The organism is Amycolatopsis sp. lyj-23 (assembly GCF_046549135.1).
In the GTDB taxonomy this organism is placed as follows: Bacteria; Actinomycetota; Actinomycetes; order Mycobacteriales; family Pseudonocardiaceae; genus Amycolatopsis.
Genome location: NZ_JAJPWN010000010.1, coordinates 277,201 through 334,871, shown reverse-complemented (window position 1 = coordinate 334,871; position 57,671 = coordinate 277,201). Strand labels below are relative to the sequence as shown.

The 57,671-nt window shown below is 74.1% G+C and carries 19 protein-coding genes (2 of these 19 only partly in view); 5 read left to right on the top strand and 14 right to left on the bottom strand.

What is annotated here, in order from left to right; translation table 11 throughout:
- From ACLJPY_RS26210 to ACLJPY_RS26190, 5 genes are all read right to left on the bottom strand, one after another.
- A protein-coding gene (locus tag ACLJPY_RS26210; protein ID WP_410592317.1) for an MFS transporter crosses the window boundary here: on the bottom strand, positions 1-459 show its beginning. Its footprint begins 837 nt before the window's first position; only the first 459 of its 1,296 coding nucleotides appear in the window; its start codon is at positions 457-459; its stop codon lies beyond the left edge, outside the window.
- The gene (locus tag ACLJPY_RS26205; RefSeq protein WP_410592315.1) at positions 456-20,162 is read right to left on the bottom strand and encodes a non-ribosomal peptide synthase/polyketide synthase; all 19,707 of its coding nucleotides are present in this window, start codon (positions 20,160-20,162) and stop codon (positions 456-458) included. The genes ACLJPY_RS26210 and ACLJPY_RS26205 overlap by 4 nt, the downstream gene beginning before the upstream one ends.
- 44 nt (positions 20,163-20,206) lie before the next feature.
- A complete protein-coding gene (locus tag ACLJPY_RS26200) occupies positions 20,207-21,529 on the bottom strand; it encodes a serine hydrolase domain-containing protein (RefSeq protein WP_410592313.1) in 1,323 nt (440 codons plus the stop codon).
- 86 nt (positions 21,530-21,615) lie between these two features.
- Positions 21,616-21,816 (bottom strand): MbtH family protein, encoded by a 201-nt coding sequence (locus ACLJPY_RS26195; protein ID WP_013224966.1) that lies wholly within the window; start codon positions 21,814-21,816, stop codon positions 21,616-21,618.
- A 32-nt stretch (positions 21,817-21,848) separates the two neighbouring features.
- A complete protein-coding gene (locus ACLJPY_RS26190; protein WP_410592312.1) occupies positions 21,849-39,632 on the bottom strand; it encodes a non-ribosomal peptide synthase/polyketide synthase in 17,784 nt (5,927 codons plus the stop codon).
- Positions 39,633-41,769: 2,137 nt separating this feature from the next.
- On the opposite strand from ACLJPY_RS26190, the gene ACLJPY_RS26185 reads away from it, so the two are divergent.
- Positions 41,770-42,159: a histone-like nucleoid-structuring protein Lsr2 gene (locus ACLJPY_RS26185; protein WP_410592310.1), complete on the top strand. Its 390-nt coding sequence runs from the start codon at positions 41,770-41,772 to the stop codon at positions 42,157-42,159.
- Between the two features lie 243 nt (positions 42,160-42,402).
- Entirely contained in the window at positions 42,403-43,794 is a 1,392-nt protein-coding gene (locus tag ACLJPY_RS26180; protein ID WP_410592308.1) for an alpha/beta hydrolase, read from the top strand.
- Between the two features lie 72 nt (positions 43,795-43,866).
- Here the strand turns inward: ACLJPY_RS26180 and ACLJPY_RS26175 are convergent, their stop codons facing one another.
- The 3 genes from ACLJPY_RS26175 to ACLJPY_RS26165 form a co-directional block, all read right to left on the bottom strand.
- Entirely contained in the window at positions 43,867-45,879 is a 2,013-nt protein-coding gene (locus ACLJPY_RS26175; protein WP_410592306.1) for an AMP-binding protein, read from the bottom strand.
- A 204-nt stretch (positions 45,880-46,083) separates the two neighbouring features.
- The gene (locus tag ACLJPY_RS26170) at positions 46,084-47,106 is read right to left on the bottom strand and encodes a LacI family DNA-binding transcriptional regulator (protein WP_410592305.1); all 1,023 of its coding nucleotides are present in this window, start codon (positions 47,104-47,106) and stop codon (positions 46,084-46,086) included.
- Between the two features lie 796 nt (positions 47,107-47,902).
- Positions 47,903-48,877 carry a hypothetical protein gene (locus tag ACLJPY_RS26165; protein ID WP_410592304.1) on the bottom strand — a complete coding sequence of 325 codons (975 nt, stop codon included), beginning with the start codon at positions 48,875-48,877 and terminating at the stop codon, positions 47,903-47,905.
- Positions 48,878-49,914: 1,037 nt separating this feature from the next.
- On the opposite strand from ACLJPY_RS26165, the gene ACLJPY_RS26160 reads away from it, so the two are divergent.
- The 3 genes from ACLJPY_RS26160 to ACLJPY_RS26150 all read left to right on the top strand — a co-directional run bounded on the left by ACLJPY_RS26160 (position 49,915) and on the right by ACLJPY_RS26150 (position 52,354).
- On the top strand, positions 49,915-50,796 hold the full coding sequence (locus tag ACLJPY_RS26160) for a hypothetical protein (protein ID WP_410592303.1): 882 nt from the start codon (positions 49,915-49,917) through the stop codon (positions 50,794-50,796).
- A gap of 232 nt (positions 50,797-51,028) precedes the next feature.
- On the top strand, positions 51,029-51,478 hold the full coding sequence (locus ACLJPY_RS26155) for an ATP-binding protein (RefSeq protein WP_410592301.1): 450 nt from the start codon (positions 51,029-51,031) through the stop codon (positions 51,476-51,478).
- Between the two features lie 162 nt (positions 51,479-51,640).
- The gene (locus ACLJPY_RS26150; protein ID WP_410592300.1) at positions 51,641-52,354 is read left to right on the top strand and encodes a FadR/GntR family transcriptional regulator; all 714 of its coding nucleotides are present in this window, start codon (positions 51,641-51,643) and stop codon (positions 52,352-52,354) included.
- 24 nt (positions 52,355-52,378) lie between these two features.
- Here ACLJPY_RS26150 and ACLJPY_RS26145 read toward each other — a convergent pair whose 3' ends face one another.
- The 6 genes in view from ACLJPY_RS26145 to ACLJPY_RS26120 are tightly spaced (at most 38 nt apart) and all read right to left on the bottom strand, a layout consistent with a single transcriptional unit that may run on beyond the window.
- Positions 52,379-53,239 (bottom strand): aldo/keto reductase, encoded by an 861-nt coding sequence (locus tag ACLJPY_RS26145; protein WP_410592298.1) that lies wholly within the window; start codon positions 53,237-53,239, stop codon positions 52,379-52,381.
- On the bottom strand, positions 53,239-54,258 hold the full coding sequence (locus ACLJPY_RS26140; RefSeq protein WP_410592297.1) for an ABC transporter permease: 1,020 nt from the start codon (positions 54,256-54,258) through the stop codon (positions 53,239-53,241). Before ACLJPY_RS26140 ends, ACLJPY_RS26145 begins: the two co-directional genes overlap by 1 nt.
- Positions 54,251-55,750 (bottom strand): sugar ABC transporter ATP-binding protein, encoded by a 1,500-nt coding sequence (locus tag ACLJPY_RS26135; RefSeq protein WP_410592295.1) that lies wholly within the window; start codon positions 55,748-55,750, stop codon positions 54,251-54,253. Before ACLJPY_RS26135 ends, ACLJPY_RS26140 begins: the two co-directional genes overlap by 8 nt.
- A gap of 38 nt (positions 55,751-55,788) precedes the next feature.
- Positions 55,789-56,856 (bottom strand): sugar ABC transporter substrate-binding protein, encoded by a 1,068-nt coding sequence (locus ACLJPY_RS26130; RefSeq protein WP_410592294.1) that lies wholly within the window; start codon positions 56,854-56,856, stop codon positions 55,789-55,791.
- Positions 56,853-57,623: an SDR family NAD(P)-dependent oxidoreductase gene (locus tag ACLJPY_RS26125; protein WP_410592292.1), complete on the bottom strand. Its 771-nt coding sequence runs from the start codon at positions 57,621-57,623 to the stop codon at positions 56,853-56,855. Before ACLJPY_RS26125 ends, ACLJPY_RS26130 begins: the two co-directional genes overlap by 4 nt.
- Positions 57,620-57,671, bottom strand: partial view of an enolase C-terminal domain-like protein gene (locus tag ACLJPY_RS26120; RefSeq protein WP_410592291.1) — the final stretch only. 1,271 nt of this gene lie beyond the right edge of the window; 52 of the gene's 1,323 nt are visible here — the last part of the coding sequence; its start codon lies off the right edge, out of view; its stop codon occupies positions 57,620-57,622. The genes ACLJPY_RS26125 and ACLJPY_RS26120 overlap by 4 nt, the downstream gene beginning before the upstream one ends.

Genomic DNA, 57,671 nt, shown 5'->3' with positions numbered 1-57,671 from the left:
CGAGAGCTGGCCGAGCGCGCCGCGGGCGGAGTTCATCGCCAGCGCCGTGGGCAGCTGGGCCGCCGGGACCACGCCGGCCAGCATCGCGCCTTCGGCCGGGCCGAACAGCGAACGGCAGCAGCCCATCGCCGCCGCAACCGCGACGACGTGCGGGATGGTCAGCGCGTCCCACCAGATGGCGGCAACCAGGCTGCCCACCGCGAGCGCGTACACCGCCTCGCAGCCGAGCAGGATCTTCTTGCGCTCCCACCGGTCGGCCAGTGCGCCCGCCGGCAGCCCGGCGACCAGCTGGGCCATCGCGTCCACGCCGAGCACGAGCCCGGACAGCGCCGGCGAGCCGCTCACCGCCAGCACCAGCAGCGGCAACGCGATCATCGACGCGCTGAACCCGGCTTCGGACAGCGCTTGGCTGCCCCACAGCAGGCCGTAGTTGCGGTTCCGGGACAGCCGCGTGGTCACCGCCGCTCCTTCCGGCGGGCCGGGGCCTTGGCGTCGGCGGCGATCTGCCGCAGCGCGGCCGCGAAGTCGCCGGCCACCGCTTCGACGGTCCGCCGGTCGTGCCGGGCGGGCTGGTAGATCAGCGAGAACACGAGCTCGCCGTCCTGCACCGCGCCGACCAGGTCGAGCAGGTGCGGGTGGTGCTCGGCCGGGTCGTGGTCGCGGCCCAGCGACCCGCGGACCGCCGCGTAGAGGCTGTCGGCCGCCGTCGTCCCGCCGGCCCCGTCCCACTGCCCGAGGTAGTTGAACGAGATCTCCGGCCGGTGGACGGCGAGCCGGTCCCGGACGTCCGGCTCGCCGAGGTGGCGCAGGGCGCCGAAGCCGAACCCGTTGCCGGGCACGGCCCGCAGCTGCTTGCGGACCGACTTGACGAGCGTCCGCCAATCGGTGTCCTCGACGGTCAGCGCCACCGGGAACAGCGTCGTGAACCAGCCCACCGTCCGGTTGAGGTCGACGCCGTCGAGGACGTCCTCCCGGCCGTGGCCTTCCAGCGCGATCGCCACGTCCGGACGCCCGGTCCACCGGGCCAGCGCCCACGCCAGTGCGGTGAGCAGGACGTCGTTGACGCGCGTGCGGTAGGCCGCCGGTGCCGCGCGCAGCAGGGCGTCGGTGTCGGCGGTGTCGAGCACCACGGTGACCTCCGCCGTGCCCGTGGCGGTGCCGGCGCCGGTGCCGTCGTGGTCGACCGGCAGCGCGCCCGCGGCAGGCAGGCCGGTCCAGTACGCCAGTTCGTCGTCGAAGCCGCCGGCCCGGACGTGCTCGCGCAGCCGGTGCGCCCAGTCGCGGAACGACGTCGTGCGCGGGCCGAGGTCGACCGGGACGCCCCGGGCGGCCTGCCGGTAAGCGGTGTCGAGGTCGTCGAGCAGGATGCGCCAGGAGACGGCGTCGACCACGACGTGGTGCGCGGCCAGGAACAGCCGCGGCCGCCACGCCGGATCGGCGGTGACCAGCACGGCCGCCAGCAGCGGGCCGCGGGTGAGGTCGAACCCGGCGTGGGCGGCGTCGGCGATCCGCTCCAGCGCGGCCGCCCGGTCGGCCGCGGGCACGGCGGTCAGGTCCTCGTGGCGCAGCCCGGGCACCGGTTCGACGTCGGCGTTGTGCTGCTCCCAGCCCTCGTCGGTGCGGGTGAACCGCATGCGGAGGGCGTCGTGGTGGGTCCACACCGCGGCGAGCGCCGTCTCCAGGGCGCCGGCGTCGAAGCCGTCCGCGAGCTCGACGAGCATCGACTGGTTGAAGTGGTGCGGGTTGACGGTGTGGGTGGCGAAGAACCAGTCCTGGATCGGGGTGAGCGGCACCGGCCCGACGACGGGACCGTCCGGCTCCGCCTGCTCGGCCACCGCACCGGCTTGGGGCGCCAGCGCGGCGACGGTCTGGTGCAGGAAGATGTCCTTCGTGGACAGCTGCAGCCCGGCCTGCCGGGCGCGGGACACGACCTGCATGCTGAGGATGGAATCGCCGCCCAGCTCGAAGAAGTTGTCGGCGGTACCCACCCGGTCCAGGCCGAGGACCTGGGCCCAGATCTCGCACAGCACCCGCTCGGCCGGGGTCACCGGCTCGACGTGGCGGGTGGCCGGCTCGGCCGCGGCGGCGACCACGGGCAGGGCACGGCGGTCGACCTTGCCCGACGGCCCCAGCGGCAGCGCGGGCAGCTCCAGCAGCGCCGAAGGCACCAGGTGCCCGGGCAGCGACCGGGCCAGGAACTCGCGGAGTTCGCCGGCGCCGACCGGGTCCGTCCCGGATCCGGCGACGAAGCAGGCGACCAGGCGCTTGTGGCCCGAGGAGTCCTGCTGGACCGCGGCCACGGCGGCGGCCACCCCGGGGTGCCGGGTCAGCGCCGCCTCGACCTCGCCGAGCTCGATGCGGAAGCCGCGGACCTTGACCTGGTCGTCGGCCCGGCCGGTGAACTCCAGCTGCCCGGCGGCGGTCCACCGGACGACGTCGCCGGTGCGGTACATCCGCTCGCCGGGCGCGCCGAAGGGGTTGGCGGTGAACCGGTCGGCGGTGAGGCCCGGCCGGTCGAGGTAGCCGCGGGCCAGGCTCGGCCCGGCGACGTACAGCTCGCCCGCCACGCCGACCGGCACCGGCTGCAGGGCCGCGTCGAGCACGTAGACCCGCGTGTTCGGGATCGGACGGCCGATCGGCGGCGGCGTGCCCGGGACGAGGGGGTCGCTCCAGGTGGCCACGATCGTCGACTCGGTCGGGCCGTAGGCGTTGATCATCCGCCGTCCGGGCGCCCACCGGTCGACGAGCTCCGGGGTGCACGCGTCCCCGCCGACGACGAGCGTGCGCAGGTCGGGCAGGTCCACCGCCGGGACGGTGGCCAGCGCGGCGGGCGGGATCAGCGTGTGGCTGATCCGGTGGGCGGCGAGGAACTCGGCGAGGGGTTCACCCAGCAGCGGCTCGGGCGGGACGACGACGAGCGCGGCCCCGGACGGCAGCGCCAGGCAGAGTTCCAGGATGGACGCGTCGAAGCTGGGCGAGGAATAGGCCAGCACGCGGTCGTTCCCGGTGACCTGGAGGTGCTCGGCTTCGGCCGCGGCGAAGGACGCCAGCCCGGCGTGGGTGACGACGACGCCCTTGGGGCACCCGGTGGAGCCGGAGGTGTAGATGACGTAGGCGGGGTGCTCCGGCCGGACCTCGACCGGCGCGGCGGGCTCGCCTTCGAACAGCCGCGGGTCGTCGAGCGTCAGCACTTCGACGCCCTCGGGCACCGGCGGCGCCAGCTCCGGCAGGGTCAGGACCAGGGCCGGCCGGGCGTCCGCCAGCATGAACGTGATGCGCTCGATCGGGTAGGTCGGGTCGACCGGGACGAACGCGCCGCCCGCCTTCAGCACCGCCAGCTGCGCGACCACGATCTCCACCGACCGCGGCAGCGCCAGCGCCACGATCCGCTCCGGGCCGATCCCGCGCCCGGCCAGCACCCGCGCCAGCCGGGACGCGCGGGCGTCCAGCTCGGCGTAGGTCAGCGTCTCGCCGCCGATCACCGCCGGTGCGTCCGGCGTCCGCCGCGCGCGGTCCGCGATCAGCTCGGGCAGCGTCTGCGGCGGTACCGGGCGGGCCGTGTCGTTCCAGGTCCCCAGGACCAGTTCGCGCTCGGCCGCGCCGATCAGCGGCAGCCGCGCCAGCGGCCGGTCCGGGTCGTCGGCGACGCCCGCGAGCAGGACGCCCAGGTGGGCGGCCAGCCGGTCGATCGTGGCCGCGTCGAACAGGTCCGTGTTGTACGTCAGTGCCGCACGCAGCACTTCCCCGTCCGGCTGGAACTCCAGCGTGAGGTCGAAGTTCGCCGCCGTCGCCGGCTGCGGGAGCTCCTCGGTCTCCAGGCCGGGCAGCTTCGCCGGCTCCCGGGGGCTGTTCTGCAGCACCACCATCACCTGGAACAGCGGGGTGCGGCTCGGGTCGCGGCCCGGCTGGACCGCGTCGACGACCCGGTCGAACGGCAGGTCCTGGTGGTCGAACGCCGCCCGCACGCCGCCGGCGACCTCGTCCAGGAACGCCGTGAAGGCCGTATCCGGACGGACGTGCGACCGCAGCACCAGCGTGTTGACGAAGAACCCGACCAGCCCCTCCAGCTCGGGACGCTCCCGCCCGGAGGTGACCGTGCCGACGGCCACGTCGTCCTGACCGGCCCAGCGGCCGAGCAGCACCTGGCACGCCGCGACGAGGGTGGTGAACAGGGTCGTCTCGCGCTGCCGGCTCACCTGCTCCAGCCGCGCGGTCACCGCCGCCGGGACGACGAGTTCGCGCGTCGCGCCGCGGGTGGTGCGCACCGGCGGGCGGGGCCGGTCGGTCGGCAGCTCCAGCGGGGTGAGGTCGCGCAGGCGCTCGGTCCAGTACTCGGTCTGCCCGGCCAGCACCCGCTCGGCGAGCCGGCCGCGTTGCCAGGCCGCGAAATCCGCGTACTGCACCGGCAGCGGCGGCAGGTCCGCCGGTTCGCCGCGCAGCGCGGCCGCGTAGCACGCGCCGACCTCTTCGGCGATCAGGCCGTTCGACCAGCCGTCGGTGACGATGTGGTGCACGGCCACCGTGAGCACGTGCTCCTGCGGTGCGAGCCGGATCAGCTTCACCCGCAGCAGCGGTCCGCCGGTGAGGTCGAAGGGCTGTTCTCCGTCGGCGCGCAGGATGTCCGCGAGGTCCTCCTCGCGGGCGTCGACGACCGGCAGCGGGACCGGTGACGGCGGGTGCACGATCTGGACGCCGTGGCCGTCGGCCGAGCCGAACGTGGTGCGCAGCGGCTCGTGCCGGGCGACCAGCGCGGTGAACGCCGCGGCGAGCGCGTCGACGTCCAGTGCGCCGCGCAGGCGGACGGCGGAGCTGGTTACGTACTCGGTGCTGCCCGGCTCGAACTCGTCGAGGAACCACAGCCGCTGCTGGGCGAAGGACTGCGGCAGCTCGCCGTCGCGGGGCACCGCCGGGATCGGGTCCTGCGCGGTGGCCCCGACGGTTTCGATGGCGGCGGCGAGCCGGGAGACGGTCGGGTGGGCGAACACCGCCCGCGGCGAGAGCGACACGCCGCATTCGGCCAGCAGCCGGGACACCAGCCGGATGCTGAGGATGGAATCGCCGCCCAGCTCGAAGAAGTTGTCCGTCGCGCCGACCCGGTCGACACCGAGCAGCCGCTGCCAGATCCCGGCGACGGCGCGCTGGGTCGGGGTGGCCGGCTCGACGTAGGGCCGCTGGGCCGCCAGCGGCCCGTCCGGGGCGGGCAGGGCCCGGCGGTCGACCTTCCCGTTGCGGTTCAACGGGAGTTCGGCGAGCACCAGCACCACGGCCGGGACCATGTACTCCGGCAGCGCCGCCGCGGCGTGCGCGCGCAGCTCGGCCGGGTCCGCGGTCCGCCCGGGTGCCGGGACGACGTGGGCGATGAGCCGCCGCGTGCCGGCGCTGTCGGTGTGCACGGTGGCGACCGCCTGGGCGAGGGCCGGGTGCGCGGCCAGCACGGCCTCGACCTCGGCGAGCTCGATCCGGAACCCGCGCAGCTTGACCTGGTCGTCGGAGCGGCCGAGGAACTCCAGTTCGCCGCCGGGCCCGCGGCGGACGACGTCGCCGGTGCGGTACATCCGCTCCCCCGGCGCGCCGAACGGGTCGGGCACGAACCGCTCGGCGGTCAGCCCCGGGCGGCCGAGGTAGCCGCGGGCCAGGCCCGCACCGGCCAGGCACAGTTCACCGGGGGCGCCGGCGGGCAGCGGACGCAGTTCGGCGTCGAGCACGTAGGCGCGCATGCCGTCCAGCGGCCGGCCGATCGGCACCGGCTCGGGCACGTGCTCGCCGGTGATCCGGTAGGAGGTGGCGAAGGTGGTCGTTTCGGTGGGGCCGTAGCCGTCGACCACGACGAGGCCGGGGCAGGCGGCCTGGACCGCCCGGACCACGGCGGGCGGGACGACGTCGCCGCCGGTCCACACCTCGCGCAGGCCGCGCAGGCCGTCCGGGGCGTCCTGGGCGAGCAGCCGGAAGAGCCCGGCGGTCAGCCACGCCGCCGTGACGTCGTGGCTGGACACCGCGCGCCGCAACAATTCCACGGTCAGGTCGGGCCCGTCGGGCAGCACCGTCGCGCCGCCGTTGAGCAGCGGGACCCACAGCTCGTAGGTGGAGGCGTCGAAGGCCAGCGGCGAGTGCGCGAGCACGCGGGTGTGGGCGCCGCCGGCGAACCGGCCGTCCTGGGCCAGCGCGGTGATGTCGCGGTGGCGCACGGCGACGCCCTTCGGGACGCCGGTCGACCCCGAGGTGTAGATGACGTAGGCGAGGTTTTCGGGCCGCACGGACGGTTCCGGCGCGGTGCGCGCCCGCTGTTCGCCCACGGTCCGGACCGGTCCACTGTGGACGGCTTCGGCCGTCGGCACCCAGGTGTCCCCGGCCACCACGACCGACACGCCGGCCTCGGCGAGCACGGCCCGCAGCCGCTCGTGCGGCGCCCGGGTGTCCAGCGGCACGTACGCCGCACCGGCCTTCAGCACCGCCAGTTCGGCGACGACGTGCTCGACCGACGGTTCGAGCAGCAGCCCGATCCGGTCCTCGACGCCGACGCCGAGCTCGGCCAGCCGTCCGGCCAGGTGGTTGGCCCGCTCGTCGAGTTCGGTGTAGGTCAGCGTCCGGTCGCCGGCGAGCACGGCCGGGTCGTCCGGACGGCGCTGCACCTGCTCGGCGAAGAGCGCGGGCACCGTGGCCGGCGTCCCGGCGGCCCGCGGGCCGTGGGCGTCGGCCAGGACGCGGGCGCGTTCCGCCGCGCCGACCCACGGCACGCGGGCCAGCGGCCGGTCCGCGTCCGCGGTGACGGCGTCGAGCAGCAGGACCAGCCGGTCGGTCAGCGCCGTGACGGTCGCGGCGTCGAACAGCGCCGGGTCGTAGGCGAGGTCGAGGGCGAGGCCGTCGTCGAGGGACGCGCGCAGGCACAGCGGGAAGTTCGTGGCGTCGGCCGAGGCGACTTCGACGACCCGCGGCGCACCCGCGGTGGCGGGCTCGCTGATCGGGTAGTTCTCGAAGACGACCATGCTGTCGAACAGGTTCTGCCCCGCGGGGACGTCGCTGAGCGGGCGCAGCCGGGCCAGCGACACGAAGTCGTGGTCGCGGGCCTCGCTCTGGGCCGTCTGCAGCTGCCCGAGCCACCGCGCGACCGGCTGGCCGCCGTCCACCCGGACGCGGGTGGGGATGGTGTTGATGAACAGCCCGATCATGGTCTCGACGCCGGCCAGGTCGGCCGGGCGTCCGGAAACCGTGGTGCCGAAGACGACGTCACGGTCGCCGGAGAGCATCGCGAGCAGCAGCGCCCAGCCGCCCTGCACGACGGTGTTGACGGTCAGGCCGTGCGCCCGGGCGAAGTCCCGCAGCCGCAGCGTCGCGGCCGGCGGCAGCTCGACCCGGACCGAGTCGGTGGACCGGGACTGGTGGGCTTCGGCGGGCGGGCGGTCGTAGGGCAACGCCGTGGGCGCGTCGAAGCCGGCCAGGGTGTCCCGCCAGAACTCGTCGGCGGCGGCCTGGTCGCGAGCCGCCAGCCAGCCGAGGTAGTCCCGGTACGGGCGCCGGGTGACCAGGGCGGGCCGGACACCCGCGGTCGCGGCCGCGTACAGCTCGCAGGCCTCGGCGAACACCTGCGCGGAGCTCCAGCCGTCGAACAGCACGTGGTGGGACGTCCACACGAGGTCGACTTCGTCGCCGGGCAGGGCGGCGATCGTCAGCCGGGTCAGCGGGGCCCGCGTCAGGTCGAACGGGACCGCCCGGTCGGCCGCCAGCGCCTCCGCCAGCGCGGCTTCCCGCTCGGCCGGGCCGAGGTCGCGCCAGTCGTGGTGGGTGACCGGCAGGGTCGCCGTGCGGTCCACCACCTGGACGGGTTCTTCGACGCCGGTCCAGACCAGCCGGGTGCGCAGCACCGGCGTCCGGTCGAGCACCCGCTGCCAGGCCGCGGCGAGCGCGGCCGGGTCGGCGACGCCGCCGAGGCGGATGCGGACCTGCTCGAAGTAGGCCGGGGAGCCGTCGTCGACCAGGGTGTGGAACACCATCCCGGCCTGCAGCGGCGTGAGCGGGTAGACGTCCTCGACCGCGCGGCCGTCGCCGGCCACGGTGTCCAGTTCGGCCGCGCTCAGCCGGGCCAGCGGGAAGTCCGACGGCGTGCGGCCGCCGGCCTCCGGGGTGGCGCAGTGCGCGACGATCTCGCGCAGCGCCGTGAGGACCTGCTCGGCCAGCCCGCGCACGGTGTCCTCGCGGTGCACGCCGGGCGCGTAGGTCCAGGACAGTTCGAGAGCACCGCCGTCGACGATGCCGACGACGTCCAGCAGCGCCGTGCGCGGCCGCCCGGGGTCGATGTCGTCGCCGAGGTCGCCGCCCCAGCCCCGGTACAGCCCGCCGTCGTCGCCGCCGGCGGTCCACTGCCCGTGGTAGTTCAGGGAAATCTGCGGCACCGGGCCGTCGCGCAGCGGCGAGTCCGGGGTCAGCCACCGCAGGGCGCCGTAGCCGAGGCCCTTTCCGGGGATGGCCCGCAGCTGTTCCTTGACCGCCTTCAGCGTCGGGCCCCAGTCCCCGGCGTCCGGGAGGGTGAGCGCGACCGGGTATTCGGCGGTGAACCAGCCGACCGTGCGGGAGAGGTCGAGGTCGTCGAAGATCTCCTCGCGGCCGTGGCCTTCCAGCGACACCAGGACGCGGTCGCGGCCGGTCCAGCGGGCCAGCACCCGGCCGAGCGCGCTGAGCAGGACGTCGTTGATCTGTGTGCGGTAGACGTCGGGGACCTGGTGCAGCAGGGCGTCGGTGGTGGCGGGGTCCAGGCGGACGGTGACCGTGCGGGCACTCCCGGCGGTGTTCTCCCCCGCCGCGTCCACCGGCAGGTCCGGCTCGATTCCGTCGAGCACTTCGGTCCAGTACGGCAGTTCGGTCTCGAAGCTGTGCCCGGCGAGGCGATCCGCCCAGCGGAGGAAGCTGACCGGCGCCGGGCCGAGGTCGATCGGCCGGCCCGCGACCGCTTGGCGGTAGGCGGTTTCCAGTTCGTCGAAGAGGATGCGCCAGGACACGCCGTCGACCACCAGGTGGTGGACGACCAGCAGCAGCCTCGGTGGCTGCCCGGGCGAGGTGATCAACGCGGGCGCGACCAGCGGCCCGTTCTCGACCGACAGGGAGGCACGAGCTTCGGCCGCGACCGCGCTGGTGCCCACTTCGGACACGTGCCGCAGGGTGGGGATTTCCGCGTCGGGCCGGAATTCCTGCTGCCGGCCGTCACCGACGCGGGTGAACCGGGTGCGGAGGGCGTCGTGGTGCGCCAGCACCGCCGCCAACGCCGTTTCGAGGGCCGCAACGTCCACGTCCGGGTCGAGTTCGGCGAGCGTGGACATCGTGAAGTGGTCGTGGTGGCCGGTCTCGAAGAACCACCGCTGGATCGGCGTGAGGGGCGCCGCGCCGGTGAACCCGGTCTCGGGCTCGGCGGCGGCTTCGGCGCCGGCGACGAGCGCGAGCTCGGCGATGCTCTGGTGGCGGAAGACGTCCCGCGAGGTCAGGCGCAGGCCGTGCCGCCGGGCCCGGGAGACCACCTGGATGGACAGGATCGAATCTCCGCCCAGTGCGAAGAAGTTGTCGTCCACGCCCGGTTCGGCGGTGCCGAGGACCTCGGCCCAGATCGACGCGAGCAGCCGTTCGGTGTCCGTGCGCGGAGCGGTCCGGCCCGCGGCCGGGGCCACCGGCACGGCGGGGGCGGGCAGCGCGCGGCGGTCGACCTTGCCGCTGGTGGCCAGCGGCAGCCGCTCGAGGGGGACGAACACCGTCGGCACGAGGTGGTCGGGCAGGGTGGCCTTCAGCGCCGTCCGCAGCCGCGCCGGGTCGGCCGGGACGCCGTCGGCGACGACGTAGGCGACCAGCCGGGCGTGGCCGTCGTCGTCGCGGGCGACGACCACCGCGTCGGCGACCTCGGGCAGGGCACGCAGGGCCGCTTCGACCTCGCCGGGCTCGATCCGGAAGCCGCGGATCTTGACCTGGTCGTCGACGCGGCCGAGGTACTCCAGGTGGCCGTCGGCGGTCCAGCGGGCGCGGTCACCGGTGGCGTACACCCGGCTGCCGGGCGGCCCGAACGGGTTGGCGCGGAAGCGGTCCGCGGTCAGCCCCGGCCGGTCGAGGTAACCGCGGGCCAGCTGCACGCCGGCCAGGTACAGCTCGCCGGGCACGCCGATCGGAGCCGGGCGCAGCTGCTCGTCGAGGACGTAGGCGCGCACGTTCCCGAGCGGGCGGCCGATCACTTCGCGCGCGGTTTCGCCGATCCGGCACAGGGTGGCGTCGACCGTGCACTCGGTCGGGCCGTAGAGGTTGAACGCGGTGACGCCGCCGAGGTCGCTCAGGTCGCGCCAGAGCGCCTCGCCGACGGCTTCCCCGCCGATCAGCAGCACCGAGGGGCGGTGGTCGCCGAACCCGGTGTCCAGGAGGTGGCGGACGAACGACGGCGTCGAGTTGACCAGGTCGATCCGGTGCTCGCGGACGTAGCCGGCGAGCACGGCCGGGTCGAGCCGGGTGTCGGCGTCGATCACGTGCAGTTCGTGCCCGGCCGTGAGCGCCAGCAGCACGGTTTCCCAGGACGCGTCGAAGGTGAACGCGGCGGTCAGCGCCACCCGCAGCCGGTCCTTGCCGGCCGCGGCGGTGAACCGGTCCGCGTGGTCGACGGCGAAGTTGGCCAGCGAGCGGTGGGTGACGACCACGCCCTTGGGCGTCCCGGTCGAGCCGGAGGTGTAGATCGCGTAGGCGGCGTGGTCCGGGCTGATCGGTCTGCGGAGGTCGGTGTCCTCCGCCTCGCCGGCCACCGGTTCGGTGACCACCAGGACCGGCCGGGCGTCGGCCAGCAGCGCCTCCCGGCGCCGGGCGGGCAGCTCCGGGTCCAGGGGCAGGTAAGCCGCACCGGCCTTGAGGACGGCCAGGAGGGTGACGACCGAGTCGGCCGAGCGCGGCAGGGCGACGGCGACGAGCCGCTCGGGCCCGGCACCGCGCTCGACGAGGACGCGCGCGATCCGGTTGGCCCGGGTGTTGAGCTCGGCGAAGGTCAGCGTCGTGCCGCCGGACACGACCGCGGTCGCGTCCGGGGTCCGGGCGGCCTGGGTCTCGAACAGCTCGACGACCGTGGCGTCCGGCACCGGGCGGTCGGTGGCGTTCCACGTCCCGACGACGAGGTCGTGTTCGGCCGCGGGCAGCGTCGGCAGCGCGTCGACGGGCGTGCCGGGCTCGGCCGTGACGGCGGTGAGCAGGAACGTGAGGTGCTCGGCGAAGCGCGCCATCGTCGCCGCGTCGAAGAGGTCGGTGTTGTAGTTCAGCAGGCCGCGCAGGCCGTCCGGGCGCTCCTCGAATTCGACGCTCAGGTCGAAGCCGGCGGTGGTCATCGGCAGCGTCAGCTCGCTTGCCGTGAGCCCGGCGAGGGCGGGCAGGCGGTTGCCCGCGTTCTGCAGGGTGACGAGGACCTCGAACAGCGGGGTGCGGCTGGGGTCGCGGTCGGGGCTCAGCTCGTCGACGATCCGCTCGAACGGCACTTCCTGGTGGGCGAAGGCGTCGAGGACGGTCCGGCGGACGGCCCCGAGCAGTTCCCCGAAGCTGCGGCGTCCGTCCACTTGCGACCGCAGCACGACGGTGTTGACGAAGAGGCCGACGATGTCCTGGACCTCCGGGTGGTCGCGGCCGGAGGTGATCGTGCCGACGGCGACGTCGTCCTGGCCGGACCAGCGGCGCAGCACCAGCTGGCAGGCCGCGACCAGCGCCGTGAAGAGCGTCGTGTCGCGGTCGTGGCTCAGCCGGCGCAGCCCGGCGAGGGCCTCGGCGCCCAGGGTGAACTCGTGTTCGGCGCCGTTCGACGTCCGGGTGGCCGGGCGCGGGCGGTCGGCGGGGAGGTCGAGCGGGCGGAGGCCGTCGAGCTCGCGCCGCCAGAAACCCAGCTGCTCGTCGAGGAATTCGCCGGTGAGGCGCTCGCGCTGCCACGCAGCGAAGTCGGCGTACTGGACCGGGAGCGCGGGCAGCTCGGCCCGCTCGTCGCCGTAGCGGGTGGCCAGCTCGCCGACCAGGACGCCCATCGACCAGCCGTCGGTGATGATGTGGTGCAGCGCCAGGACCAGCGCGTGGTCGTCCGGGGCCAGCCGGACGAGCCGGGCGCGCAGCAGCGGGCCGCGGGCCAGGTCGAACGGCCGGGCCAGGTCTTCGGCCAGCAGCCGCTGCAGGTCCTCGGGTCCGGTGGCGTCGGTGACCGGCAGCGCGAGCTGCCACGGCTCGCCCACTTCCTGGCGGGGCCGTCCGTCGGTGGCCGGGAAGGTGGTGCGCAGCGACTCGTGCCGGGCGATCAGCGTGGTGAGCGCCCGGGCCAGCGCGTCCGGCCGCAGGGTGCCGCGCAGCCGCACGCCGAAGACCGTGACGTGGTCGGTGCTGCCGGGTGCGAAGTCGTCGAGGAACCACAGGCGCTGCTGGGCGAAGGACAGCGGCAGCTCGCCGTCGCGGCCCACCGGCGTGATCGACGCCGACAGCGGCGTGGCCGACGCGGCCGGCAGGGCTGCGGCCAGTGCTTCCACCGTCGGGTGGTCGAACACCGTCCGCGGGGACACCTCGACGCCGAAGGCCTCGCGCAGCGCGGAGGTGAACCGGATGCTGAGGATGGAATCCCCGCCCAGCTCGAAGAAGTGACCGTCGGCGCCGACGCGTTCCAGGCCGAGGGTGGCGGCCAGGACCGCCGCGACCGTGCGTTCGGTCTCGGTGCGGGGTTCGGTGAACCCGGCGCTCTCCGCGGCCGTCGCGGCCGGGGCGGGCAACGCCCGCTGGTCGAGCTTTCCGTTGCGCGTCAGAGGAAGTTCGCCGAGGGTGACGAACGCCGACGGCACCATGTAGTCCGGCAGTGTGCGGCCCAGGTGCTCGCGCAGCCGCGCCGCGCTCGGCGGGGCATCGGGTGTCGCCGGCACGACGTAGGCGACCAGCCGCTTGCGGCCGGGTTCGTCCTCGCGGGCCAGCACCGCCGCCGAGCCGACTTCCGGCAGGGCGAGCAGGGTCGCCTCGATCTCGCCCGGTTCGATGCGGAAGCCGCGGATCTTCACCTGCTGGTCGGCGCGGCCGTGGTAGCGCAGGGCGCCGTCGCGGGTGCGGGAAACGCGGTCGCCCGAGCGGTACATGCGGGAGCCGGGGGCGCCGAAGGGGTCGGCGACGAACCGGGCGGCGGTCAGCCCGGGGCGGCCGAGGTAGCCGCGGGCCAGGCCGTCGCCGGCCACGTAGAGCTCGCCCGGCACGCCCGCCGGGACCGGGTTCAGGTCGGCGTCGAGGACGTACCCGCGCAGGTCGGGCAGGACGTCGCCGATGACACCGGGCGTGTCCACATCGGACACCAGGTCGTGGTGGGTGACGTGCACGGTGGTTTCGGTGATGCCGTACATGTTCACCAGCCGCGGCGCGCGGTCGCCGTGGCGGGCGAACCAGCCGGTCAGCCGGCGCGTGTCCAGTGCCTCGCCGCCGAAGACCACGTACCGCAGCGCGAGCCGGGCGCCGGGGTCGTCCTCGTCGGCGCGGACGAGCTGGTAGAACGCCGACGGCGTCTGGTTGAGCACGGTGACCCGCTCGTCGGCCAGCAGGCGCAGGAACTCCCGCGGCGAACGCGACACCGCGTGCGGGACGACGACGAGCCGGCCGCCGTGCAGCAGCGGTCCCCAGATCTCCCACACGGAGAAGTCGAAGGCGTAGGAGTGGAACAGCGTCCAGACGTCGTCGCGGCCGAACTCGAACCGGGCGGCGGTCGCGGCGAGCAGGCGGGTGACGTTGCGGTGCGGGATCACCACGCCCTTGGGCAGCCCGGTCGAGCCGGAGGTGTAGATGACGTAGGCGGGGTGGTCCGGGGTGCAGCGCAGCGGCGGGTCGGTGTCCGGGCCGGTCTCGACGTCGACGTCCTCGGGCTCCAGCACGGCGACCGGGTCGGTGTCGGCGAGCATCCGCTCGACGCGTTCGGCCGGGATGGCCGGGTCGATCGGCAGGTACGCGGCCCCGGCCTTGAGTACGGCCAAGATGGCAACGACCTGCGCGGCCGAGCGCGGCAGGCGCAGCGCGACGAACCGTTCCGGTCCGGCGCCGAGCGCGATGAGCCGGTGCGCCAGGCGGTTCGCCCGCGCGTTGAGCTCGGCGTAGGTGAAGCCGGTGCCGTCCGCGGTGAGCGCGACCGCGTCCGGGTTCGCGGCGACCTGGGCGGCGAAGGCCTCGGTGATGGTCGGCGCGGGCAGCGACACGGGCTCGGCAACGGCCAGCCGGGCGTGGTCGTCGGCCGACAGCCACGGCAGCCGGGCGATCGGGCGGTCCGGGTTCTCGGCGATCCCGAGCAGCAGGGTCTCCAGCCGGGCGGCCAGCGCGGCGGCGGTTTCCTCGTCGAACAAAGCCGGATCGGTGGCGAGCTCGAAACCCAGTTGCCGGTCGACGTAGGCGCGCAGGGTGACCGGGAACGTCGTGGCGTCGAGCGCGGTCACCTCCCGCAGGGTGACGCCCGCCTGCGCGGCGGCGTTCTCGTCGAAGGGGTAGTTCTCGAACGCGACCATGCTGTCGAACAGGTTCTCGCCCGACGGGACGTCGCTGAGCGCCCGCAGTTTCCCGAGGGCGACGAAGTCGTACCGGCGCGCCTGGTTCTGCTCGTCCTGCAGCCGCTGCAGCCACGTCAGCACCGGCTGGCGGCTGTCGATCTGCGTGCGCGTCGGGACGGTGTTGATGAACATCCCGATCATGGTTTCGACACCCGGCAGGTCGTCGGGACGGCCGGAGACGGTGGTGCCGAAGACGACGTCGGACTCGCCGCTGGAGTGGGCCAGCAGCAGCGCCCACGCGCCCTGCACGAGCGTGTTGACGGTCAGGCTGTGGCGGCGGGCCACGTCCCGCAGCCGAGCGGTGTCCGCTGCGGACAGAGACGTCCGGGTGGTCCGCGACGAGCGCGTCCGGTGGGCCCGGTCCGGCGACCGGTCCGCGGGCAGCGGGGTCGGGGCGGCGAACCCGGCCAGCACCGCGCGCCAGTGGTCCTCGGCCGCCGTGACGTCCTGGGCGGCGAGCCAGCCGAGGTAGTCGCGGAACGGCCGGTGGGCCGGCACCCGCGGCGCCCGGTGTTCGGTCAGGGCCGCGTACTGCTCGCACACCTCGGTGAAGATCTGCGCGAGGCTCCAGCCGTCGAGGACGATGTGGTGCGAGGTCCACATCAGCAGCACGCGGTCGTGGGTCAGCGCGATGATGGCCAGCCGCATCAGCGGCGCGGTTCTCAGGTCCAGGCGGGTGGCGGCGTCCGCGGCCGAAAGCCGGTCCAGCTGGTCGTCCTGCTCGGCTTCGGACAGCCCGCGCCAGTCGTGGCGGGTGATCGGCACGACCGCCCGGTGCCGCACGACCTGCAGGGGTTCCTCGACGCCGTCCCAGACCAGTTCGGTCCGCAGGACCGGGGTCCGGTCGGCGACCTGCTGCCAGGCCTGGGCGAACGCGTCGGGGTCGCGGACGCCGTCGAGCAGCATCCGGGCCTGGTCGACGTAGGCGTCGGCGGTGGGATCGAGCAGGCTGTGGAACAGCATGCCGGCCTGCAGCGGGGTCAGCGGGTAGATGTCGTCGACCTCGCGGCCGTCGCCGGCCAGGCGGTCGACCGCCGCCTGGTCGAGGCGGGCCAGCGGGAAGTCCGACGGCGTGCGGCCGCCGCTGCCGGGCCGCGCGCAGTGCGCGACGATCTCGCGCAGTGCCGTCAGCATCGCTTCGGCCAGGTCGCGGACGGTGTCCTCGTCGTTGACCCGGTCGGAGTAGGACCACGACAGCGACAGCTCGCCGGACTCGACCACGCCGGTCACGTCGAGCTGGTAGGTGCCGGCCTCGTCCGGGGCGATGTCCGCGCCCGGGCTGTCGTGCCGGCCGCGGAACAGGCCGTCGGCCACGCCCTGGGCGTCCCAGCGGCCGTGGTAGTTGAAGCAGATCTGCGGCAGCGGGAACGCCTGCAGCGCGTGGCCCGGCGCGCCGGGCTCGCCGAGGTACCGCAGCGCTTCGTAGCTGAGGCCCCGGCGCGGCACGGCCCGCAGCTGTTCCTTGACCGCCTTGAGGGTGGCGCCCCAGTCCCCCGACGGCGGCAGGTCGAGCGCCACCGGGAACTGCGTGGTGAACCAGCCGACCGTGCGGGAGAGGTCGACGCCGTCGAGGACGTCCTCCCGGCCGTGGCCTTCCAGCGCGACCAGGACGCCGTCCTCGCCGGTGCGGTCGGCCAGCGCGCGGCCGAGCGCGCTCAGCAGCACGTCGTTGACCTGGGTCCGGTAGGCGGCGGGCACGCGGTGCAGCAGCGCGTCGGTGTCCTCGGCGCCGAGGGTGACGGTCAGCGTGCGGACCGAGCCGGTGGTGCCCGCGCCCGCGTGGTCGGCCACCAGCGCCGCCGGCACCCGGCTCGCCACGCGCGTCCAGTGCTCGAGGTCGTCGTCGAACCCGCCCGCGCGGACGTGCTGCTCGAGCAGGTGCGCCCACTGGGTGAACGGCGTCGCCGTGGCCGCCAGCCGGACCGGCGCACCGGCGACGACCTGGTTGTAGGCGGTTTCGAGGTCGCCGAGCAGCAGCCGCAGCGACACGCCGTCGGTCACCACGTGGTGCGCGGCCACGAACAGCAGCGGCGGCCGGGTGCCGCGGGCGAGGAACGCCGCGCCGATCAGGGCGCCGGTGGCCAGGTCCAGGCCGGCGCGCACCTGCGCGGCCGCGGCCTCGATGCCGGCGCGTTGCCCGGCGTCGCCGAACGAGGCCAGGTCGCGGATCCGCAGGATCCCGGTCGGCGGCTCCGGCAGGACCTCCTGCCGCCACTGGCCGTCGACGGTGAAGAACCGGGTGCGCAGGGCGTCGTGGTGGGCGACGACGGCGTCGAGCGCCGTCCGCAGGGCCTGCTGGTCGACGGCGGCGGGCAGTTCCAGCAGCTGTGACATGGTGAAGTGGTTCAGGGGCCCGTGGGTGGCGAAGAACCAGTGCTGGATCGGGGTGAGCGGCGCCGGTCCGGCGACCGGCCCCGCCGCCGGGGCGTGCACCGCCGCCGGCTGCACGGCGGTCGCGAGCCCGGCGATGGTCTGGTGCAGGAAGATGTCCCGCGAGGTGAGCCGCAGGCCGGCCTGGCGGGCCTGGGCGACCACCTGGATGCTGAGGATCGAGTCGCCGCCGAGGCCGAAGAAGTTGTCTTCGACGCCGATGCGGTCCTGGCCGAGCACCTCGGACCAGATGGCCACCAGCTGGTGTTCGACGGCGGTCCGCGCCGGCACGTAGGTCCGGCCGCCGTCCGACGGCGCGTCGGGGGCCGGGAGGGCCCGGCGGTCCACTTTGCCCTGCGGGGTCAGCGGGATCGCGTCGATCGGCACGAACGCCGAGGGCACCAGGTAGTCCGGCAGCGTGGCCCGCAGGGCGGCCCGCAGCCCGTCGGCGGTCGGCGGGACCTCGCCGGCGCCGACGACGTAGGCGACCAGCCGGGCGTGCCCGCCGTCGGGCCGGTTGGCGACGACGACGGCCGCGGCGACGTCCGGCAGGCGCACCAGCGCGGCCTCGACCTCGCCCGGTTCGACGCGGAAGCCGCGGATCTTCACCTGGTCGTCGAGGCGGCCCAGGTACTCCAGCTGCCCGTCGGCCGTCCAGCGGACGCGGTCGCCGGTGCGGTACATCCGCTCCCCCGGCGCGCCGAAGGGGTTGGCGACGAAGCTGCCGGCGGTGCGGCCCGGCCGGCCGAGGTAACCGCGGGCGAGCTGGGCCCCGGCGAGGCACAGCTCGCCGGGCACGCCGGTGGGCACCGGCCGCAGGTCCTCGTCGAGGACGTAGGCGCGGGTGTTGGCCAGCGGGCGGCCCAGCACCGGGCGGGCCGTCTCGCCGACCCGGCAGGAGACGGCGTCCACTGTGTACTCGGTCGGGCCGTAGAAGTTGTGCGCCACCGTCACTTCCGCGGCGGCGAGCTCGCGCCAGAGCGTGTCGTCGAGGGCTTCGCCGCCGAGCATCAGGATCTTCGGCCGGTGCCGCGGGTCGGTCAGCAGCCCGGCGGGGATCAGCCGGCGCAGGTAGGTCGGGGTGAGGTCGAGGAAGTCGATCCGGCGCTCGGCGATGTAGCCGACCAGCGCGTCCGGGTCGAGCCGGACGTCGCCGCCGATCAGGTGCAGCTCGTGGCCGTCGGCCATGAGCAGCGGGCCTTCGAGGGACGTGTCGAAGGAGAGGGTGGCGGTCAGCGCCACCCGCAGCCGCCGTCCGGGCGGGGCGAAGTCGTTGCGGTGGTTGAAGAGCAGGTTCGTCAGGTTGCGGTGCGGGACGGCCACGCCCTTCGGGCGGCCGGTCGACCCGGAGGTGTAGATGACGTAGGCGGTGTTGTCCGGTCTCAGTGGCGCGATGCGGTCGGCGTCGGTGAGGTCCGTGGCGGCGTGGTCCGCTCTTGCCGCGGCGATGTCCGCCGGGCCGAGGACCAGTTCGGCGCCGGAGTCCTGCAGCAGCAGCTCTTTCCGGTCGGCCGGCAGCTCCGGGTCGATCGGCAGGTACACCGCGCCCGCCTTCAGCACGGCGAGGAAGCCCACGATCGCGTCGGCGGTGCGCGGGAGGGCGAGGGCCACGACCCGTTCGGGCCCGGCGCCCAGGGAAACGAGGTGGCGGGCGAGGCGGTTCGCCATCGCGTTGAGCTCGGCGAAGCTCAGCGCGATGTCCCCGGCGACGAGCGCGGTCTCGTCCGGGCTGCGCTGGGCCTGGGACTCGAACAGCTCGGTGAGGGTGGCCGCGGGGACGTCCAGCGCGGTGTCGTTCCACCCGGTGAGCAGGCGGCTTTCCTCGCCGGCGGTGAGCAGCGGCAGCTCGCCGACGGGCCGCTGCGCGTCGGCGGCGATCGCGGTCAGCAGCACGGTGAGGTGCTCGCCCAGCGCGACGGCGGTCCGCTCGTCGAACAGGTCGGTGTTGTACTCCAGGGAGCCTTCGAGCGCGTCCGCGGCCGGCTGGAACTCGACGGTCAGGTCGAAGTTGGCCGCGCGGCGGGCCACCTCGACCGGCTCGGCGGTCAGCCCGGCGAAGTCGACGGGCCCGCCCTGGCTGCCGTGCAGCAGCACCATCGCGTCGAACAGCGGGGTGCGGCTGGGGTCGCGCTCGAGCCGCAGCGCCTCGACGAGCTTTTCGAACGGGGCTTCGGCGTGCTCGAACGACTCCAGCACGGTACCGCGGACCGCGTCGAGGAACGTCCCGAACGGCGCGGTCCGGTCCACAGTGGACCGGATGACCACGGTGTCGACGAAGAACCCGACCGTGCGCTGCAGCTCCGGCCGGTTGCGGCCGGAGACCACGGTGCCCACGGCGATGTCGCTGCGGCCGGTGTAGCGGGCGAAGAGCACCTGGCAGGCCGCCACGAGCACGGTGTACAGCGTCGTGTCGTGGACGCGGGCCAGCTCGGCCAGCCCGGCCGCGACGGACGCCGGGACGCTGAAGCGGTGTACGGCCCCGGCCGTCGTGCGGACCGCGGGCCGCGGCCGGTCGGCGGGCAGGTCGAGGGGTTCGACGCCGGCCAGCTGCGTCGTCCAGTAGGCGAGGTGCCGGTCGAGCGCGGGTCCGGCGAGCCGGTTCCGCTGCCAGACGGCGAAATCGGCGTACTGGACCGCCGGCTCGGGCAGGTCCGCGGGTTCGCCGCGGACGGCGGCCGCGTACAGCGCCCCGAGCTCGCCGACCAGGATGCCCATCGATTCGCCGTCGGTGACGACGTGGTGGGCGGTGATCAGCAGGACGTGGTGCTCCGGCGCGACCCGCACCAGCAGCAGCCGCACGAGCGGGCCGCGGCGGAGGTCGAACGACCGGCTGTACTCGGTCTCGAGCACGTCGTCGAGGTCGGCGGGCCGCAGCGCGGGATCGGCGGTGAGGTCGACCGTGCGCACCGGGACCTCCGGCACCGGGTGGACGACCTGCACCGGGCTGCCGCCGGTGTCGTCGATCGTCGTGCGCAGAGCCTCGTGGCGGGCCACCAGCTGCGCCAGCGCCCCGGTGAGCGCACCGGTGTCCAGCGGCCCGGTCAGCCGCAGCGCCACGGCGCTGTTGTACTCGGCGTCCCCCGGGCGGAACTCGTCGAGGAACCACAGGCGCTGCTGCGCGAACGACAGCGGCAGGGCGTGCTCCCGCGGCGCCCGGCCGATGACGTCGGACCGCTCCGCCCGCCCGGCCAGGCGGCGCTTGAGCGTCTCCCGCAGTTCCGCGGGCAGCGCGTCGATGCGGCTCTTCCTCGAGGTGGTCATTGCTTCCGTTTCCTCACAACACGAGTCGGGGTGGGACGAGCAGCTCAGGAGGCGCGGCGGCGGCGCCGGGCGACGCGGCCGCCGGCCTGCATGGCGCTGACGGTGCCGGTGGCCGGGTCGGTCAGGAAGCGGCCACCGATGATCCGGCGGCCGGTACCCGGCTCGCGCACCGAGAACGACCCGTCGCGCAGCAGCGCCAGCTCCGGGTAGACCTCGCCGTCGACGACGAGCACGGTGCCGCCGTCCGCGCGGACGTCGACCTCGTACTCAAGGTCGCCGTTGGTGTAGTGGCCGGTCAGGTCGGCGGCCGGGCGGGCGGCCCGGTCGAGGTCGCCGGGCAGCTCGTAGTCGCCGACGGGGAGGCCTTCGGCGCGCAGGGCGGCGACCAGGTCCGTCCACAGCGCCGAACCGGTGCTGCCGTTGGTGGTGAGCGCGACGACCCGCCCGTGCTCGGCGTCGATCCGCAGGTGGCAGGAGGTGCCGTCGGCGGTGCCGTCGTGGCCGGTCCAGTCCGCGTCGGCGCCGCGGTAGCCGGCCAGGCCCAGGCCCCAGCTGTCGGCCAGCCCGAACGGTTCCGCGCCCGGCACCGGACGGCGCATCAGCTCGAGCAGGTCCGCCGGCAGCGGGCCGTCGCCGTCGCAGAACATCCGGCCGAAGGCCGCGAGGTCCTCGGCGCTCAGCGCGAGCGCCCCGGCCGCCGCCTCGGCGGCGGTCAGGGTCTGCGCGACCGGCCGGGCGCGGCCGGTCGCCGCGTGCACGGCGTGCCCGCTGAGGTGGGCGCCGGTCCGGCGCCGCGCACCCGGCTCCACGACGAACGCGGCGTCGATGCCGAGTTCGCCGAGCAGCAGCGTGTCCATCGCCTCCCACCAGCTCATCCCGGTGATGGCCTCGACCACGTAGCCGACGAGCACGTACCCCACGTTGGAGTAGGAGAAGCCCAGCCCGGGCGGCTGCACGAGCCCGGCGTCGCGGCAGGCCCGCAGGTACCGGCGGGCCGACCCGGTCCCGTCGGCGGCGGCGCCGAGCGCGGCCGGCAGCCCGCCGGTGTGGCTGAGCACCTGCCGGATCGTGGGTCTGCCGACCTGCGGGCCGAGCCCGTCCAGGTGCTCCCCCAGCGGGTCGTCCGGGTCCAGGTCGCCGTCGGCGACGAGCAGCATCGCCAGTGCCGCGGTGAACGCCTTGGTGATGGAGCCGGCCGGGACCTTCGCCTCGGCGGTGCTCCCGCCGGCCGTGGCGGAGTCCGTCCGGGCGCCGTCGGCGACGACCAGCTGCGCGGCCGGGACGCCGTGCTTGTGGGCGAGCCCGGTGAGCAGCCGCTGCAGCCGCCCGTCGGCGGTGGAGCGCTGGCCCGGGACGTCCCGGACCACGGGTACGGATTGGGTGAACGTCGATGGCGAGGGCATGGGGGTGGGGCCTTCCGCGTGGGTTCGGTGGGGACGGCGGGGACGGCGGCTCAGCCGTCGGCGGCCATCTGGCGCTGCAGGCTCAGCGGCCGCATGTCGGTCCACACCTCGTCGACGTGGTCCATGCACTCCTGGCGGCCACCGCGGAAGCCGTCGGCGCGCCAGCCCGCGGGTACCTCGTTCGCCACCGGCCACAGGGAGTACTGGCCCTCGTCGTTGACCAGCACCTGGAATTCGGCGTCGTCCTGCATGGGTCTGTTCCTTTCCGTTACGGGGTCGGTTCTCAGTGGTCTTGGCCGGCGGCGAGCCGCTCGAGGTCGGCCAGGACCCGTTCTTCGACGAGCTCCGCCAGCGCCAGCACGGTGCCGGCGGTGAGCACGTCCTTCGGGGTGAGCTCGACGTCGAAGGCGGACTTCGTCATCGAGGTGATCCGCAGGCTGCGCAGGGAATCGCCGCCGAGGGCGAAGAAGTTGTCCAGGACGCCGACCCGGTCGAGGTCCAGTGCCTCGGCCCAGATGGCCGCGAGGACTTCTTCGGTCTCGGTCTCCGGCGCCGCGTACTCCGCGCTGTCCACCGGGACTTCCGGGGCGGGCAGCGCGCGCCGGTCGAGCTTTCCGTTGGCGGTCAACGGAAGCGCGTCGAGCGGGACGAAGGCGGCGGGCACGTAGTGGGCCGGCAGCGTGGCGGCGACGTGTTCGCGCAGGCCGCCGGCCGCCTCGCCGACGACGTAGGCGATCAGCCGCTGGCCGTCCGCGACCACGGCCGCGTCACGGACGCCCTCGTGCTTGCGCAGCACGGCCACGATCTCGCCGGGCTCGATCCGGAAGCCGCGGATCTTGACCTGGTCGTCGGCCCGGCCGAGGAACTCCAGCGTCCCGTCGGCGCGCCACCGCACCAGGTCGCCGGTGCGGTACATCCGCGTGCCCGGCGCCCCGAACGGGTCGGCGAGGAACCGCGAGGCGGTGAGCCCCGGCCGGTCGAGGTACCCGCGGGCGAGGCCGGCGCCGGAGACGTACAGCTCCCCCGCGACCCCGATCGGCACCGGCCGCAGGGCCGGGTCGAGGACGCGGACGCGCGTGTTGCGGATCGGACGGCCGATCGGCGGGGTGGCCCCGGGTTCGAGGGGCTCGCTCCAGGTCGCCACGACGGTGGTTTCGGTGGGCCCGTAGGCGTTGATCATCCGGCGGCCCGGCGCCCAGCGGGCCACCAGGTCGGCCGGGCAGGCCTCGCCGCCGACCACCAGGGTGCGGAACGCGGGCAGCTCGACGTCCGGCACGCTCGCCATGGCCACCGGCGGGACGAGGGCGTGGGTGACGCCTTCGTCGCGCAGCACGGCGGCCAGGTGGTCGCCGAGCAGCGGCCCGGGCGGCGGCACGACCAGCGCGGCCCCGGCGGGCAGCGCCATGCACAGCTCCAGCACCGAAGCGTCGAAACTCGGCGAGGAGAACTGCAGCACGCGATCGCCCGGCCGGACGTCGAAGTGGGCGATTTCGGCGCTCGAGAAGCTCGCCAGGCCGGCGTGGGTGACGACGACGCCCTTGGGCGTGCCCGTCGAGCCCGAGGTGTAGATGACGTACGCCGGTGCGGACAGCGGCACCGACCGGCCCAAGGGGGTGGCCGGGCCGTGGGCCTCTGAACCGTCCACCTCTGGGCCGTCGAGGACGAGCACGTCGTCGACGGGCAGCGGCGTGCCCGGCTTGGACACGACCACGACCGGGTTCGCGTCGGCGAGCATGAACGCGATCCGCTCGGGCGGGTAGTCCGGGTCGACCGGCAGGTAGGCGGCACCCGTCTTCAGCACGGCCAGCTGCGCGACCACGATCTCCACCGACCGCGGCAAGGCTAGCGCGACGATCCGCTCCGGCCCGGCTCCGCGGGCGGCCAGCATCCGGGCCAGCCGGTCGGCGCGTCCGTCGAGTTCGGCGAAGGTGAGCCGCTCCTCGCGCGAGACGACCGCGACGGCGTCGGGCGTACGGGCCGCCTGCGCCTCGATCAGCTCGGTCAGGGTGACCGGCGGAACCTCGTGGGCGGTGTCGTTGAACGCCACGAGGACCTGCTCGCGTTCGGCGGCGTCGAGGACGCCGAACTCCCGCAGCGGCCGGGCCGGGTCTTCGGCGATCGCTTCCAGCAGGTGTTCGAGCTGCCGGGCCAGCCGCTCGACCGTGCGCTCGTCGAACAGCGCCGGGTCGTAGCCGAGGCCGAGCGACAGGCGCGGGCCGGGCGCGGCCACGACGGTGAGCGGGTAGTTGGTCGTCTCCATCGCCTGCAGTTCGCGCAGCCGCACGCCGTGCGCCGCCACGTCGTCCGCGGTGACCGGGTAGTTCTCGAAGACCACGAGGCTGTCGAACAGGTTGCGGCCGCCCTCGACCCCGCTCCAGGCCTGCACCGCGGTCAGCGGGATGTGCTCGAACCGGCGCGATTCGGCCTGGGCGGTCTGCAGGCCGCGCAGCCAGCCGGCGACCGGGGCCGCCGGGTCGGCGGTGACCCGCACCGGCAGCGTGTTGATGAAGATGCCGGTGATGTCGTCGACGCCGGCCAGCCCGGCCGGGCGCCCGGACACGGTGGCCCCGAAGCAGACGTCGTCCTCGCCGCTGTGCCGGGCCAGCAGGAGCGCCCAGGCGCCCTGCACGACGGCGTTGACGGTGAGCCGCTCGCGCCGGGCGAACGCCGCCAGCCGGCCGGTCGCCGCCTCGCCGAGGTCGCGGCCGACCCACGTCGACGAGCTCGTCTCGTGGGCGAAGCCGGGCACGCGGTCGTACGGCAGCGGCGTCGGCTCGGTGACGCCGGCGAGCTCCCGGCGCCAGTACTCTTCGGCGCCTTCGGCGGTCTGGCCGCTCAGCCACGTGACGTAGTCCCCGAACGGCCGCCGGTGCGGCAGCGCGGGCGGCGTGCCGTCGCGCAGGGCCGCGTACGCGGTGCAGACGTCGGAAAGGACCTGGAAGACGCTCCAGCCGTCGAGCAGGACGTGGTGGAAGGTCCAGACGAGCTGGACGGCGTCGCCGGGCAGCCGGGCCAGCGTGACCCGCAGCAGCGGGGCCGCCGTCAGGTCGAACGGCCGCGCGCGGTCTTCGGCGAGCAGCTCGCGCAGGGCGGCCTCGCGGTCGCGGTCCCGCCAGTCGAGTTCGGTGACCGGCACCCGCGCTTCGCGGTGGACCACGAGCAGCGGCTCGGGGACGTCCTCCCAGACGACGCTGCCGCGCAGCACCGGCGTCCGGTCGACGACGTGCTGCCAGGCTTCGCCCAGCACCCGCGGATCGGCCACGCCGTCGAGGACGGCGGTGACCTGTTCGAAGTAGACGCCCTGGGACTCCTGGGACAGGCCGTGGAAGACCATCCCGGCCTGCATCGGGGTGAGCGGGTGGAGGTCGGCCACGCCGCGGCCGTCGCCGGCGATCCGGTCGACCTGCCGCTGGTCCAGCCGGGCCAGCGGGAAGTCGCTCGGCGTGCGCCCGCCCGCGCCGGGCTCGGCGCAGTGCGCGACGGCTTCGCCCAGTGCGGCCGCCAGTTCGGCGGCCAGCCGCTCCACCGTGGCGGCGGTGTGCGTGTCGCGGGCGTAGTACCAGGTCAGTTCCAGGCAGTCCCGGTCCACCCGGCCGACGACGTCGAGCAGGTGCGCCCGGCCGGCGCCCTCCCCGACCGCCGAGTCGAGGCTGCCGGCCGCGCCGTCGAGGCGGCCCAGGTAGTTGAAGCTGATCTGCGGCGTGAGCGCGGGCGCGGTCCCGGTGAGGTACCGCAGGGCGCCGTAGCCGACCCCGCGGCGGGGCACCGCGCGCAGCTGTTCCTTCACCGACTTGAGCAGCGGGCCCCAGCCGTCCCCGATCCGCAGCGCGACCGGGTACAGCGAGGTGAACCAGCCGACCGTGCGGGAGAGGTCGACGTCGGGGAACAGGTCCTCGCGCCCGTGCCCCTCCAGGTCGACCAGCACGCCGTCGCGGCCGGTCCAGCGGGCCAGCACCCGGCCGAGCGCGGCCAGCAGCACGTCGTTGACCTGCGTCCGGTAGACGCCCGGGACGTCCTGGAGCAGTGCTCGCGTCAGCTCGGCGTCCAGGCGGGTGGTCACCGTGCCGGCACCGTCCCCGGTGGCGTCGCTGTCGACCGGCAGGGCCGGGTCGACGGCGAGCGCGGTGCGCCAGTACGGCAGTTCGTCGTCGAACCCGCCCGCCTCGGCGTGCTCCGCGAGCCGGTTGGCCCAGTCGCGGAAGGACGTCGTCTTCGGCGGCAGCGGGCCGCCGCGGTAGGCGGTTTCCAGGTCCTCCAGGAGGATCCGCCACGAGACGCCGTCGACGACGAGGTGGTTGACCGTCAGCCGCAGGACGGCGGGCGCCAGCAGTTCGGCGGTGAGCAGCGGCCCGTGGGTCACGTCGATCCCGGCGCCCAGGAACTCGGCCGGCTCGACCGGCGCGTTCTCCTGGCCGCCGCCGGTGAACCGCATCCGGAGGGCGTCGTGGTGCCCGGCCAGGGTGGCCAGGGCCGCGCGCAGGGTGTCGACGTGGAAGGGCTCGGCCCGCTCGATCCGCACCGACTGCGTGAACCCGTCGGGGTCGCCGAAGTCCCCGGCGAAGAACCAGTGCTGGATCGGGGTCAGCGCGGCGGACCCGGTGACCGGGCCCTGCTCGGCCACGGTGACCGCGGCCGAGCCCGCGGCGACGGCCAGCGCGGCGACGGTCTGGTGGGCGAACAGGTCCCGCGGGGTGAGCGCGAGGCCGTGCCGCCGGGCCCGGGAGACGACCTGGATGGACAGGATCGAGTCGCCGCCGAGCTCGAAGAAGTTGTCCTCGACGCCGACGCCGGGCACACCGAGCACGTCGGCCCAGACCTCGGCGAGCACGCGCTCGGTCTCGGTGCGCGGCGGCACGTACCCGGCCGCCGGCTCCGCGGCGGGCTCCGGGAGCGCCTTGCGGTCGACCTTCCCGTTGGCGCTCAAGGGAAGCGCGTCGAGCGTGACGAACGCCGAGGGCACCATGTAGTCGGGCAGGTCGCGCTGCAGCCACCCGCGCAGGTCCGGCTGCCCGGCCGTCACGACGTAGGCGACCAGGCGCCGGTCGCGGGTGAGCACCACGGCCTCGGCGACCTCCGGGTGGGCGGCCAGTGCCGTTTCGATCTCGCCCGGTTCGATGCGGAAGCCGCGGATCTTCACCTGGTCGTCGGCGCGGCCGACGAACTCCAGCACGCCGCGGTGAGAACCGGGGCTTCGCCCCGGGCCGGGGGCTCCGCCACCCGGACCCCCGGAAAGCGGGTCGCGGGTCCAGCGCACGACGTCGCCGGTGCGGTACATCCGGGCGCCGGGCGCGCCGAACGGGTCGGCCACGAACCGGTCCGCGGTCAGGCCCGGCCGGCCGAGGTAGCCGCGGGAGACCCCGGCCCCGGCGACGAACAACTCGCCCGCCACCCCGGGCGCGACCGGCCGCAACCCGGCGTCCAGGACGTAGGCGGCCATGTTGTCCAGCGGCCGTCCGATGGGCATGGCGTCCGGGACCTCGTCGGCCGGCGCCACGAAGAACCGGCTGGCGAAGGTGGTCGTCTCGGTGGGGCCGTAGCCGTCGACGACGGTCAGCCCGGGGCAGGCTTCGCGCACCTGGCGCACGGCGGCGGCGGGGACGACGTCACCGCCGGTCCACACCTCCCCCACGCCGCGCAGGCAGGCCGGGTCCTCCTGCGCCAGCAGGCGGAACAGCCCGGCGGTCAGCCACAGCGCGGTGACCCCGCGCCCGGCGACGACCTCGCGCACGACGTCGGCGTCCACGTCGCCCGGCGGGGCGACGACCACCCGGCCGCCGCTCAGCAGCGGCACCCAGACCTCGTAGGTGGAGGCGTCGAACGCCTGCGGCGAGTGCAGCAGCACCGTCCGGTGCGCCGCGCCCGCGAACGAGCGGTCCGAGGCCAGGGCCACGATGTCGCGGTGGGTCACCGCCACGCCCTTCGGCTGGCCCGTCGAGCCGGACGTGTACATCACGTACGCCAGGTTTTCCGGGCGCACGGTGACACCCGGCACCGCACCGTGGCCGGTCTCGCCGACCCGGACCACCGGTCCGGTATGGACGTCCGAACAGGACCGATCGGAAATCACCACGGCGACGCCGGCTTCGGCCAGCACCAGGCGCATCCGGGCCGCCGGGGCCCGCAGGTCGACCGGCACGTACGCCGCACCCGCCTTGAGCACCGCCAGTTCGGCCACGACGACGTCGGCCGACCGCTCGAGCAGCAGCCCGACCCGGTCCTCGGCCCCGACGCCGAGCTCGGCCAGCCGGCCGGCGAGCCCGTCGGACCGGGCGGCCAGCTCGGCGTAGGTCAGGTCGTCCACCGCGAGGGCGTCCGGCGTCCGGCGGGCCTGCTCGGCGAACCGGCCGACGACCGTGGCTTCGGCCACCGGGTGGGCGGTGTCGTTGAAGGTCCGCAGCACGCGCTCGCGGTCGTCCTCGGTGAGCAGGTCGAGCTCGCCGACCCGGGCTTGGGGGTTCGCGCCGAGCCGCTCCAAGGCCAGCACGAGCTGCCCGGCCAGTCGCTCGATCGTGGCCCGGTCGAACAGGTCCGGGTCGTGGTCGAACGACACCGTCAGCCGCTCCCCCGGCGCGACGACGACGCTGAGCGGGTAGTTGGTCGGCTGCAGCTCGCCGTCCTCGTGCAGCCCGATCCCGTACGCGGCCACGGCTTCGGTGTCGAACGGGTAGTTCTCGAACACCAGGATGCTGTCGAACAGCGTGCTGCCGCCGGCCCAGGTCTGCAGCTGGGCCAGTGACACGAAGTCGAACCGGCGCGAGCGCGCCTGGGCCGCCTGCAGCTCCCGCAGCCAGTCCGCCACGGTCAGTCCGTCGTGGACGGTCACCGGCGCGGGCAGGGTGTTGATGAACAGCCCGGCCATCGACTCGACGCCGGGCAGCTCGGCGGGCCGTCCGGAGACGGTGGTGCCGAAGACGACGTCGGATTCCCCGCTGTAGCGGGACAGCACGAGACCCCAGGCGCCCTGGACGATCGTGTTGAGCGTCAGGCCGGCGCGCCGCGCCAGCTCCCGCAGCCCGTCGGCGGGTGCCGACACGCGGACCGACGCGGCGGACCGCGCGCGGTGCGCCTCCACCGGACGGCGGTCGTAGGGCAGCGGCGTCGGGGTCCGCAGCCCGGCGAGCTGCTCGCGCCAGTGGATTTCGGCGGCCGTGGTGTCCTGCTCGCCGAGCCAGCGCAGGTACTCGCGGAACGGCGGGCGGTGCCCGGCCCCGGCGGCACCGGCGTACCGCGCGCACACTTCGCCGAACACCTGCGCGGCGCTCCAGCCGTCGAGCAGCACGTGGTGGAACGTCCACAGGAGCAGGACGTCGCCGCCGGGCAGCCGGGCGAACGCCAGCCGCAGCAGCGGGGCCGCCGTCAGGTCGAAGCCCTCGGCGCGGTCGGCTTCGAGGTACCGCTCCTGCTCCCGGGCGCGCTCGGCGTCGTCCAGTGCGGTCCAGTCGAGGTGGACGACCGGGATCGGGACGGACCGCTCGACGACCTGCACGGGCTCGTCCAGGCCGTCCCAGACGACCCGGGTGCGCAGCACCGGCGTGTCCGCGACGACCTGCTGCCAGGCCCGGGCGAACCGCTCGGGGTCGGTGACGCCGGTCAGCCGCAGCCGCACCTGGTTGAGGTACGTCCCGCCCGCGCCGTCGACGAGGCTGTGGAAGACCATGCCGGACTGCATCGGGGTGAGCGGGTAGATGTCCTCGACCGTCCGGCCGTCGCCGGCGAGGCGGTCCACCGCGGCCTGGTCGAGGCGGGCGAGGGGGAAGTCCGACGGCGTGCGGCCGCCGGCGTCCGGCCGGGCGCAGTGCGCGACGATCTCGCCGAGCGCTTCGAGGAGGGCCTCGGCCAGCCGGCGCACGGTCGCTTCGGTGTGCACGCCGTCCGCGTAGTGCCAGGTCAGTTCCAGCTCGTCGCCGACCACCGCACCGACGACGTCGAGCTGGTGCGCGCGGGTCTGCTCGGGGTGCGCGGCGCCGCCCAGGCCGCCGCCGTGGTCGAAGCGGCCCAGGTAGTTGAAGCTGATCCGCGGTTCGAGGCGCGGGGCGGTGCCGGTGAGGTGACGCAGGGCGCCGTAGCCGAGGCCGCGGCGGGGAATCGCGCGCAGCCGTTCCTTCGTCGTCTTCAGGGCTTCGCCCCAGTCCTCGCCGGAGGAGGTCAGCTCGACCGGGAAGATCGAGGTGAACCAGCCGACCGTGCGGGACAGGTCGACGCCGGGGAACAGGTCCTCCCGGCCGTGGCCTTCGAGGTCGACGAGCACGCGGTCCCGGCCGGTCCAGTCCCGCAGGACGCGGCCGAGCGCGGTCAGCAGGACGTCGTTGACCTGCGTCCGGTACGCGCCCGGCACGTCGTGCAGCACCGCGCGGGTGGGTCCGGCGGGCAGCCGCACGACCACCGAGCGGGCCGCGCCGTAGGTGTTCTCGCCGTCGGCGTCGACCGGCAGGGCCGGGTCGGCGTCGATCGCCGTCCAGTGGGCGAGTTCGTCGTCGAAGAAGCCGTCGGCGGCGTGCCGGGCCAGCGTGCGGGCCCAGTCGCGGAACGACGTCGTCTTGGCCGGGAGTTCGCCGCCGGCCAGCAGGGTTTCCAGGTCCTCCAGCAGGATCCGCCACGAAACGCCGTCGACGACGAGGTGGTGCGCGGCCAGCGTCAGCGTCGTGCCGGCCAGCTCGGCGCGCAGCAGCGGCCCCCGTTCGAGGTCGATGGTGGCGTCGAGGACGTCCACGGCGTCGGGCGCGTGGTGCTGCCCGTCGGCGGTGAAGCGCAGCCGCAGGACGTCGTGGTGCAGCTGGAGATCGCGCAGCGCGCGGCGCAGCACCGCCGGGTCCGGCGCGGCGGGCAGCTCCACCGAAACGGACTGGACGAACTGCTCGGGGTGCACCGGCCGCGGGTCGAGGTACCAGTGCTGCACCGGCGTCAGCGGCACCGCACCGGTCACCGGGCCGGCGTCGGCGGCGGCCGCGGCGGGAGCGGCCGGGGTGGCGGCGAGGGCGAGCGCGGCGACGGTCGGGTGGTCGAAGACCTGGCCCGGCATCAGGTCGAGGCCGGCCCGGCGGGCCCGGGAGACGACCTGGATGCTCAGGATCGAGTCGCCGCCGAGCTCGAAGAAGTTGTCGTCGGCGCCGACGCGCTCCACCCGCAGCACCTCGGCCCAGATGCCGGCGAGCAGCCGTTCGGCGTCGGAGGCGGGCGCGCGGTAGCCCAGCCCGGAGACGAAGTCCGGGGCGGGCAGCGCCCGGCGGTCGACCTTCCCGTTCCGGTTGAGCGGCAACGCTTCCAGCGGCACGAACACGGCCGGGACGAGGTAGTCCGGCAGCGACCGCAGCAGGAACTCGCGCAGGTCCGGCGTCCCGGTCGCGACGACGTAGGCGGCGAGCCGCTTGGACCCGCCGGACTCCGCCGCGACGACGACGGCCTCGGTCACCTCGGGGTGCGCGGTCAGCGCGGTCTCGATCTCCCCGAGTTCGACGCGGAAGCCGCGGATCTTCACCTGGTCGTCGGCGCGGCCGACGAACTCGAGCACCCCGGCGCGGGTCCACCGCACGAGGTCACCGGTGCGGTACATCCGCGCGCCCGGCGCGCCGAAGGGGTCGGCCAGGAACCGTTCCGCCGTCAGCCCCGGCTGCCCGAGGTAACCGCGGGCCAGCCCGCTGCCGGCCAAGTACAGCTCGCCGACGGCACCCGGCGGCACCGGCCGCAACCCGTGGTCGAGGACGTGGGTCGAGGTGTCGTCCAGCGGCCGCCCGATCGGCAGCACGTCCGGCACCGGCTCGCCCGGGGGCAGCGGGAACCGGGTGGCGAACGTCGTGGTCTCGGTGGGCCCGTAGACGTCCACCACGGTGAGGCCCGGGCAGGCTTCCGCGACCTGGTGCACCGCGGCCGGCCGGACCACCTCGCCGCCGGTCCACACCTCGCGGACCCCGCGCAGGCAGCCGGGGTCCTCCTGCGCCAGCACGCGGAACAGCCCCGCGGTGATGAACAGCGCGGTTACACCGTGCGTGGTGATCGCGCGGCGCAGCACGTCGGCGTCGACGTCCCCCGGCGGGGCGACGACCACCCGGCCGCCACCGAGCAGCGGCACCCACAGCTCGTACGTCGAGGCGTCGAAGGCCAGCGCGGAGTGCATGAGCACGGTCCGGTGGGCCGGGTCGGCGAAGGCCCTCTCCCGGGCCAGCCCGACGACGGCCCGGTGGCTGACGGCCACGCCCTTGGGCGTGCCCGTCGACCCCGAGGTGTACATGACGTACGCCAGGTTTTCCGGCCGCAGCACGACATCCGGCGTCTCGGTCGGCTCGTCGCCGACCTCGTCGACCGACACCACGGGTCCACTGTGGACTTCCGCCGCGAGCGCCCGGCCGTCGTCGTCGGTGACGAGCAGGCGGACGCCGTCGAGCAGCGCCGTCAGCCGGCTGCGGGGCGCGCGGGCGTCCAGCGGCAGGTAGGCGCCGCCGGCCTTGAGGACCGCCAGTTCGGCGACGACGACGTCGGCCGAGCGGCCCAGCAGCAGCCCGACCAGTCCGTCCCGCTGCGCCCCGAGGGCGAGCAGGCGGTGGGCCAGCCGGTTCGCGCGGGCGTCCAGCTCCGCGTAGGTCAGCGTTTCCGCGCCGGTGACGGCGACCGCGTCCGGCGTGCGGCGGACCTGCTCGGCGAACAGCGACGGCACGGTCGCGTCCGGGTGGTCCTGCGCGGCGCCGGTCCCGAGGTCCACGACCTCCTGCTGCTCGGCGCCGGTCAGCATGCGCAGCCGGGCGAGCGGCTCCTGCGGCCGGGTCGCGAACTCGGCCAGCAGGGTCTGCAGGTGCCGGGCGAACCCGGCGACCGTCTCGGCGTCGAACAGCTGCGGGTCGTAGCCGAACAGGAACTCCAGGCGCTCCGGCCCGGGGTAGGCGACGACGCTGAGCGGGTAGTTGGTCGTCTCGACGCCCCGCAGGTCGCGCAGCCCGAGTTCCGCGGTGACCGGGTAGTTCTCGAACACCAGCAGCGTGTCGAACTCGCCGCCCCAGTTCTGCAGGCGCGCCAGGGAGAGGTGGTCGAACCGCCGGGCCTCGGCCTGGGTGTCCTGGAGGGCGCGCAGCCAGTCCACGGCCGCCGCCCGCTCGTCGACGTCGGCGACGACCGGCAGCGTGGTGATGAACATGCCGGTGATCTCGCCGGCCCCGGGCAGTTCGGCGGGCCGCCCGGCGACCGTGGTGCCGAAGCAGACCTCCGGCCGTCCGGTGTGGCGGGCCAGCAGCACCGCCCAGGCGCCCTGCACGAGCGTGTTGAGGGTCAGCCCGTGGCGCTGCGCGGCGGTGCGCAGCGGCCCGGCGGGCAGCTCGACCCGCAGCGACGCCGTCGATTCGACCGGGTGGCCGCCGGGCGCGCGGTCAGTGTGCAGCCGGGCCGGCTCCGGGCGTCCGGAAAGCCGCTCGCGCCAGTAGGTTTCCGCCGCCGGTCCGTCCTGTTCGGACAGCCACCGGACGTGGTCGCGGAACGGCCGCCGCGTCGGCAGGTCGCGCCCGGCGTGCGCCGCCGCGACGTCGGAGAGCACCTGGAAGAGGCTCCAGCCGTCGAGCAGCAGGTGGTGGAACGTCCAGACCGCGCGGACCTCGGTCGCCGAGACGCGCGCGAGCAGCAGCCGCATCAGCGGGAGCGCGCCCAGGTCGAGGCCGGCGTCCCGGTCGGCCGCCAGCACGGCGTCGAGGTCGGCGGGCTCGCTGGTCCAGTCGCGGTACTCGATCGGCACCCTGACCTGCCGGTGGACCACCTGCACGGGCTCGTCGAGGCCGTCCCAGACCACCCGGGTGCGCAGGACCGGGGTCCGGTCCACCACCCGCTGCCAGGCGCGGCCCAGCGCTTCGAGGTCGGGGACATCGCTCTGCACGAACGTCACCTGCTGGAGGTAGGCGTGCCGGCCACCGCCGGTGAGCCGGTGGAACAGCATGCCGGCCTGGGCCGGGGTCAGCGGGTAGATGTCCTCGACGTCGCGGCCGTCGCCGGCGAGCCGGTCCACCGCAGCCTGGTCGAGGGCGGCCAGCGGGAAGTCCGACGGCGTGCGGCCGCCGGCCCCCGGTCGCGTGCAGTGCTCGACGATCCCGGCCAGCCCGTCGACGAGGTCGCCCGCGGCCGCGCGGATCGTGGCCTCGTCGTGCAGCTGGTCGGAGTAGAACCAGGAGATCTCCAGGCAGCCGTCGGTGACCCGGGCGACGACGTCGACGGCGTGCGCGCGGACGTCGGCGGGATTCTGCTCGAGTTCCAGCTCCCGCTCGAGGCCGCGGTAGAGCTCGCCTCCGGCCTCGAAGCGGCCGAGGTAGTTGAAGCTGAGCCGGGGCGTCACCGCGGGCGCGGTTCCGGCGAGGTGGCGCAGCACGCCGTAGGACAGGCCGCGGGCCGGGATCGCGCGCAGCTGCTCCTTGACGGACTTCAGCCGGGCCGCGACGTCGCCGTCCGGGACGTCGAGCGCGACCGGGAACAGCGAGGTGAACCAGCCGACCGTGCGGGACAGGTCGACGTCGTCGAACAGGTCCTCGCGGCCGTGGCCTTCGAGGTCGACCAGCACCGTCCCGGCGCCGGTCCAGCGCCGCAGGGCCCCGCCGAGCGCGATCAGCAGCACGTCGTTGACCTGGGTGCGGTAGACACCCGGGACGTCCTGCAGCAGCGCCCGGGTCAGCTCGGCGTCCAGGCGGGTGGTGACCGTCCGGGTGCTCCCCACCGTGCCGTCGCCGTCGGTGTCCAGCGGGATCTGGGCGCCGTCGACCGTCCGCCAGTACGGGAGGTCGCCGTCGAAGGAGTGCCCGGCGAGCCGGGCGGCCCACTCCTGGAAGGACGTCGTCCGGGGACCGAGGTCGCGTCCGTGGTAGGCGTGGTCGAGGTCCTCCAGCAGGATCCGCCACGAGACGCCGTCCACGACCAGGTGGTGCACGGCCAGGCGCAGGGCCGTGCCGGTGAGTTCGGCGCTGACCAGCGGGCCGTGTTCGACGTCGATCTCCGCGCCGAAGACGTCGGTCTCGCCGGGTTCGGCGTGTTCCTGCGTCCAGCCTTCCGCCGTCTTGCGGAAGCGCAGCCGGAAGGCGTCGTGGTGGGCGACGACCGCGTTCACCGCCGCCCGCAGCCGGTCGGCGTCGACGCCGTCGGCGAGCCGGACGGTCAGCTGCTGGACGAAGTGGTCCGGGTCGGCCGGGTCGGTGTCGAGGAACCAGTGCTGGATCGGGGTGACGACCGCCTCGCCGCTCGCCGCGGGCCGCTCGGCCGCAGGTGCTGCGGGCTCGGCCACGCCGGCCGCCGCGGCGAGCGCGGCGATCGTCTGGTGCCGGAAGACGTCCTTGGTCGTGATCCACAGGCCGGCCTTGGCGGCCTCGGACACGAGCCGGATGCTGAGGATCGAGTCGCCGCCGAGCTCGAAGAAGTTGTCCTCGACGCCGACCTCGGGCAGGCCGAGCGCGTCGGCCCAGATGGCGGCCAGCAGCCGTTCGGTCTCGGTGCGCGGCGCGACGCGGGTGGTGCCGCCGGTGAAGTCCGGGGCGGGCAGGGCGCGCCGGTCGAGCTTGCCGCTCGGGTTGAGCGGCAGCCGCTCGAGCGGCACGAACGCCGACGGGACGAGGTGGGCGGGCAGCGAGGCGCCGAGGAACTCCCGCAGGTCCGCCGGGGCGGCGGGGACGACGTAGGCGACCAGGCGCTGGTGCCCGGCGTCGGTGCGCGCGACGACGACCGCCTCGGTCACGTCCGGGTGCTTGCGCAGCGCGGCTTCGACTTCGCCGGGTTCGATCCGGAACCCGCGGATCTTGACCTGGTCGTCGGCCCGGCCGAGGTATTCGAGCTCGCCGCGGGCGGTCCAGCGCACGACGTCGCCGGTCCGGTACATCCGCATCCCCGGCTCGCCGAAGGGGTCGGCCACGAACCGGCCCGCGGTCAGGCCCGGCCGGCCGAGGTAGCCGCGGGCCACGCCGGCGCCGCCGAGGTGCAGTTCGCCCGGGACGCCGACGGGCACCCGGCGCATCCCGCGGTCGAGCACGTACGCGCGGATCCCGGCGATCGGGCGGCCGATCGGCGGCGTCCGGTCGGTGTCGTGGTACCACGCGGTGGCGTACACAGTGGACTCGGTGGGCCCGTAGATGTTCGCGATCCGGCTGTCCGGCAGGGCTTTCCGGATGTCGTGCAGCGCGTGCAGCGTGAGCGCTTCACCGGCCAAGACCACAGTGGACGGCCGCACCGACACCGCACCCTGGGCCAGCAGCTGGGCGAACGCCGAAGGCACGCCGCTGACCAGCCCGACCGGCCGGCCGTCCTGCTCGCCCTCGCCGAGGGCCAGCACGTCCCGCACGACTTCGACGGTGGCACCGGTCATCAGCGGCGCGAAGACCTCGAACACCGAGACGTCGAAGTTGAGCGACGTCGAAGCGACCACGGTCGACCCGGGGCGGAAGACGTCCTCGAAGTCGCGTCCGGCCCAGGCCATCAGGTTCGCGGCGCTGCGGTGGGCGATCACGACGCCCTTCGGGCGGCCGGTCGAGCCGGACGTGTGGATCACGTAGGCGGGGTGGTCCGGGTTCGTGGCGCGGGCGAGCGGCGTGTCCGCCCGGGCGTCGAGCAGGGCGGGGTCGTCGAAGGCGAGGGCGGGCACCGAGCCGGGGCCGCGGCCGTCCGGGGTGAGCAGCAGGGCCGGGGCGGCGTCCTCGAGGATCAGCTCCTTGCGGTCGGCCGGGTAGGCCGGGTCGACCGGCAGGTAGGCGGCGCCGGACTTCAGCACCCCGAGCAGGGCCACCAGGATCCGCTCGGTGCGCGGCAGCGAAACGGCGACGAACCGCTCGGGCGCGGCGCCCCGCTCGACGAGGACCCGGGCGAGCCGGTTGGCCTGCGCGTCGAGCTCCCGGTACGTCAGCGAGCGGCCTTCGCAGACGACCGCGACCGCGTCGGGGGTGCGGGCGGCCTGGGCCTCGAACAGCTGCGGCAGCGTGGCGGCCGGGGCTTCGAACACCGGCCCGTGCGACAGCTCGGTCAGGTGGGCCAGTTCGGCGGACCCCATCAGCGGCAGTTCGGCCACCGGCCGGTGCGGCCCGGCGACCACCGCCTCGGCCAGCGCCCGCAGGTGCCCGGCGAAGCGGTCGACGGTCGAGGCGTCGAAGAGCGCGGTGTCGTACTCGATCGCGAAGCTGCGACCCTGCGGCTGGAACTCCAGCACGAGGTCGAACCGGGCCCGGGGGCGGGGCAGGTCGTGCTCGCCCAGGCGGAGGGCGCCCGCCTCCCGGGGCCGGACCAGGTCCTGCTGCAGTACCAGCAGGACCTGCACCAGCGGGGTCCGGCTCGGGTCACGAGCCGGCCGCAGGTCGTCGACGACCTGGTCGAAGGGAACTTCGGCGGCGGCGAAGGCCGCCAGCGTCGTCTCCTTGACCCGGTCGAGGAAGTGGTCGAACGGCTCGGCCGGATCGACCGCGGACCGCAGGACGAGGGTGTTGACGAAGAACCCGGCGAGCCGTTCGAGCTGGTCGTGGTCGCGGCCGGACACCGCGGTGCCGACGGCGACGTCGTCCTGCCCGGTGTAGCGGGCCAGCAGCACCTGGACGAGCGCGGTCAGCGTCGTGAACAGCGTCGCGCCGGTGTCGTGGCCCAGCTCGGCGAGCTGCCGGGCGAGGTCCGCGGGCAGGGCGTACCGGCGGATCGCGCCCTCGGCGGATCGCACCGGCGGGCGGGGCCGGTCGGTGGGCAGGTCGAGCGGTTCGAGGCCGGCGAGCTGCGCGCGCCAGTAGCCCAGCTGCTGCTCCCGCAGCGAGCCGGCGAGCCGGTCGTGGTGCCAGCGGGAGTAGTCGCGGTAGCCGATCTCCAGCGGGGCGGGCTTCTCCCCCGCGTACAGCGCGGCGAACTCGTCGACCAGCAGGCCGACCGACCAGCCGTCGGTGATGATGTGGTGCTGGCACAGCAGGAGCAGGTGCTCCTCCTCGCCGCGGCGGATCAGCGTGGCCCGCGTGAGCGGCCCGGTCGTCAGGTCGAAGGGACGGTCCAGTTCGGCCGCGAGCTGCGCGTCCAGGTCCGCCTCGGCGTCGGCCTCCTCGAGCGGGATGGTGCCGTCGTCGGCGACGACCTGGACGCCCTCGCCGTCGACGGTCCGGAACGTCGTCCGCAGCGACTCGTGCCGTGCGGCGAGCGCGTCCAGGGCGGCGCGCAGCGCGTCGCGGTCCAGCGGACCTTCGAGGGTGAGGCCGACCCCGGCGTTGTATTCGGTGCTGCCGGGGTTCTGCTGGTCCATGACCCACAGCCGGCGCTGGACCGGCGACAGCGGCACCACGGCGTCGTGGACCGCCGGCTCGATCCGGCCGGCCGGGGCGCCGCCGTCGGGCAGCAGCTCGGCGAGCTTCGCGATGGTGCGGGCGTCGAACACGACCCGCGGGGAGAGTTCGGCGCCGAAGCGGGCGCGGATCCGGGCGAGCGCGCGGGCCCCGAGGATCGAGTCGCCGCCGAGTTCGAAGAAGTCCGCGTCGACCCCGACGTCCGGTACGCCCAGCACGTCGGCCCAGATCTCGGCGAGGGCGTGCTCGGCCGGGGTGCGGGGCGCGGTGTGGGCGGCGCGGACCTGGGCCTGCCAGTCGGGTTCGGGCAGCGCGTCGCGGTCGAGCTTGCCGTGGTGGGTCAGCGGCATCGCGTCGAGCACGACGAAGGCGGCCGGGACCATGTACGGCGGCAGCCGGTCGGCCGCGGCGGCGCGCAGGTCCGCCGGATCGGCGTCCCCGGCGAAGTAGGCGACCAGGCGCTTGACGCGGTCCTCGCGGGCGACGACGACGGCCTCGCGGACGCCTTCTTGCTGCAGGAGCAGCGCCTCGATTTCGCCGGGTTCGATCCGGAAACCGCGGATCTTGACCTGGTGGTCGGCGCGCCCGACGAACTCCAGCTCGCCGTCGGCCGTTCGGCGGACGATGTCGCCGGTCCGGTACATCCGGGCGCCGGGGCCGCCGAAGGGGTCGGCGACGAACCGGCTCGCGGTCAGGCCGGGCCGGTCGAGGTAGCCGCGGGCCAGTCCCGGACCGGTGACGTAGAGCTCGCCGGTGGCGGCCGGGCGCAGGGCCTCGTCGAGGACGTAGGCGGTGGCGTCCGGCAGCGGGTGGCCGATCGGCGGCGTGCCGCCGGGGACGAGCGGATCGCTCCAGGTGGCCACGACGGTGAACTCGGTGGGACCGTAGGAGTTGATCATCCGGCGCCCGGGCGCCCAGGTCCGGACCAGTTCGGGCGGGCAGGCGTCCCCGCCGACGATCACCGTGCGGAAGTCCGGCAGCGCGTGCTTCGGCAGCGTGGCCAGCGCGACGGGCGGGATGAGCGCGTGGGTGACTCCGTGTTCGGCCAGGACGTCGGCGAGCCGATCGCCCAGCAGCGGGCCCGGCGGGGGCACGACCAGCGCCGCCCCGTGCGGCAGCGCCATGCCGAGCTCGAGGACGGAGGCGTCGAAGCTCGGCGAGGAGAACTCGAGGACCCGGTCGCCGGGGCGCACGTCGTAGTGCTCGCGCATGGCGGCGAAGAAGCCGGCCAGGCCGCGGTGGGTGACGAGCACGCCCTTCGGCACGCCGGTCGAGCCGGACGTGTAGATCAGGTAGGCCGGGTGGTCGAGGTGCAGGGGGCGGGTGCGGTCGGCGTCGGTGGGGTCGGCGTCGGTGTCGGTGTTGCTGTCGGCTTCGGTGTCGGTGTTGTCGAGCAGGCCCGGTTCGCCGAGGTCGAGGGTGGTGCTGCCGGGTCTTTCGCGGGTGGTTCCGCGGGTGACCACGAGCACGGGGTCGGCGTCGTCGAGCACGAAGGAGATGCGCTCGGCGGGCTGGTCGGGGTCGACGGGCAGGAAGGCGGCACCGGCCTTGGCCACCGCCAGCTCGGCGACGATCAGGTCGGCCGACCGCGGCAGGACGAGCGCGACGACCCGCTCCGGGCCGGCCCCGTGCCGGATCAGCAGCCGCGCCAGCCGGTTCGCCCGCGCGTTGACCGCCGCGTAGGAAAAGGTGCCGTCGGCGCCGGTCAGCGCCGGTTCCGCCGGGGTGCGCGCGGCTTGCGCTTCGAACAGCCCGGCGAGGGTACGCGCGGGGACCGATCTGTCGTCGTCGGCGTCGGGAACCGAGACGTCGTATCGCGGCATTGCAGGAACCTTTCGAGCACGGATGAGGTCAGCGCAGGCGCGTCCGGGCGCTGGGAGACGACACGCAGGTGAGGCCGGTCGCCAGGAATACCGGGCCCCGCCCGGCGGCTTCTTGCCACTCGTTCAACAAATCCGCCCGGGGTGCCCCCCACCGGGCGAACCTGCAGGAACGAGCGCGTGACACATTGATCCTTTCCACCGTTGACAGCCGCGCGGCGACCTCGGAAACAGTTCCGTTTTCGGCGGCACCCCCGCTGTGCCGATTAGGCCCCAGCGACCGCCGAACGCTCGCGACAACCGGCGTTCTTCGTGCAACAGGTCGGTCACCCGGCAGTCAAGAGCCCCCAAGACCAGCCGGATTGGCATCACGCTACCCAGAGAACGCGTTGCTCGTACCGCCGAACGGAGCATTGGCGAAAATGTCCAAAAATCGCGCAGGTATACCCGGACAGCGAGTAGTACGGCGTCGGTTATTGTTCACTCTTCTGCCGGAAAATGTTACCTCGATTGGGAGGTTTGACTTTACTGCAGGGCGCCTACCTGCGAAGACCCCATCGTCACCCGGGTGACGGCCGGCCCGGCGGCGCGCAGTAAGCAAGTTTTCGGCAGTTGTGCTTCAGCTTACTGCACGTCACCCGTTTGGCGGGTAACGCGGAAGAGAAGCCCAGATCACCGAAATGATCGATCGAAGACCCTCCAGGAGCAGATCCTTCGCGGGGGTCGTCAAGCGGACAAAGGTGACGCGGGAATGCGTGGGACGCGGTTTGAACGGTCGCCGGCTTGGGCACTCGGGTCGGTTGTGTTCTGCGGAACCGGAAGGTTAACGTCCTCTTCCGCGGTGGGGCGCCCTGATGGACGGGAGCGCCCCGGTGGAGCGGGTGCCCGTTCGGTGGCGGCGCATGATGGTGGAGATCCGGTGCGGCGGTGTTCGCCCGGCGGCGCTCGCACCCACCTCCGCGAGACGGGCGGCCGTCACGGCCCACGCCTGCGAAACCAGACGGGACCGGGCGGCCTCCGCAGCCCGCCGCAAGGCCAGCGCCCCTCGCAGCCCACCCCCGCGTGACTAACCGGACCGGCGCCCCACCTCGCGAGCCCAGCGGAACCAGTCGCCCTCGGAGGTCGCTGCCGCAAGACCGGTGAGCCTCGCGGCCCCCTGCGGGGCCAGCCGGGCCGGCGGCCGCCGCAGCCCACTCGCAAGGCCAGCTCCCTCGCAGCCCACCGCCGCGGAACCAATCGGACCGGCGCCCACCCCCGCGAAACCCTCGGGGCCAGCCGCCCTCGGAGGCCACCCCGGCGGGGCAAGCGAGACCGGCGGCCCTCGAAGGTCACCCCCACGGGACCAGCGAGACCGGTGCCCCTGGCAGCCCTCCCCCGCGAGACCCTCGGGACCAGCAGCCCGGAAGCCACCGCGACGGGCCAACGGCGGCCGGAGGACCTCGGAACCCACCCGGCGGACTGGTGCCACCCGGCGCGCCCGGAGGCCACCGGGCAAGAGTCGGCGAGCGACCCGCGAGCCCCCACTGCCCCTCCAAACCCGCGGATATCCCCCAGCGGGCGGAACTCCCGCGCGATCGATGCAGAGCAGCGCAGAGTCACGAGCCCGGCAGGAAGCCAGCAACCAAACCGCAAGGGCCGAGCAGCCAACCCGGCCCACCGGGCACGCGAGTCCCCCCAGCGGCAGCCGCGGGGTCGGCAGACAAGCGGCACTGGGCCGACCACCCTCACCCTTTCCACACCCCCGCACACCGCCCAGACTCCGAACCCCTCGCCACCTCCGACAACATTCCCGCAACGCAAAAAGATCAGAACCCACCCAACCCCGTCCGGAATGGACGTCCACAGTAGACCCCCACCGACCCGCACCAGCACCAACGCCGCCACGCCACAGCACACCCCGGACCCACCACCCGACCGGAGTCGTTCTTCACCCATTAAGGCGACCTTGCTCATTTCCCCTCCCCCACCCTCCCCGCCTCCCGCGCCTGCTTCCTGGACCGATGCGGGCAATTACGCCGAACGGACCCGCGTTGTTTCGCGGCGAGTTGAATTCCCTTTCGCGCCGGTTGTGGATACACTTCCGGCGAACGCATTGTGCTGTTCGCGTTCTCGAGCGCACATCCACCGGAGGAGCACCCAAGTGGCCCAGAAAGTCTCGGTCGAGATCCTCGACGACATCGACGGCAGCACCGCCGCCCAGACAGTCCAGTTCAGCCTCGACGGCGTCACCTTCGAAATCGACCTCTCGGACCGGAACGCGTCCGCCCTGCGGCACGAACTGGCCCGCTACATCGGCGCCGGCCGTCGGGTCGGCGGGCGGAAGGTGCGGGTGGCCACCGGGCAGTCCACCACCGCCGCCGATCGGGAGCGGAACCAGCGGATCCGGGCCTGGGCGAACGCGAACGGCTACGAAGTCTCCGAACGAGGACGGCTCTCCTCCGAAGTCGTCGCCGCCTACGAGCGGGTGCACGGCAGTGAGCCGGAATCGTCCGCGCCCGCTTCGCGAAAGCGCAGGAAAGCCGCCGCCTGACTCCCGATTACGGCAGTTCTTGCCGCGCGGACCGCACGAACAGCACCGCCGGAAAGAACACCACCACCGAATCACCGTGGCCGCTCGAGCCCGCCGCCGGAAACGATCGCGCCGGAATAGCAACGCAGCCGACGGCCGGGAACGCTCCCCCCGGCCGATCGGCTCTTGTGGGCCGGACCCCGGACGCCCTACCGTCGGCGGGGTCCGGGTCGTCACGGGAAGAAGCCGGGGAGGAGCCGCGGGGTGCTGGGAACCGTTCTGGCGAGCGCACTCCTGCTGACCGGCGCCGCACCCGCCGTGACCGGTGCAGGCTGGACACCGTCGCCGATCGTGTGGTCCGCCTGCCCCGACGACCCCGACAGCCCCGCGCCGCCGGACGGCGAGTGCGGCACGCTGCGGGTGCCGCTGGACTGGAACTCCCCCACCGGACCCACGATCACGCTCGCCGTGGCCCGGCACCGCGCCACGGATTCCGCGCACCGCCTCGGAGTGCTGCTGGCCGATCTCGGCGGTCCCGGCTCCTCGAATGCGGAATTCGCATTGACGCCGGGTTTCTTCAGCCCGGAGGTCCAGGCCCGGTTCGACGTCGTCGGCTTCGACGTGCGCGGCACCGGCCACAGCGAATTCATCGACTGCCCGGACACGGGCCCGCCGCCCGGCGACGAGCCGGCCGACCGCACCGAGTTCGCCGCGCTGCGGAAGTACAGCGAGCAGGCGATTTCCACCTGCCGCGCCCGCAACCGGCCCGTCTTCGACCACGCGAACACCGCGGCCAACGCCCAGGACATGGACGCGCTGCGCCGCGCGCTCGGCGAGCCGCAGCTCAGCTTCCTCGGCATCTCCTACGGCACGCTGCTCGGCCAGCAGTACGCCGAACAGCACGGCGACCGCGTGCGGGCGATGGTGCTCGACAGCTCCATCGACCACAGCGCCGGCCTCGACCGGTTCCTCGGCGACCGGGCCGCCGCCGCGGACGGGGTGTTCCGCCGGTTCGCCGCGTGGTGCGACCGGACGACGACCTGCGCGCTGCACGGTCAAGACGTCTTCGCCGTCTGGCAGCAGGCCCTCTCGGTGATCGGAGCGCCGGCGCGCAGCGACCTGCGCGACCGGGTGCTGAAGGACATGTACGGCCCGGACTGGGACGACGCCGCCCAGGCGATCGCCGAGGCCGCGGCCGGGAACCCGCCGGTGACCGCGCAGTTCTCCTACAACTACGCCTCGATCCGGCTGGCCGTCGTCTGCCAGGACTTCGACCTCCGGATCCGGGACTTCGCGCAGTACTCCGCGCTGCACGCCGAAGAGCTGCGCCGCGGCCCGATCATGCGCGGCAGCACGCTGGGCCACGGCGAGGCCATGGCGTGCCTGGGCGTCCACGGCCCGCCGGCGAACCCGCCGCACCGGCTGGACATCGCGCGGGCGCCACACCTTCTGATGCTGAACTCCCGGTACGACCCGGCGACCCCGTACGCCTGGGCGCTGTCGATCCACCGCCAGGCGCCGGCGAACACGACGTTGCTGACCTACGAGGGCTCGGGCCACGGGGTCTACCCGCGCAATGCCTGCACGCGCGCGGCCGTCGACCGTTATCTGCTCACACTCGCGCTACCCCCGCAGGACGTCAGCTGCCCGGCCTGAGAACCACCGGTACGCGGAATTCCGCCGCATCGAACAGCCCGCCGCATCCTTTGTGTACATACAGAAACCCGGTCACCAGCGGTAGTTGCGGCGCAGGGCGCGCTTCACGACCTTGCCCGTCGCATTGCGCGGCAGCTCCTCGACGAACACGACGTCCCGTGGCACCGCGAACCGCGCCAGCCGCTCGCGCACGTGGGACCGCACCGTGTCGGCGTCCAGCTGCGCGCCCGGGACGAGCACCAGGTACGCGGCCAGGCGCTGGCCGTACTTCGGGTCGTGCACCCCGACCACCGCCGCTTCGCGGACCTCCGGCAAGGTCAGCAGGACCTCCTCGACCGGGGCCGGGGCCACGTTTTCGCCGCCGGAAACGATCATCTCGTCCTCGCGACCCTGGACGAACAGGAGGCCGTTCGCGTCGACGTACCCGCGGTCGCCGGTGTCCATCAGGCCGTCGCGGACGTCGAGCTGCTCGCCGTCGGTGTACCCGTCGAACAGCAGCCGGTTGCCGACGTAGAGCCGGCCCGTCGCGCCGGGCGGCACCGGAGTGCCCGCGCGGTCGAGGACGCGGATCGCCGTGCCGATCGGTGGCCGGCCGGCCGTGCCGCGGGCCGCGCGGAGGTCGTGCGGTCCGGCGATCGCCGCCCACGACACCTCCGTCGAGCCGTACAGGTTGTAGAGGATGTCGCCGAAAGTGTCCATGAACTCCTCGCCCAGCCGGCCCGGCAGGGTCGCGCCCGAGCTGGCGACCACCCGCAGCGAGGAAACGTCGTAGCGGGCCCGGATGTGCTCCGGCAGGTCGAGCAGCCGCCGCAGCATCGTCGGCACCGCGAACAACGCCGTGCAGCGCTGCCGTTCGACCATCGCCAGCGTCGCTTCCGGGTCGAACCGCCGCGGCAGCACCAGCCCGGCCCGCAGCGCCATGCCGAGCTGGAGCGCGGCCAGGCCCCACGTGTGGAACAGCGGGGCGGCCACCAGGATCGGTTCCCCGGCCCGCAGCGGGATTTCCGACAGCACGGCGGCGGCGTCCGCGACGCTGTTCGGCGTCGGGCGGCGCGCGCCCTTCGGCGGTCCCGACGTGCCCGAGGTCAGCACGACGAGCCGGCCGGGCTTCGCCGGCGGCGCGATCCGGGTGAGCGGCTCGGCCTCGATCTGTTCTTCGATGGTCGGGCCGTTCCAGCCGCCGGGCGGCCACGTCCACAACTGCGGGATCTCCGGCGGCAGCCGCTCGCGCAGGGCGGCGAACTCGGCGTCGGCGAGCACCAGCCGGGACCCGTGCCGGAGGGCGAACTCGGCGGCCTGTCCCAGCGCCAGTCCGGTGTTCATCAGGGCGACGTCCGCGCCCAGCTTGCTGCAGGCGATCATCGCCTCGACCATCGCGTTGTGGTTGCGGCACATCAGGAGTACCCGTGACCCCTCGGTGGTGCCGTGGCGCTGCAGCACCGCGGCCAGCCGCGTGGTGCGGTCGTCGACCTCGCCGAAGGTCCGCTCGGACCGCTCGTCGCACAGCGCGAGGGAGTCCGGCGCGCGCCGGGCCACCGCTTCGTAGCCGCCGGCCAGCGTCGAGCCCCAGCGGCCCACCGACCGCAGCTGCCGCAGCGTCCCGGTGGGCTGGGCCGGGGTGAGGACCCCGGCCCTGACCAGGATCCGCGCGAGTTCGCGCTTCGACGGGCGGGGCGGCAGGGGGTCCGCCGCGGGGACGCCGCCGAGGTGGTCGCTGATCGCCGCGACGGCGTCCAGGATCCGCTGCCGGATCCGCGGGACCGCCGTCGACCGGCCGGCCGGCAGCGTCAGCAGGATGGTGAGCGCGCAGCCGCCGGGGACCGGGCGCAGCACGACCGACATCCGGTGCTGCGGGCCGGACCACGCCAGGTGCTCGTCGCGGCGGTGGACGAAGACCTCGGCCTCGCCTTCGCCGCCGGCGCGGTACCGGTAGCGGGCACCCCGGCCGGTGGCCTCGGAAACCAGCTCGCACGCGGTGATCCCGCGGACGAACCGCGGGTACAGGTGCGGGCTGCCGACGATCGTCCACACCGCGGCGGGGCTGTGCGGCACGGTGGCGGTGATTTCGACGAGGTCCGGTTCCATCAGGACACCCCGGGAGGATTCACCGAAACGGTCGTCATCGCTCGGCTGTCTCCCTGTGCCGGTCCGGGGGTTCGGCCGTCCGGCCGGTACGCCGAGCATCCGTTTGCGCCGGCCGTCGTGTCAACACGCGGCCGCACGATTCGAGGTATTCAACCGTGAAGCGGGCGCAAAAACCAGGGAGCCGCAAACGGCTTCACACGCTCCTCACGCCGACTCGCGGACCACGAGCGTGGTCCGCAGGACCACGCGGCGCGGCCGGCTCGCCGTTCCGTCGATCACCGCCAGGAGCTCGCCCGCCGCCCGGGCGCCCAGCGCCTCCACCGGCTGGCTCACCGTCGTCAGCGGCGGGTCGGTCGTCAGGGACACCGGCGAGTTGTCGAAGCCGACGACCGCGACGTCGTCGGGAACGCGCCGGCCCGCCCGGCGCAGGGCGCGCAGCACGCCCACCGCCATCACGTCGGACGCGGCGAACACCGCGTCCAGGTCCGGCCGCCGGTCGAGCAGCCGGTACATCGCGTGCTCGCCGGAGGCCTGGCCGAAGTCGCCGTGGGCCACCGATCGCGGGTCCACCACCCGGGTCCCGGAGATCGCCGCGGCGTAGCCGGCGAGGCGGTCCTGGCCGGGGGCCATGTCCTTCGGGCCCGCGACGGTGACGATCCGCCGCCGCCCGGTGGCCTGGAGGTGGCGCACGGCCGCCTCGGCGCCGCCGCGGTTGTCCACGTCCACGTAGGTGTGGCGAGCGGGGTCGGGGCCCATCGGCCGCCCGGCGCTGACGACCGGGAAGTCGGCCCGCGACAAGGCCGCCGTGCAGCGCGCGTGCGTGCTCACGAACAGCGCGCCGTCGACGTGCCCGCCGGCGAGGTAGCGGAAGGCGGGCGCCTGCGCCGAAGCCTGCATCATCAGCACCACGAACTGCCGGCCGGCCGCGGTCAGCTCCCGGTCGATGCCCCGCATGATCCGGCCGAAGAACGGGTCGGAGAACAGGCGCAGCCCGTCCTCGCACATCACGACGGCGACCGTGCCCGTCGCGGTGCCGTCGCCGCCCCGGGCCGCGCGCTGCCGGACGTAGCCGAGGGTGCGGACGGCTTGTTCGACCTGACGCCGGGTTTCCGCACGGACCTGCGGAAATCCGTTGAGCACCCGGGATGCCGTCGCCGACGAGACACCGGCGGCGCGGGCCACGTCGGCCAGGGTCGGCCGCGGACCGGGAAGGTCGAGGACAGTCATGGGTCACCTCCGTGGGGACGGCGAGCACCGGTGCGCGGGAGCAGCGCGGTTCCCGAACCGCGGAAACGGCGGGAAACGTCCGGTGTTAACGCTAACATTTCGGCGAAAGAGCAAGCCGGACCACCGAAGGGGTTTCGGCGGTCTTCGCGTCCACCACGGGGCTAGGGAGGGGCGGCCCGATGCGGGCCGGGACACCGGTTCTCGGTCACATTCGCACATCCTCGGGCGATCGTGGTTCGAACGGGTGAGCCGCGGCCGCCACCGCACATCCGGTGATCTTTTGACCGCTGGCTCGGCAGCATTGATGCTGGAACCCGGAGCCCCGATGTGTCAACGGGCTGGGGAAAACTGCCCGAAAAGTCGGAGTCGCCGGCGAACGAACGCCCGGACGCTGCGCGAGCGAATGCGTCGAACGGGGTCGGCGTCCTGCGCCAGGACGACCTGATCGTCGCAGTCCCTGCCGCTGCTGTTCACCCTCCGCGAGGAGCCGCCCTTCGCTGACGCGCAGGTGACCGTCTGCAGTGGACAGCCGGGCGGCCGGCTGAAACTTCCAGCCGTCCTCTGGGCCGGGTGGGCGGCGTCGGCGATCGGCCGAACCGCTTCGCACCGGAAGCCCGGTGCCCGCCCGCCATCGCGAACCTCCGGCGCACCAGCCAGGACATCATCTGCTACGGCCGGCAGGCGTCGATGAGCCGTGTCCTGGCGAACTTCGACGCGGTCCAGCACCCGTCCGCGCAAAGCCCGGGCCCGGGGCGCCTCTGCGGGTCGGGAACCCGGCGACGGCCGGTGAAGGCTGCTACCGGGCCGCGGCGGCCGGTTCCTCCCGCGGTTCCTTCGCGGCGGCGACGGCGGATCCGGTGAATTCCCAGTCCGGGCGCGGTCCCGAGACCGCCGCGGGGGCCAGTTGCTCGTCGACGATCGCCCCGGCGGTCGCGGCGGACAGGCCGGGGTGCAGCTTCACCAGCAGGTCGACGTGCAGCCGGCGCAGCGCCTGGAACTGCCGGTTGAGCAGCCTCAGCTGCTGCCGCTGCTGGTGGTGCTCGACGAACTGCTCGCCCTGCGCGGTGACGGCGCCTTCCCAGTACTCCACTTCGCGGCGCAGCCGGTCGTGGTCGCGTTGCAGCTGCATGTATTCCCGCAGGACCTGGCTGAGGAGCACCTTCGTCGTCTCGAGATCGGCGCGGACGGCGGCCGGTTCCGGATCGGATGCCGGCGGTTCCCCGGTGGCGGGTTCCGGCTCCGGGGCCAGCATCGCGGCCACGTCGGCGATGATCGTCTCGGTGGTCACGCGCGTGTGCCGGGCCCACGGCGGCAAGTGAACCGGGCCGGTGAAGTCCGGGTCGGGGCGGTCCTTGCCGTCGGCCTTGCCGAACAGGCCCGCGGCGGCCGCGCGGACCGGCGCCAGGTGCTGCGGCGGCACCTGCAGCCGCAGGAACTCCTCGATGCGCGGCCACGGCGGGCGGCGGACGGCCGCCTTGCCCAGCCACTTCGCGGTCGAGTTCGGCAGCTTGTCCGCCGGCCGCCCGGCGGCCCAGTGGTCCGGGTCGCGCGCCGCGGCGAGGGCCAGCCGATGGTGCAGGGTGGCCAGCCGTCCGTGCTCGTCGGCCAGCACGACCAGCAGGAACAGGATCAGCATCCGGTCCGCGACCGCGAGGACGCGGTGGTTGGTGAACGCGTCGGTGTGCGGCAGCTTGCTCAACGCCGACTGGCCTCGCTTGCGGCTCGAGCAGTCCGCTCGCACCAGGGGAAACCCGGCGACCGGGTCGGTCATGACAACTATTCCTCGCACTCCAGGGCCATGCTCCCGGCGAACCGGATCCCCATTTTTCCGGCCCCCTTCGCCCCGGCCGCGATCAAGGGGAGATTCAATTGTGGATCTTCACGCGACCAGCGTCCGCACGAACGGGAGCCGTGACCCGGGGTGGTCGCTCCGCCGGGGAGAGCAACCGTATCCGGTGAATTGAGACAAGGTACTCCCCCGAGGTGACCACCGCACGTAGGCCCCGGCGGAAAAGAACGGAAATCCGTTGCCGATCTTCGGGCGGTCACCTGCCGGTCACTTGCCGGATCCGGGACCGCGCCGGCGGCCCTGCCCGGGCCCGCCGGACTGAAGTGCGAAAACGGCCGGGCGGCTGGAACTCCCCTTGCCCAGGGTGATCCAGTGCCCGGCCCCTCGATTCCCACCCGCTGGACGAGCATCGAGCCGACGTCGGACGACACGGAGATCCACATCCTGCGACGCGGTCCCGAATCTAGGGCGCCGGTGTCCACCTGGCCAGACGCCGTCCGGGGCACCGGACAAGGGCCGGCGGCCACCGTCTGTCACCTTTTTGGCAAGCGCGGGCCTGACCAGGAAAAGCCGGGAGGGCACCGGCGAAACGGAATAATCCGCAAGTGATCCGCATCACCGGGTGCCGCGGTGGGTTTCCGCCGGTTTTCCTGCCGTTACGGTCCGGACAGATCCGGACACCCCGGTGCTTGTGCCGGACCCGATTCTTCGTGTTCGATCAACGGCAACTCAGAACGCCACCGGAATGCACCGAGCCGTCGAACCCGCGTTGCCCCGCGGACGGCCGGCGCCATTGCCGGTGACGGGCTCACCCGCACCGAAGACTTCGAGATTGGGTCGACCATGCCCCCTTGGGTTCCGCACCACCCCGTCCCGGGTGGACCCCGCCGTCGCCGCCGGGCGCCGGCCCCGCTCCAGCCCCCGTTCCCCTTGGCCGCAACGGAGTCCGCGGCCCCGCTCGTGGTCCGGGAGCCGGCGGCCGTGCGCACCATCGCGGGCAACCGGCCGGGGCGGCGCCGGTGACCGCGGTGGCCACGCCCGGCCCGGCGCTGCGGGCCCTGCACGAGGCGATGGCGACGTTCCCGGTCGACAGCCACGTGTTCGCGATCATCTCCACGATGCCGGAAGTGCAGCCCAGCGTGTTGCACGCCGCCTGCGACCCCGCCTCGCCGCGGCTGCTGGCGTGGCCGGTCTACCGCGGCATCGTGCAGGCCTGCGGAGCCGGGGAAGCCGAAGCCAAGGTCGTGTTCGCCCGGTACCTCGCGGCCAAGGCGGAACAGGACCGCGGCGCGCCCGTCCTCGACCCGCCGGCCCGGGGCCGCCTCGACTTCACCCCGGCGGCCACGCCCCCGCCGGACGACCCGCCGACGATCCCGCGCTTGCAGCTGCCGGTCCCGCTGACGCGGCGGGCCCGCCCGGCTCCGGCGGCGCCCCGGCTGCGGCAGATCACCAGCCGGTCGGACTTCGCCCGCTACCTCAAGGCCCTCGTCGACGAGAGCGGGCTGACCTACCGGGCGATCGAGGACCAGACCCGCCGGCTGGACCACCGGGCCGTGTCCTGCCGCAGCACCCTGTCGGAGAACCTGCGCAACAACAAGCCGCCGACGAGCGAAACGGTCGTGACCATCCTGCTGGCCGTGCTGTACGCGGAACTGGCGGGCACCACCGCCGCCGACGAGCAGGTCCGCCGGCGCACGGACGAGACCCTGCAGGTCTGGCGGCAGGTGATGCGGCCCCCGCCGGGCGCGCCGGTGCTCGCCTCCCGCGCCGGCTACGACCCGCTCGTCCACACCGCGCTCGCCACGCTCGCGAGAGCCGAGCAGACCGCCCGCGACCTCGGCAGCCCGGACGCGCCGGGCTTGGCCCACGCCCGGCGGATCCTGCTCGAACTGCTGACGTGACGTGGTCCGGCGACGGGGTGCACAGCTCCGGCCGGACACCGTCCACAGTGGATCCGCCGACGAGCACGCCGCTCCCGGCGGCAGGCCGGGGCGGCAGGGCCCGGACCGGTCCGTCGTGACGCCGATCGGCCCAGCCGAAAGGAGCGTTTGGGCGCGGGGCGCTTCGGGTATCGCCCCGGTGCGGACGTCTTCAGAACCGAGGACGCCAGAGCCCGGAAAGGGTGATGTCGTCATGCCCGACGGGACGCAAGCGCCGCCGTGGTCGTGGGACCTGCGCGGGACCTCGACCCCGGCTCTGGTGCAGGTACGCCGGTGGGCGTCCCGCACGCTGACCGACGTCGACGACGACCACCTGGGTGACGTGCTGATGGTCGTCACCGAGCTGGTCACCAACGCCTACGACCACGGGGAAGGGCCGGTGGAGGTCCGGATGGACTACACGAGGTCACCGTGCCGGGTCCACATCGAAGTCGACGACAGCTGTCTGGACCACCCGGTCGTCGGCGCCCCCGGGCGCACCACCCCCGGCGGCCGGGGCATGTTGATCGTCCAGAAGCTGGCCGTCGACTGGGGCGTGCGGGAACGCCCCGGAACGGGCGGGAAGACGGTGTGGGCCGACGTGGCCTGCGACGGACCCGACGTCGAGCCGGGCGCGTCGGACACCGAAGCCGGGCGAGCTTGAGCGGGTAGCCGCAAGAGTCGCAATACATCACATGTCTTGACGCACAGCAGCCATCGAAACCGGTGAATCACCGGCGCTCGCCTCCTCCGAGCGACTCCCTCGCCGCGATACATCATATGACTGCTAGAGTGAGCGGCTCAGGTGCACCGTCCGAGGAGGGCCATGGCCAGGTCGTTGACCGACGAAGCGATCGACCGGATCCGGGAGTTCGTCCGGTCCGGCCGGTTCCCGGCGGGCGCCAAGCTGCCGCCCGAGCACGAGCTGGCCACGGAGCTGGGGATTTCCCGCAGTCCCACGCGCGAAGCCGTGAAGGCGCTCGCGCTGGCGCGGGTGCTCGAAGTCCGCCGCGGCGACGGTACGTACGTCACCAGCCTCGCGCCGAGCCTGCTCCTGGAGGGCCTCGGCAACGCCGTGGCGCTCATGCAGGGCGGCAGTGTCCTCGAGCTGACCGAGGTGCGCCGGCTGCTGGAGCCCGCGGCCACCGGCCTGGCCGCCACCCGGATCACCGACGCGCAGCTGCGGAACGTCGGCGAGCTGCTCGACGCGATGCACGACGCGGTCGAGGACGTCGAACGCCTCACCGTGCTGGACGCCGCCTTCCACCGGGCCGTCGTCACCGCCACCGGCAACGAGACGCTCACCGCCCTGCTGGACGGGATCTCCTCGCGCACCCTGCGCGCGCGGGTCTGGCGCGGCACCGTCGAACGCGGTGCCACGCACGTGACGCTGTCCCAGCACAAGGCCATCTACGACGCGCTCGCCGACCGCGATCCCGCGGTGGCCACCGCGGCCGCGCTGATGCACGTCGACACGTCCGAACGCTGGCTGCGCGCCCACCTCGCCGAGGTCCGGGAGTTCGACGGCGGAGCCCCGTGACCGGTCACGGCGCCCGGATGCCCGTCACCCATCGGACGTCAACCGGTGCAGCAGTTCGCGCGGCACTTCGCGGTGGAACGCACCGAGGTTCTCCCGCACCTGGTCCGCGCTCGTGACGCCGACCAGGACCGAGGTGACCGCGGGGTGCGCGGCGGCGAACGCGAGCGCGCACGTGGCCAGGTCGTACCCGGCCGAAGCGGCGATCGACCGCAGGCGCTGCGCGCGGGCGAGCAGGTCCGCCGCGGCCGGGGCGTAGTCGAACCAGGCGCCGGGCCGCGGGTCGATCAGCAGGCCGGAGTTGAACACCCCGCCGAGCACCACGTCCACCCCGCGCTCGCCGCAGAGGTCGAGCAGCCGCTCGCCGCTGCGGTCGAGCAGCGTGTAGCGACCGGCGAGCAGGACGACGTCGACGTCGAGCCGTTCGACGAACCGGGCGGGCATCTCCCACTGGTTCATCCCGACACCGATCGCGGAGACCACGCCTTCGTCGCGCAGCCGGCGCAGCTCCGGCCACGCCCGCGTCGCGGCTTCCCCCTCGTGGTCGTCGGGGTCGTGCAGGAAGACGACGTCGACGCGGTCGAGGCCCAGCCGGTCGAGACTGCCCTCGATGCCCCGGCGGACGGCGGCCGCCGAGAAGTCGAAGACGCAACCGCCGTCGACCAGCGTCCGGCCCACCTTCGTCGACACCGCGAAGGAACCCGCGGGCCGCTGGGCCAGCGCGCGGCCGAGCCGGCGCTCGGCGAGCCCGGATCCGTAGTAGGGCGCGGTGTCGAAGTACCGCACCCCGGCGCCGGCCGCCGCGGCGATGACTTCCGCGGCGGCTCCGTCGTCGACCTCGCCGAAGACGTTGCCCAGGCCCGCGGTGCCCAGGCCGAGGTCCGCCATCAGGTCTGCCGCTTGCCGCTGGTGATGCGGGACATCACCAGCGCGATGAGGATGATCGCGCCGTTGAGCGCGCCGATCCACTGGGCGGGCACCCCGGCCAGGGTCAGCACGTTCTGGATCATGTACAGCAGCAGGATGCCGGTGAACGCGCCGAAGAGCGTGCCGCGGCCGCCGTTCAGGCTCACCCCGCCGATCACCGCGGCGGCGAACACCGTGAAGATGTAGCCGTTGCCCTGCGCCGCGGCCACCGAGGCGAGCCGCCCCGACAGCAGCAGCCCGCCGAGCGCGGCCAGGACACTGGCCCCGATGAGCACGAGCCAGACGATCCGGTCGGTGCGGATGCCCGCGGCCTTCGCCGCGTCCTCGTTCCCGCCGATCGCGTACAGGCTGCGGCCGAACCGGGTGTAGCCGAGCAGGACGATCCCGCCGGCGAACAGCAGCACGCAGATCCAGATCGACGCCGGGATCCCGGCCCACAACGTCGTGCCGAGGTAGAGCATCGAATCGGGCAGCCCGAAGAACGTCTGGCCGCCGGAGATGCCGGTCAGCAGGCCGCGCAGCACGATCAGCATGCCGAGGGTGACGACGAAGCCGCTCAGTCCGAACCGGACGATCAGCAGGGCGTTGAGCGCTCCGACCACCACGCCGACGAGCAGGACCACCGGCACGGCGGTCCACGACGGCAGCAGCCCGAGCGAATGGCCGCCGCCGATCGTCAGCCAGGCGGCCACACCCGGCGCGAGGCCGAACGTCGATTCCAGCGAGAGGTCCATCTTGCCGACGACCAGGACCATCGTCTGGGCGAGCACGAGCAGCGCGATCTCCGACATCGTCTGCAGGATGTTGATCACGTTGTCGTACTGGAGGAACACCGGGTTGACCAGCTGGCCGACGACGGCGATCGCGATGATCCCGGGCACCAGCGCGAAGTCGCGCAGGCGCGCCAGCGCGATGCGCCGGGGCGCGGCGGGGGATCCGGTCCGCGGCGGGACGCCCACCGCGGCGGGGCTGTCAGGCATCGAGGTCGACTCCTTCCATGGCGGCCACGACCGCGCGGTCCGGCCAGCCTGCGGGGATTTCGGTGGTGAGCCGGCCGTGGACGACGACCAGCAGCCGGTCGCACACGCGCAGGTCATCGAGTTCGTCCGAGGCGATCAGCACCGCGGTGCCCGCCGCGGCGGCCTCGGCGACCTTGCCCAGGAGGAACTCCTTCGACCGCACGTCGACCCCGGCGGTGGGGGTGATCAGCACGAGCAGCCGCGGATCACCCGCCAAGGCGCGGGCCAGCACGACCTTCTGCTGGTTGCCGCCGGACAGCGCGGACACCGGCAGCTCCGGGCCCGGGGTCTTCACCGCCAGCCGTGTGATCAGCGTCCCGGCGAGCCGGTCACGCCGGCCGGAGCGGACGAAGATGCCGGGGCCGAGCCGGTCCATGACGCTCATCGTGGCGTTGTCCGCAATGGACATCTCCGGCACGAAACCCTGGTGGTGCCGGTCTTCCGGGACGAACCCGACCCCCGCGGCCAGCGCCGACGGGACGTCGCCCGGCCGGGGCCGGGAGTCCCCGACGAACACCGTGCCGGAGGTCGGTTTGCGCAGCCCGGCCAGCGCCTCGGCGAGCTCGGTCTTGCCGCTGCTGCCGGACCCGGCCAGCCCGACGACCTCCCCGGGCGCGATGTCGAACGACACGTCCTCGAAGTGCGGGGCGAGGGTCAGGCCGGCCACGCGGAGCACGGGTTCTTCGCCGTGCCGGGCCGACGACGGCCGTTCCTGCGCCGTGACCGCGTTCTCCCCGGTCATCGCCGCGACGAGGTCGGCCTTCGGCAACTGGGACACCGGCGCGGTGAGGACGTGCCGGGCGTCCCGGTACACCGTCACCGCGTCGCAGATTTCGTACACCTCCTGGAGGTGGTGGCTGATGAACAGGAACGTGACGCCTTGGCGCTGCAGCTCGGCGACGTGCTCGAACAGCCGGGTGATGGCGGCTCCGTCGAGCTGCGCGGTCGGCTCGTCCAGGATGACGAACCGGGCGCCGAACGACAGCGCCCGCGCGATCTCGACGAACTGCCGCTGCTCCACGCTCAGCTCCCGGGCCGGCCGGTGCACGTCGACGGCCACCGACCAGCGTTCGAGCAGCTCGGCGGCCGAGCGCCGCAGCGCGGCCCAGCGGACGAACCCGCCGCGGGTCTCCTGCCGGTTGAGGAACAGGTTTTCCGCCACCGAAAGCTCGGGGATGATCGTCGAGCGCTGGTACACGCACGCCACCCGGGCGCGCCAGGCGTCCCGGTCGGCCAGTGCCGGGACCGGTTCCCCGTTCAGCCGCACGGTTCCGGCGTCCGGCTCGGTCAGTCCGGTGAGGACGGACACCAGGGTCGACTTGCCGGCCCCGTTGCGGCCGACCAGCGCGTGCGTCTGTCCCGGGTGGACGGTCAGGTCGGCGTGGTCCAGCGCGACCGTGGCGCCGTAGCGCTTGACCACGCCGCGCGCCTCGACGACCGGCACGGTGCTCATGTTCGCTTCCTCTCTGAAGCGGGGCGGCCCGAGGCGGCTCAGCTCTTGCTGTTGCCCCACAGGGACCGGTCGTTCACCTTGACGCTGCTGATCGGCCCGAACGTGGCGCCGTCCGCGGTGACCAGCGGCGCGGCCAGCTGGTCCTCCATCAGGCCGTCGCGGACCTGGATGACGGTGCTGTCGTGGTCGGTCTTGCCCGCGACCGGCGTCTTGCCGGCGATGGCGTCCTTGACGTACTGCAGGGCGTACTTGGCGAACAGGTCCGCGGGCTGCGACACGGTCGCGTCCATCTCGCCGGCGCGGATCTTGGCGAGTTCCTCGGGGATGCCGTCGTTGGACACGATGAACACGTGCTTGGGGTCGCTCGCCGGGACCGCCAGGCCGCGCTGCTTGAGCAGCTGCAGCGTGCCGGACAGCGCGAAGCTGGACTCCATGTAGACGCCCTTGATGTCCGGGTTCGCCGTCAGCCGGGTCTGCAGCTTCTGCGCGGCGGTGTTGGCGTCCCAGTTGGTCGCCTCGCCGAACACCGTGATGCCCGGGAAGTTCTTCTTCATGCAGTCGTTGAAGGCCTCGGTGCGGTCGCGGCCGTTGATGGAGGCGAGGTCGCCCTGCAGCATGACGACCTTGCCCTTGCCGGCGAGCTTGGTGCCGAGGAACTGGCAGGCCTTTTCGCCGTAGGCGCGGTTGTCGGCCCGCACGACCATGTAGACGTTGCCCTGGTCGGGCCGGGTGTCGACGGACACGACCGGGATCTTCTTGCCCGCGAGCTGCTGCAGGGTCGGGATGATCGCCGCGGTGTCCTGCGGGGCCATCACCACGCCCTTGACGCCCTGGCTGATCATCGTCTGCACGTTCGCCGTCAGGTTGGCGACGTCGTTCTGCGAGTTGGTGGTCTTGAGGTCGAGGCCGAACTGCCCGGCGAACTGGGGCACGTACTTGATGTAGGCGTTCCAGAAGTCGGTGTCCGAGCGCGGGTAGTCGACCCCGACGACGGTTTTGCCGCCCGAAGCGGCGGTGGAGCCGCCGCCGCTGCAGCCGGCCAGAGCGGCCGCGGTCAGGACGCCGGCGGTGACGACGGTCGCGGCGCGCAGGTGCTGGAACTTCATGACCTCTCCTCGTTGACAGGTTTCGGGCGGAGCCGGAGGCCGGCCATCCCGCCGTCCACGGCGAGATCGGTGCCGGTGGTGGCGCCGGCGGCCGGGCCGGCCAGGTAGCAGATCGCCGCGGCGACTTCGTCGGCGGTGACGAGCCGGCCGGTGGGCTGGCGGGCGGCGAGCGCGGCCAGTTCGGCGCCGGGATCGTCGGCCGCCGAGAGCAGCCGGTCGATCCACGGGGTGTGCGCGGTGCCGGGGTTCACGCAGCAGACGCGGATCCCGTCGGCCAGGTGGTCGGCGGCCATCGCGCGGGTGAGCGCGAGGACCGCGCCCTTCGTGGCGCTGTAGAGCGCCCGCTGCGGCAGCCCGGCGGTGGCCGCGATCGAGCAGGTGTTCACGATCGCCGCCGCGGGCGACTCGCGCAGGTGCGGCAGGGCCGCGCGGCTGACCCGCACCATCCCGACCACGTTGACGTCGAACACGCGGTGCCACTCCGCGTCGTCGTTGTCCTCGACGGTGCCCTGGGCCCCGATCCCGGCGTTGTTCACCAGGACGTCCAGCCCACCGAGGTGCTCGACGGCGGCGGCGACCGCGGCCCGCACCGAGCCGTCGTCGGAGACGTCGGCGCGCACGCCGGTCAGCGGTGCCTCGGCCACGTCGTTCAGGTCGAGGCAGACGACCCGCGCGCCCCGCCGAGCCAGCATCCGCGCGGTGGCGAGCCCGATGCCGGACGCCCCACCGGTCACGACGGCCCGCAGGCCGTCGAACTCGCCGCTCACGCGACCACCACCGCGTCCCGCTGCCAGACCGGGCCGTCGGGGAACCGG

What these genes read in the sequence shown, in the direction of transcription:
- ACLJPY_RS26205 (WP_410592315.1), bottom strand. Translation starts at nt 20,162, where the DNA reads ATGACCACCTCGAGGAAGAGCCGCATCGACGCGCTGCCCGCGGAACTG.
- ACLJPY_RS26165 (WP_410592304.1), bottom strand. Translation starts at nt 48,877, where the DNA reads ATGACCGACCCGGTCGCCGGGTTTCCCCTGGTGCGAGCGGACTGCTCG.
- ACLJPY_RS26190 (WP_410592312.1), bottom strand. Translation starts at nt 39,632, where the DNA reads ATGCCGCGATACGACGTCTCGGTTCCCGACGCCGACGACGACAGATCG.
- ACLJPY_RS26135 (WP_410592295.1), bottom strand. Translation starts at nt 55,750, where the DNA reads ATGAGCACCGTGCCGGTCGTCGAGGCGCGCGGCGTGGTCAAGCGCTAC.
- ACLJPY_RS26145 (WP_410592298.1), bottom strand. Translation starts at nt 53,239, where the DNA reads ATGGCGGACCTCGGCCTGGGCACCGCGGGCCTGGGCAACGTCTTCGGC.
- ACLJPY_RS26195 (WP_013224966.1), bottom strand. Translation starts at nt 21,816, where the DNA reads ATGCAGGACGACGCCGAATTCCAGGTGCTGGTCAACGACGAGGGCCAG.
- ACLJPY_RS26155 (WP_410592301.1), top strand. Translation starts at nt 51,029, where the DNA reads ATGCCCGACGGGACGCAAGCGCCGCCGTGGTCGTGGGACCTGCGCGGG.
- ACLJPY_RS26170 (WP_410592305.1), bottom strand. Translation starts at nt 47,106, where the DNA reads ATGACTGTCCTCGACCTTCCCGGTCCGCGGCCGACCCTGGCCGACGTG.
- ACLJPY_RS26130 (WP_410592294.1), bottom strand. Translation starts at nt 56,856, where the DNA reads ATGAAGTTCCAGCACCTGCGCGCCGCGACCGTCGTCACCGCCGGCGTC.
- ACLJPY_RS26140 (WP_410592297.1), bottom strand. Translation starts at nt 54,258, where the DNA reads ATGCCTGACAGCCCCGCCGCGGTGGGCGTCCCGCCGCGGACCGGATCC.
- ACLJPY_RS26150 (WP_410592300.1), top strand. Translation starts at nt 51,641, where the DNA reads ATGGCCAGGTCGTTGACCGACGAAGCGATCGACCGGATCCGGGAGTTC.
- ACLJPY_RS26175 (WP_410592306.1), bottom strand. Translation starts at nt 45,879, where the DNA reads ATGGAACCGGACCTCGTCGAAATCACCGCCACCGTGCCGCACAGCCCC.